This is a genomic window from Sphingomonas mali NBRC 15500, from assembly GCF_001598415.1.
GTDB lineage: Bacteria > Pseudomonadota > Alphaproteobacteria > Sphingomonadales > Sphingomonadaceae > Sphingomonas > Sphingomonas mali.
This window is the reverse complement of sequence record NZ_BCYX01000024.1, coordinates 1-57,671: the sequence shown is the minus strand read 5'-3', so window position 1 is coordinate 57,671 and position 57,671 is coordinate 1. Positions and strand designations below refer to the sequence as shown.

Here is a 57,671-nt window from a genome sequence, read left to right as displayed (position 1 = left end):
GGGCGGTGCTCGACGACGGCTGGCAAAAGGCGATCGGCGACTGGGTCGCGGACACCAGCCGGTTTCCCGGCGGCGATGCGGACATGAAGGCGATGGCGGACCGCATCAAGACCTATGGCATGCGGCCCAAATTGTGGATCTCGCCCTTGTCGGCGACCCCGGCCAGCGACCTGATGCGCGACCATCGCGACATGCTGCTGCTCGACGCCAGCGGCGCTGCGCAGAATGTGAGTTGGTGGAACAGCTACACCTTGTGCCCGGCCTATCCGCCGACGGTCGAGTATTTCAAGACCGTCATGCGGCGGATCGTCGGCGACTGGGGGTTCGAAGGCCTCAAGATCGACGGTCAGGACCTCAACGGGGTCGCCCCCTGCTACAACCCAGCGCACAATCACAAGCGGCCCGAGGAATCGGTCGAGAAGCTGCAGGATTTCTGGAAGGCGATCTACGATACCGTGATCGGCATCAACCCGAACGCCAATGTCGAAATCTGCCCGTGCGGCGATTCCTTCGCCTTCTTCAACATCCCCGCGATGAACAATACGCCGGCGTCCGATCCTGAATCGTCGTGGCAGGTGCGCCTCAAGGGCAAGACTTTCAAGGCGATCATGGGCCCGTCGGCGCCGTATAGCGGGGACCATGTCGAATTGAGTGACGGCGGCGACGATTTCGCCTCGACCTATGGGATCGGCGCCATCCCCTCGACCAAGTTCACCTGGCCCAAGGACACCGACAAGCCCAACGACAAATTGCCGCCGGGCGGCTTCGTACTGACTCCCGACAAGGAACGGCTGTGGCGCAAGTGGATCGCGCTCTACCGCCGCAACATGCTGTCCAGGGGGCAGTATCTCGGGGAACTCTATGACATCGGCTTCGACAAGCCCGAGGGGCATGTCGTCGCGGCCGACGGCAAGCTGCATTATGCCTTCTATGCCAAGACCTGGACCGGGCCGATCGAATTGCGCGGGCTCGGCAAGGAATCCTACCGGCTGACCGACAGCTTCACCGGCGCGCCGCTCGGCACCGTCAGCGCCGCCAGCAACAAGATCAACGCCAGTTTCGAGCGCTTCCTCGTCATCGAGGCGACCCCCGCAGGAGATGCCGCATGACCGCCACCCCCGCCCCGGCCGGCCGCGCCTGGCTATTCCACGCGCTGGTCACCGTCGTCCTGTGGGGCATCTGGGGTGCCTTTTCAGATCAATCGTCCAAGCACGGCTTTCCCGACACCCTGGTCTATTGCGTCTGGGCGCTGACAATGATCCCGCCCGCGTTCATCGCGCTGCGCATGAGCGGCGGCAAGCTCGAGCGGAGCTGGCGCGCGATCGCTTATGGCATGGCGGTCGGGCTGCTCGGGGCCGGTGGACAGATGGTGCTGTTCTATGCGGTGACGCGTGGACCGGCCTATTTGATCTTCCCCATCATCTCGCTGTCGCCGCTGGTGACGATCGTCATGTCATACGCCTTGCTCGGAGAGCGTACCGGCAAGCTCGGTCTGGCCGGTATCGCGCTGGCGCTGATCGCGCTGCCGATCTTCAACTACACTCCCGCCGACGGCGCCGCGACCACCGGGTCGACCTGGTTCGTCCTCGCGCTGATCGTCATGCTCTGCTGGGGCGTACAGGCCTATTTCATGAAATCGGCCAACAACCACATGTCGGCCGAGGGCATCTTCTTCTACATGATGATCGCCGGGCTGCTGCTGGTGCCGGTGGCGTGGTTCCTCACCGACCGCTCGCGCCCGGTGAACTGGGGCTGGGACGGCCCGGCGCTCGCCGCCGGGATCCAGGTGCTGAACGCGATCGGCGCGCTCACCCTCGTGTTCGCCTTTCGCTACGGCAAGGCGATCATCGTCGCGCCGCTGTCCAATGCCGGCGCGCCGCTCGCCACCGCAATCATCTCGCTGATCGCGCTCGGCGTGATGCCCGATACGCTCAAGATCGTCGGCCTCGCACTTGCGCTCGCCGCCTCGGTGCTGCTCGCGATCGAACCGGATACGGCCGGTGAAACGCCCGACGCGGCCGAACCGGCGGCGATTTAAATTTCATTATGCATCATTTTCTTGTGTTTCATTTTCTTTCAGTGTACGCAGTTTGCTCATTCGAGGAGCAATCATGAAAGCAATTCGCGCCCTCGTCGCTGAGCACAAAGCGGGCAAGCGCGTCGGCATCACCTCCGTATGCACGGCGCATTCGCTGGCGATCGAGGCGACGCTGCGTCACGCGCTGGCGCACGACGCGCCGATCGCGCTGATCGAGGCGACATCCAATCAGGTGAACCAGGATGGTGGCTATACCGGCATGACGCCGGTCGATTATCGTGCGTTCGTCTCTGCCATCGCGGACCGGGTCGGCTATCCCCGCGCGCGGCTGGCGCTCGGCGGCGACCATCTCGGCCCCAACGCCTGGACCCGGCTCCCCGCCGAAGAAGCGATGGCCAAGGCCGAGATCATGGTGCGCGACTATGTCGCCGCGGGTTTCGGCAAGATCCATCTCGACTGTTCGATGAGCTGCGCCGACGATCCGGTACCGCTGCCCGAACGCGCCATCGCCGAGCGCGCCGCGCGGCTGTGCGCAGCCGCCGAGGCTGCCTATTCGGGCGATCCCGACGATGCGCCGAGCTACATCATCGGCACCGAGGTCCCCGTGCCGGGCGGTGCGGCCGAAGACCTCGATGAACTCGCTGTCACGACGCCCGACGCGGCACTGGCGACGATCGCGATGCACCGCGACCTGTTCGCCGGGCTGGGCTTGTCGGGCGCCTGGGACCGGGTCATCGCCACCGTCGTCCAGCCCGGCGTCGAGTTCGACCACGACAAGGTGGTCGACTATCTGCCTGAAAAGGCGACCGCGCTGAGCAAGGCGATCGAGCCGGTCGACCACATCGTGTTCGAAGCGCATTCGACCGACTACCAGACGCCAGCCGCGCTCGCCGCCCTGGTCCGCGATCACTTCGCGATCCTCAAGGTCGGGCCGGGCGTGACCTTCGCCTTGCGTGAAGCCCTGTGGGCGCTCGACGCGATCGAACGCGAGACGGTGACGCCTGAGCGGCGCGCCAATCTGCGCGATGTCGCGATCGCGCGGATGCATGCCGAGCCGGGCAATTGGTCCAAATATTATCACGGCAGCGGCGCGGGGCTCGATTTCCAGCTCAACTACAGCTTCAGCGACCGTATCCGCTATTACTGGCCCGACAGTGCGATCACCGCCGCGCAGGACAAATTGTTCGCCAATCTGCGCGAGACCGTGCCGCCGCTGCCGCTGGTCAGCCAATACCTCCCCATCGCTTTTGCCGCGCACCGCGCCGGCCGCACCACGCTCGACCCCGTCGACCTGGTCGCGGCCCATATCGGCGCGACGCTCGACGCCTATCATGGAGCCTGCCATCCCAATGTCTGACCTCAACGCTGCTCCCAAGGCGGCAGTCGACGGCGCCGAACCCTGGACGCGCCGCGAAATCTTTCAGCAGGCCGCCACGCTGCGGGCGACCCAGGCCCTGCTCGTCGCCGAGCAAGGCGCGATCGAGGCGTTCGTAGCGCCGTTGCTTGCGAAGCCTGACCTGCGCATCGTGCTGGCCGGCGCCGGCACCTCGGCGTTCATCGGCGAATGCCTCGCCGCGACGCTGGCGCAGGCGACGGGACGGCGGGTCGACGCGGTGCCGACCACCGACATGGTCAGCGCGCCCGAACTCTATCTCGAAGCGAATACGCCCACCCTGCTGGTGTCGTTCGGCCGGTCGGGCAACAGCCCGGAGAGTATCGCGGCGATCGATCTGGCCGATGCCCGCGTCGCCGACGTCCACCATCTGATCATCACCTGCAACGCCGATGGCGCCTTGGCCAAGCGGCGCGGAGACGATGCCTGTGTCGTGGTGCTGCCCGAGGCGACGCACGATCGCGGCTTCGCGATGACATCCAGCTTTTCGGCGATGACCTATGCCGCACTGGCGATCTTTTCGGGGATTGCCGCGCTCGGCGACCGCAGCGAACGGATTGCGCAAGCAGTCGAGGCGGTCCTGGCCGACACCGAAACCGCCATGGCGGCGCTCGCCACGCGCGGGTTCGAGCGCGTCGTCTATCTCGGTAGCGGTCCGTTCCAGGGACTGGCGCGCGAAGCGGCGCTGAAACTGCTCGAGCTCACCGACGGCGGACTGGTGACGATCCATGACTCGACATTGGGGTTCCGCCACGGCCCGAAGACGATCGTCAATGACCGCACCTTGGTGGTGGTGTTCGTCTCCAACGACCCGCTCACGCGCGCCTACGATCTCGATTTGATCGCCGAGCTGCGCGCCGACAAGGTGGCGGGCGCCGTGCTGGCGGTGTCGGCGCAGGACATGGCGGGCGAGACGCTGACGGTGCGCGGGCTGGAGGCGGCACGCGATAGCGACCTGCTGTTTCCCTATATCGTGCCCGCGCAGCTCTTCGCGCTCCACGCCTCGCTCGACCGCGGCCTGACGCCCGACACGCCGAACAAGGCCGGGACCGTCAGCCGCGTCGTCCAGGGCGTCCGCATCCACAGCGCCGGCGCATGAGCACACCCCGCTATTTCCTCGGCGTCGACGGCGGCGGCACGAAGACCGAGTTCGTCTGCATCGACGGCGCCGGCGAAATCGTGGCGCGGCAGATCGAGGGCACAACCTATCATCTTCAGGTCGGGCTCGACGGCGCGGTCCAGGCGATCGAGTCTGGGATCGCCGGCATCTGCGCGCAGATCGGCATCGAACCAGGCGCTCTGGCTTTCGCCTTCTTCGGGCTGCCCGCGTTCGGCGAGGACAAGGCGATCGACCCGTTGCTCGACCGGCATTGCCACCGCTTGCTCGGCCATGATCGCTATCGCTGCGGCAACGACATGATCTGCGGCTGGGCGGGGTCGCTCGCCTGCGCAGACGGTATCAACCTCGTCGCCGGCACCGGGTCGATCGGCTATGGCGAGCGGCAAGGCCGGGCCGCGCGGGTCGGCGGCTGGGGCGAGATATTCAGCGACGAGGGATCGGCCTATTGGATCGCGATCCAGGGCCTCAACGCCTTTACCCGGATGAGCGATGGCCGCTTGCCGAAGGGCCCGCTCCACGGTGCATTCCGCCGCCGGCTCGATCTCGACGACGATCTCGACATTTGCGCCAAGATTATGGGCGAGCAAGGCCTGGCGCGGGACGAGATCGCTGGGCTAGCCCCGGTAGTCGCCGAAGCAGTGGCGGCGGGCGACCCCGCCGCGATCGCCATCCACGATCGCGCCGCTGACGAACTCGCGGCGATGGCCGAGGCGTTGCGCGCGGCGCTCGGCTTCGGTGCGGACGAGGAAGTGCCGCTGTCGTGGTCGGGCGGCGTGCTCGCCAACGATGCCTCGATCCGGGCGCGGCTCGAAGCTCGGCTGCAGCAATATGCGCCGTATCGATTCGTCGCGCCGCAGCATTCCCCGGCTTACGGCGCGGCGCTCTATGCCGCGCACCAGGTAGGCGAGACGCCGGCCTGAGCGGCCATCCAGCAGCAAGAGGGGCCGGCCATGCAGTTCAAGATTCTAGCGCTTTCCACGGTCGTGCTGGTCTCGTCGCTGTCCGCAGCACTCATCCGCGCCGCACCGCCCACGTCTGACCCGCAGGTCGATATCACCAGCCCAGCCGATCGCAGCCGCCTCCCCTGGCAATCGCAGGGCAGCTACGCGGTCACCATCAGCTATGACGGCAAGTCGACGAGGTTCGACGAGATCCCCTCGAGCGACGTGCTGCTCGCTACCTCTTTCGTTCCCGACACCGACGCGCCTGCCGCGCGCCGCGCCGCGCCGCTTCCCCAGGCGCTGGCCGACATCACCCGGTCGAATTGCATGGGCTGCCACGATTTCAACGCGAGTTCCGGCGGCCCTTCCTTCGCGGCGATCGGCAAGCGCTATGCCGGCCAGCCCGCTGCTGCCGCGACTCTCGCCGCGCACATCAGGGACGGATCGCGCGGCGCCTGGGGATCGGGCAGCATGCCGCCGCACCCAGACCTCGCCCCGGCGCAGGCCGGCGCGATCGCCAACTGGATTCTCACCCACGGCACCGATCCCGCGGTCCGCTATTATGTCGGCAAAAGCGGCAGCTTCCGGATGATCACGCCCGGCAAGCCTGGGCCGCGCGCCGGCCTCGTGCTCAGCGCCTATTACACCGGGCCTCTGACGAGCGGCGGCACGCGCAACGCCGTCGGACGCAATGTGGTGGTGGTGATGGGAACGGGGTCCTGACCCGGAACGGATTGAAGGGGCAAGCGATGGAACGGCGCACCTTTCTGAAGACGGTCGCGGCCGGCCTCGGCGCCTCGATGATCGGGAGCGAGGCCCTCGCCCAAACCGCGCCCGGCTCCCGACCCGCCAAGAAGGTCGTCGTTGCGGGTGCCGGCATCACCGGGCTGTGCTGCGCCTATGAACTGATGCAGCGCGGCATCGATGTGACGGTGCTCGAGGCGTCGGGCCGCTATGGCGGCCATGTCTATACCGGCCATGACGGCCTCTCGGACGGCCTGTTCGCCGATTACGGCGCCGATCACCTGACCAATCCTGGCTACGAGCAATTCTTCCGCTACGTCGACGCGTTCGGGCTGAAGGTCGTGCCCTACCCCAATGCCGAGGGATCGCCGCTACCCGCGAACAACGGTCAGATGACGATGATCGGCGGCAAGTTCTACAGCGAGACGATGCTCGCCGACCCCGCGACGCAGCGCGCGCTCGGGTTCAACGACCGCGAGATCGCCTTTCTCGCGTCGCATCCCTGGTACGAGCTACCCGCCCTCTTTCTCGCCGATCACCTCGCGCGCTTCCACGATGCGAGCGGGCCGTTCGGCAATGGCTGCGACGATCTCGATGCGATCGATCTCGATGCGCTCTATGCCAGGCAGGGTGCGTCGCAGCGGGCGCGCGACTATCTCGGCGGGCAGCACGTCAACGCGCTCTACGGCGTGTGGCGTCTCGCGGTGATGCTGGATCGCGGCATCCCGCTTTCCGAGGGCGAGACCTTCCACCTGGAAGGCGGCAACGAGGAAATGCCGAAGGCCTTCGCCGCCCGGCTCGGCGCGCGGGTGAAGCTCGCTCATCCGATCACCGCGATCCAGCGCGACGCGACGGGCGTGACCGTGTCCTACACGGCCTATGGCCGCGACGAGCCGCAGACGGTGCGCGCCGATTATGTGGTCAATTGCATCTCGCTGCCGGTCTTCCGCCGCATTCCGGTGACGCCGGCGCTGTCGCCGGCGAAGCAATATGTCGTCGACAATTTGACCTATAGCTCGCACCCGTTCTTCGTCTTCGAGGCGGAGACGAAGTTCTGGCTCGACGACGGTTTCCAGACGCTCGCCATGTCGTTCGAGCATCCCGACATCTCGCAGATCTGGGTGGTGCCCGAGACCGCCAAGTCGAGCCGCGTGATCCTCAAGGCGTTCGGCCCGGCGGGCGTGTCGCCGCAACGCGTGCTCGCCGCCTTCCGCGAGCTCTATCCGGGGAAGCGCGATACGATCGTCCAGGCGCTGACCTGGGACTGGAGCAAGGACCCGTTCGCGCCGACCTGCGAGATGGAACCGTTCGCGCCCGGCACGCTCAAGCAATTCTGGCCGGAAATCATGAAACCCGACGGCCGCCTCTATTTCGCGGGCACCTATGCCGATGCGCTGAGCCGGGGAATGGAATCATGCGTCCGATCGGCGGCGCGCGTCGCTCAGGAGATCGCCGATGCCTGACCTCAAGCGCCGCGATTTCTTCAAGGCGGGCGCCGGATTGGCCGCTGCAGGCTTCGCTCCGCGAGCCAGCGGCGCGGACTATCTCGAGCATGTGTGGGGAGGTTACGATTGGGGCAGCGGGCCGCCCGTTCCCGACCGGCTCAATCAGGGGCCGTTTACCAATTATGGCGCCGACGCCAACGCGCCCGGCGGCGAGGTCGGCATGGCGACCTCCCCCTCGCGCGAGATCGTGCCCAATTACGGCATGGGCCTGACCGCTTATGTCTCGGGCGATACCGGCCCGCCGCGCCTGCCCGGCCAATCGCTCGAACGGTCGATCGAGGACATCGTCAAGCTGCCCTTCACGCAGAAGGTCTATATCCGCCCGAACTGGCGCGAGGTGCAGACCCGTCCAGGCAAGCTCGACCTGCCCGATTGGTGGCGGATCACCTTCGACCTCGCGCGGCAATATGGCAAACGGGTCGGCTTCCGCATCATGCTCGAGAATCCGGATTTCGCCGAGCCCGGCATGCCCGACTTCCTGATGGAAAAGGTGCCCTACGTACCGCTCAAGGGCAGCTGGAAGGGCGACACCTCGCAGGTCCGCTATCGCAAGAAGCATGCGATGCCCCGCTACGACCACCCGGCCTATCAGGCCGCGTTCGGCGAGCTCAACGCGCTGCTCGCCGACCAGTATAACGGCAGCCCCGACATCGAATATATGGACACGATGATGTACGGCTTCTGGGGTGAAGGACACACCTGGCCGTTCGAGGGCAATTACTTCCCGAGCAATCTTGCCGCCGAGCAGACCTGGCTCAAGATGCTCGAAACCCAACTCGCCTGCTGGACAAAAACGCCGCTCGTCACCAACACCCAGCCCGATTTCAACAATGTCGGCAATGCCGCGATGCTCGACCGCACGGTGCGCAGCGCCAATTGGATTCGCAGCGACACTATCTTCATCGAGACGACGCAGATCGAGGCGCTGAGCAACCGCCCCGCCTGGGCCGCGGCGGTCAGCGAGGTGCCGATGACGACCGGCGATCCGGATCAGCTCGGCATGGTCGACGGCGTCACCCACAACGAACAGGTCGCCGCGCACGTGCTCGCGGTCGGCGCGAATTATTGGTCGATCTGGAACTGGCACGACGAGTCTGCCGCGCACGTCCTCAGTTATTACGACAAATTTCCGGAGATCATCGATCATGCGGCGCGGCGGATCGGTTATCGCGTCTATCCAGCCTTCATTTGGCCCTTCGAACGCGATGGCGGACGCGGCGTGGTGATCGGCCTGGCCAATGACGGCGTCGCGGGTGTACCCGGCGTGCTCAGACTGACGCTCAACGACGACAAGGGTGTCACGCTGGCCAGCGGCTGCCTCGATCCGGGCTTCCCCAAACCGACCGGTATTCGCCAGGCGATGCTGACCTGGTCCGGCGACACCGACTGGATCGGACTGCGGCTGATCGCCGAGCTGGAGGTGAAGGGCGTGCGATATCCCGTGCGTTGGGCATGCCGGCAGACACTCAACCCGGACGGGTCGCTGACCCTGCGACGAAATCTTCGGTCCTTCTGATCGTTTCCAGGCTCGACATCGCCAATCCTGACTTGCCTCTCGCGCCTTGGTCTCGAGCCATCGCCCAGAGACGAGTCCGCGCTAGACCGACAGCGCCGCCAGCCGGTCTCTGATTTCGCCAGCCCCCTCGGAAAGGACCGGAATCCCGCGCAGTTTGGCGGGTTCTGTTGCCGATCCCATGTGCGCTGGTGCGCGCTTATAAATTTGCGACCCGACGAAATTTCACGCATCCACATCGCCGCAGAGCGGGTCAGCAATAGCAACCAACGATGATGTGTTGGGGCGCGTCCTGACAAGCAAGTGAGGACGCGCCCGATTACCACTCCAACTCTACGATTCGTCAATAATCCCAGAAGGCGGGCACCCAGCGAAAGCGATCGCCGTTGAGGGCGACATGGCCGACCGACGGGAACGGCATATGGGTTGCCACGAGCAATTCGCCGCTCGCTGCGGCTTCCTGCAGCATGCGAATGCGAACGCGAACCGACTCCTCCGGATCGTGTTCGAACCCGTTGTGCCAGTCGGGATGGTCGAACGCGACGGGGAACACGATGTCACCGGCGAAGGTCAGCCGCTCTTCTCCGGCCGTTACGGTAATCACGCTGTGGCCGGGCGTGTGGCCGCCGGTGCGCCGGGCAACGACGCCGGGGGCAACCTCATGCTCTTCCTCGAAGGTATGCAGCTTATTGTGATACTGGTCGAGGAACTGCTTGGCGGTCGACCGGAGGACCTCCGGAACCGGATCCGGCATATCGGTTTGCGAGAAGTCTGGCGCCGCCCAGAAATCGACCTCGGCGGCGGCAACGTGAATCCGCAGGTCCGGACGCAACCGACTCTTCACGTCGTCGCCAAGTAGCCCGCCGACATGGTCCATGTGCATATGTGTGAGGACCACATCGGTCACCGATCCCAGATCGATGCCGGCGGCCTCGATCCGGCGAAGCGACTGACCGGCACGCGGAAAGCCGTCGAACTGCCCGCCCAGACCGGCGTCAATGAGAATGGTTTGATCGCCGCTGCGCACCACCAGCACGTTCAACGCCCAGTCGAATGCGTCCGGACCGAGGAACATGTCCTTGAACCATGCCTCGCGCTCGGCGGGATCGACGTTGGTCGACATGGTTTCAGTAGGCAGCGGCAGCACGCCGTCGCTGATCACGAGCACCTCGATGTCGCCGATCCGCAACGCATAGCGTGACGGGACCAGTTCGTCGGAATCCGGTCCAACGGGGTTTATAATATTGTCCGGCTTCATGTTTCTAACCTCCTGATCACGATCTCAAGCGCGTCTTTGCGCGGCATCGAGAAAGCTAGGTCGCACCGTGTTTGCGGTCGATTGGGGTCGAGGCAGTGACCAAACCATACGAGGGTATAGGTCGCGCCACCCATAATGCCGGGCACCGCGAACCGGACACCACCGAAGGGTAGTGTCGCGCCTCCCAACGCGCCGGCGGTCACCGCGTCCGATCCGGATCAACAGCGCCTTTTCGCGCCGTGCGAACGCTTCGGCCAGATCGACATATTTGCTCAGACAGTCCGGATTCGCCATGGCGGCGGGGTCGATTACTTCGGTCAGTGATCGCCTTTCGAACGGGCGCTTAATGGGCAGCTCCTGCCTCTTCATCGAGAGCGTCCGGGGGATTGCCTGGACGATGTAGACACGATCCGGAACAAAGCGCGGCGACAGCGTTGCCCGGATCGCTTCGGCTATGCGCGTCGTGAGCTCCGGCTGCGAGCGGGACGGCGCCGGATCGTGCCGCACAATAGTTCGGTTCGGTGGCGTCTGGCCCGATCCACGAACCTTCCATATTGGCAAGAAATGTCGCGGGCGCCTGCGTGACGCAGAATCGAGCGTGGATGCAGCGTTTCTCGTCAAACGTGATCGTGACGTGGCGTCCCTCGACCGTCTCTGCCCCGTCGCTAGGCCTGGCTGAAGGAGGAGCCGGCGGATGCGCCGGCGGCGGCACGCAGCCGACCGAGCAGATCGTGCAGCACCTTGGCGGCGCGCTGGCAGCGCGGATCCGCTTGATCGGTCGCATCCGCCGCCGCCGCCAGTTCTTCCATCCGCTCGAGATAATATCGCCGCGCGCTCGATCCCGGAGGCAGCGGAGCAGTATCGCGCAAAGCCGTGAAAGAGATCCCGGCATGGCAGTGCGGATTGGATGGCCCCGCCGGCAGACGCGCGGCACGCTCCGCGAGCGGCGTGAGCGCCTGCATCAGGCCGACCGCCGTCCCGACATAGAGCAATTTGTCACTGTCGCTCGACGGCAGCGCATAGACCTCGGCGAGCAGGCGCAGCATCAACGCATAAGCCGCGTTTGCCAGGTCGATCGTCGCCACCGCTTCGACATCTTCGATCCACACGCGCCCCTCGGGCTGTGGCGGGCGCCGTAAAACGGGATTCACTGCAGCGGGGTGCGCGGGCGAGAAGTCGGGGTTCTTGGCCTTGAGCGCCTTGAATTCCTCGCGGATCGCTCTGAACCGCTGGAAGTGCGAGTTGTCGCGATCCGCCGGCGCGCCTTCGCCTTCGATGATGATGGTCTCGATCGCCGCCAGGGCGCTTTCGATATGCATGACCGGCCGAGCGCCGACCAGGCGGATCTCGGCCGGACTCAACTGCAAGGCGGGATCGCCGCAAAACACGGCCGCCTCGCCGATCTGATCGACGAACTGGCGCAGGTTGCCGCTGATCTCCTCATAGAATTCGCCGACGGTGCGATAATCGTAACCGGTCGGCGTAAGCCGCAACCCCGGGATCGCCCGTGTCAGGTTGGCCGGGCTTTCGAAGCCCGGGCCATCGGGCTCATCCGACCCCTCCGGCCGTTCCAGATAGATGAAATGCTGGATCACCGCTTCGTTGAACGGTGCCAGCCGGACAACCAGTCCCGCAGGCAGATAACCGGGATCGAGCGGAAAGTTCGCTCGGCCAAGATGCGGAGCCCCGCCCAATGCCGCGGTAATGTTCCAGACCGCCACCAGGTGGCTCATCTCGTCGATCGCCACGCCCAGGATCGCGCGGCGCCATCGTGCCACCGCCTCGGCCTCTTCCGCCGTCAACCCCTCCCCTTCGCCATCACGCAGGCTGAATGCGGCGTAGAGATAGGTGCACATCAGGCAATGTTCGATTTCCGCCGCTTCATAGAGGGCGTGCATGATCTTTTCCCGGCTGACCGCCGGTAGCAGGGTATCCTGGGCCATTTCTTTTCCTCGTTTAGGAGGGCCGTATGGGCCGAGGCTCGGCAGCGTTATTTCGCGCCGGCGGCTTCCTCGATCATCGCTGCAACTTCGGCTGGGTGCGAGACCATCAGCGCGTGCGATGCTCCGGCAATGGCGACGGTGTCGCGTGCGTGAGCGCGCTCGGCCATGAACTTCATCACCGCAGAGGGAATGTTGCGGTCCGCGGTGCCGTAGATCACGTAGGAAGGGAGCGTTTTCCAGCTGGCAATCCGCGACGGTTCGCCCAGCGCGGAGAGCGTTATTGGGCGTTGGCTAGCCGCCATCAACGCTGCCTTCGCGGCGGGGACGTCGGCGGCGAATTGCGTGTGGAACTTGTCGGTCTGGATGTAGAGATCCTCGTCGCCGCCGGGCAACGCGATGCTGGTCAGGCTGGTGCCGAGCGTGCTCCCAGGGAATTTTGCCGAAAGCGAAAGGCTGGATTCGCCGACCTCCGGCGCGAAGGCCGCGACATAGACCAGCGCAGCGACATTGACATTGCCGGTCGCCGCTTCGGTGATCACCGGCCCGCCATAGGAATGACCGACCAGCACGACCGGACCGTGGATCGACTTGACGATCCGCGAAACCGCGGCGGCATCGCTGGCAACACCGCGCAGCGGGTTGGCGGCAGCGACGACCCGATAGCCGTCCTTATTAAGCTGGGCGACGACGGGGTCCCAGCTCGACGATTCGGCGAACGCGCCGTGCACCAGCACGATCGTAGGCTTTTCCGGCCCGGATCTGTCTCCGGCGGTGGCGATGCCGGGATGGGCGAGAGCGACGGCGAACAGAAGAGTGCCGAAAAGAGAAATGCGCATGTGCGCCTCCGAATGATGGTTGGGATGGTGGGATGGTCGGTTCGGCGTAGCTCAGATCGCCCGGATCCCGGCCCAGGCTGGCTGAAGGCTGTCGCGCAGCCAGTCGTCGAGCCCGTGCGAGGCGATCGACGCTCCGGGACCGGGAAGAAGCGAGCGTTCGCTCAATTCCGCGCCGAAATATCGCGCATGAACGTCGGCAATGATGCGGCGGCCGTCCTCGTAGGCAGTGGCGATTTCCACCGCGACCTCGTTGAGGCGCAATCGCTCGGTGCCGGCGATCTCCAGCACGGCATTTGCCGGTGCCGATGCCAAGGCGGCGGTCAGCGCGCCGGCGACGTCTTCGGCTGCAACCGGCTGAACCAGCGCTGGCGATACCGTGATCTCGCGAGCCGTTCCCTCCTGCACGACATCACGGATGAATTCGAAGAACTGCGTCGAGCGCAGGATGGTGAAAGGAAGGCCCGAGGCCCTGACGAGTTGCTCCTGCAACCGCTTCGCGCGAAAATAGCCGCTCGCCAGTCGGTCGACGCCGACAACCGACAAGGCGACATGGTGCCGCACGCCGGCGGCACGCCCAGCGGCCAGGAGGTTGCGGCCCGACGTCTCGAAAAACCGTAAGGCGTCGGCCTCCTCGAGCGACGGGGAATTGGAGACGTCGACCACGGCCCCCGCGCCCTCCAATGCCTTCGCCAGCCCGACACCGGTCACCGAGTCGATGCCGAAAGTCGGCGACGCCTCCACGACATCCCGGCCGGTCTGCCGCAACGTCCTCACCAGCTTGCGACCGATGCGGCCGCTGGCGCCCAGCACCACGATCTTCATTTCAAGGCCTCGAAGGACGAGATGTCGATCAGGTTGCGAGCATTGGGCAGCCCTTCTTCCGACAATGCTCGCTGAACCGAAGGGCGTTCGGCGACGCGCTCGAAATAGCCGCGCATTTGGGGGGAAACCGTGATGCCGAGTGCACCGGTCCAGCGCAGCATGGCGAACAGATAGGCGTCCGCTACCGTGAAGCGCGGCCCGAACAGATAGAGTTCGTTGATTTGCTCCGAGATGATGTCGAGTAGCTTCGCCACCAGATCCGCCGCGGTCGCTTTCTCCGCGTCATCGCCAGAATCCCACAGCGGCCTGAACGCGACGTGCAATTCGGTGGAAAGCCAGGACAGGATTTCGAGCAGCCGCGTGCGCCCCAACGGGCCTCCCGGCCCGAGGGCGGGGTCGCGATCGGCGATGAACTCCAGGACGGCGATGTTTTCGGTGATGGCGCTCCCGTCGTCGAGCGCCAGCAGAGGGACGTACCCTCTCGGGTTGATCGAGAGGTAATCGTATCCCTGCTCGGTGATCTTCGTCTTCAGGTCGACCCGCTCGAACTCCGCAACGAGCCCGGCTTCGTGAAGAGAGATGCGGCCAGCAAGGCTGCAGGCGCCCGGGGCGAAGTACAGTTTCATCGACGTGACTCAACTCGAGGAGATGTGGGTACCGCGGAGCCGCCCGCCGCCAACGGCGCGGCGATCGCCGGCAACCGCAGCGCAATCGTCGTGCCGATGCCGGGCTCGCTGTCGATCGCGATCGTTCCGCCGGCCTCGCGGACGAAGCGTTCGACCATCGGCAGCCCGATGCCACCCAGCCCGTCGCTCTTCGTCGTGAAGAAGGGATCGAAAACGCGCGCGATGGTAGCCCGCGACATGCCTATGCCGTCATCCAGGACGCGTAGCTCGACCTCGCCGTGCGCGAGCGCCCGCGCGTCGATCCCGACGATCCCGTTGCCGCCCATGGCGTCCCGGGCATTCAGGACGAGGTTCAGGACTGCCCGCCGCAATCCGACCGGGTCGCAGCGGACCGCCGGCAGATCGTGCGCGATATTCAGGTCGAGAATGAGTCCGGGCTCGTCCATCGCCTCGACCAGCGTCACAACATCGGCAAGGCATACGGCGACGTCGCTTTGCAGGGCCGCCATTGCCTGGTCGCGCAGGTGACCGACATTCTGCCGGACGATCGCGCCGGCATGCTCCAGACAGAGCCGGGCGCGATCCAGAATCGAGCCGGCATCCGCAGGCGTCATAAGAGGTGAGCGCCCGACGATGTTGATCGCAGCAGACGCGATCTGGATCAGATTCCCGAGATCGTGAACGATACCGGCGGCGGCGATCCACGCTGTCCCGCCTGCGCCGGCCGCGGGTTCGCCTTCGCCCGAACGGAAATAGTCCGGATTGGCGGGCGCGGACATCTGATGTGGTTTCACGACCTATGTCCCTTCAAAAAAAGATGGCTGCGGGGCACTTGGGGGGAGGGGAGCGATGCCCCGCAGCCGTGGCGGTCAGGCTGCGGCCGCCGATCCCTTGTCCGGATGACCCGCGCGTTCGCCCACCGACCAAAGCGCGAGCACCGCACTGATCAGCGCGGGAAGCGTCACTGCCGCGAAATCGCGGACCAGTGCCGAGGGTCCGCAAATGCCCACGGCGACTTCCCAGAAATGAAACAGGGCATGGCCGCACAACCACAATGATGCCGCCGACCAGAGCGCGGCGCGCCATGTCGGCTGGGCCGTTCCGACCAGAAACGCGGTGCCGATGAACAGAAAGATAAGGCCGATATCGCGCAGGAAGTGCTGGTTGAACGGACCCGTCGTGGTCACGCCCGGCACCGCGAAATACCAGTTCGCCGGCGAGATGAGCATGAATGTACCGTTGGCCAGCGCAGCAACGCCGAGCACGACGACAGCCCCGAGGCATGTTTGCCGCAGCATCGTTCGATCTCCTGATAAGGTGAGTGGTCGCCGGAAGCGGACGTTTATCGCGCCGGCGGAGGCGGAGCGTGGGCCAGCCACCAGTCGAGGCGGGTCGATCCCAGTCGAGCGCCGGCTTCGGGAACCAGCGTGCGATCGCTCACCGCGACCCCGAAATAGGGCGCCGCCGGATCGCTGATCACCGCGCGCGAGTCACCATCAAAGGCGAGTATTCGGCGGATCGGTTCGTCAAGCGTGAAGACCTCGGGACCGGCAACCTCGATCGTCCCGTTCAGCGGTGCGGCCAGTGCCGCGTCGACGATCGCTTCCGCTACATCCTGCGCTGCCATCGGCTGAAACTGGACAGGCGGCAGACGGATGGCACCGTCGACGATCGAGAATTGCGCGATGGCGCGCAGGAATTCGAAGAACTGTGTCGCGTGGACCAAAGTGTAGGGAATGGGCGATGCCTTGATCAGCTGTTCCTGCGCGAGCTTGGCGCGGAAATAGCCGCTGGCCTGCAGCCGCTCGGTGCCCACGACGGACAAGGCGACGTGGTGCCGAACGCCCGCGGCAGCTTCGGCAGCGGTCAGGTTGGCGCCGGCGGTCCGGAAGAAGTCCGTGGCAGCCTGTTCTTCGAACGAGGGCGAGTTGGACACGTCCACCACCACGTCGGCTCCGGCCATCGCCTGGGCCAGCCCTTCGCCGGTAATGGTGTTGACGCCAGTGCTCGGCGCAGCGGCGACCGCATCGTGATTCCGCTGTTTCAACAGCTCGACTGCCTTCGAGCCGATCAGGCCCGTGCCGCCGATGACGACAATCTTCATGGTCTTCCCTTCCGCTTGGCCGGTAACGAACTGGAGGATCGCCGAGATTTGTTCGACCGGCCATTGTGCGGATGGATGCTCGGGACTCGCTTATGGTCGGGCGATCCTCGTCCTTGGTGCAGGTCCGACGTACCAAACGGCTGATCCGACGGTGCCCGCGCGCGCCTCCCGGGCATGTCGCCGGTCCATAGCCACGCCGCTGGTCGAGGGCACCTCTGCCGAAGGCGGGGTCCGAATAGCCGTCTGTGCGATCGTTAGCGCCTCCCTTCGGTCATAGGCGCGCTCTGCCCGAGGGCGACCCGTAGCGGGTCGCCGGGCGCACAGTAGTGGAGCCCCCCAATGCCAACGATCACGACCAAGGACGGACACGAAATCTACTATAAGGACTGGGGCGACGGTCCCGTGGTGACCTTTTCGCACGGTTGGCCACTCAATTCGGATGCCTGGGGCATCCAGATGAACTTCCTTGCACAGAATGGTTTCCGCACGATCGCTCACGACCGCCGCGGCCACGGCAAGTCGGCTCAAACCGCGACGCGCAACGACATGGATGGTTACGCCGACGATCTCGCCGAGCTGATCGAGGCACTCGACCTGCGCGACATCACGATGGTCGGTCACTCGACCGGCGGCGGCGAAGTTGCACGCTATATCGGCCGGCACGGCACCGGCCGAGTGTCCAAGGCCCTCCTGCTCGGCGCGGTGCCGCCGGTGATGGTCAAGAGCGACGCAAACCCCGATGGCTTGGCGATCGACGTTTTCGACGGGTTGCGTCGCGACATCATCGCCAACCGGTCCCAATTCTATAAGGACTTCGCCATCCCCTTCTACAGCGCGAACCGCCCCGGCGCCCAGGTGCCGCAAAGCCTGCTCGACGAGTTCTGGCTGCTGAGCATGCAGGCCGGCCTGAAGAACGCGCATGACTGCATCAAGGCATTTTCGGAGACCGATTTCACCGACGACCTTAGGAAGTTCGACGTCCCGACGCTGATCGTCCACGGCGAAGACGACCAGATCGTGCCGATCCACGATTCTGCGCATAAAGCGGCCAAGCTGATTCAGGGCGCGCGAACGATCTATTATCCTGGGCTGCCGCACGGACTGACCGCCACACATGCCGACCGGTTCAACGCCGATCTGCTTGCCTTTCTAAAGAGCTGAAACCGCGTCGCCCGGCATCCACGCCAGGTGCCGGGCGTCACTTCTTCCCAGAGGCCGGTAGCGCGAAGCGGAAGATCGCACCCCCATTTGGATGGTTCGCCGCAACGATGGTCCCGCCATGCGCCGTGATGATCGACTGGCAGATCGCCAACCCGATGCCGATCCCGTCATCCTTGGTGCTGAAGAAGCTGCCGAAAACGCGCCCGAGATTCTCGTTTGCGATGCCGGGACCGCCATCGTGGATGGTGAGTTGGACGGTCCCGTCGAGCGCCGCCAGCGTGCTGACGTCGATCAGGCCCTCTTGGCCGCTCTGGGCCTGAACGCCATTCAGAAGGAGATTGACGATCACTTGCTGCAATTGAACGCGGTCCGCCAGCACCAACGGCAGTCGGCGGCCGGACCTGACCGAAAGCTTGATCGAACGCGATTCAATTTCGTGGCGAACGAATTGCAGCGCTTCTTCGACGACTTCGTTGAGGTCGAGCTCGATTCGCTCGGGCGGGCGCCGCGCCGCCATGCTGCGGATACGCTGAACGATTTCGCTGGCGTGCCGCGCGCTATCGACGATTCGTGTCGTGAGCTGATGCACCTTGGGCAGATTGGGCTCGGCACGCGACAACCAGCGTAGGCTGGTTTCGGCATTGGTTACGATCGCTGAGAGCGGCTGATTCACTTCATGAGCTATCGAAGTGGCAAGTTCGCCGAGCATCGAGATTCGCGTCGCACGGGTATAATCGGCCTGCAGTTGGCGCAGTTGCGCTTCGGTGCGGAGCCGGTCAGTAATGTCGATAAGGCTGATGAGCGTCACGTCCACCCGTTCCGGCGGCGTCGGATAGGTCACTGCCATTTCCACGTCACGCAAGCGCCCGTCGAACGTATATATCTTGGTGGTTTCTGCATGAGTCCGCTGCTCGGCGAAATGCGCGGTGATCACCCGCTTTGCCGTGTCGACCGAGGCCGCGAACAGGAAATTGACCGGACCGATCAGATCTTCAACGCGATCGGCCCCGAACAATTTGAGCGCATCGCGGTTGGCATCGGTGACCTGAACGATGCCTCGCGAGTGCCCGACAAGATCCGGATGCGCATCGAGATAAACACCGATGTCCCTAACGCCATCTTGCCGGAGCTTATCGAATATCGCGGTCATCGGCCGGGAATCGACCTGTAGCAGCGCACCGGGAAGATGATGGATCAGGGTGCGATAGCGCTCTTCGCTGGCGCGCACGGACCAGAAGGAGCGATCATCGGCCACAGTGCCGCCAACCGCGATGAAGACGATGTCGGGATGGGCCTCGTCGGTCGAGACCTCGGCCCAGCCGTCGCGGAATGCAATCGATGTAATGGCGCGCGACCGGGGTGCTCCTGGGGGGTGGTTCGCGACGGCCGCCAGGATGAATTCGGCGCCGATTTGCCAGCTCTCCGGCGGACAATAAGCGGTGAACGGTTGTCCAATCATCCGGGCGCGCCCGCCAGCGCGCCCGAGGAAATGGAGATTGTTGTCGTCGATGTCGGCGATGGTGACGCCCGCCAGCAATGCCTCAACCCAATGCACTGGACCATCGCCGCGCGCTATCGCGGCAATGGTGGAACGCGCGGCCGATATGTCGAGCGCCCACCAGGCCGTGGTTTCGGCGACCAGCGTCGCGCTGTTCCGGGGCGGCACCAATCGCTCCAATCCCTCCTCGGTCGCCTGGTCGGCCTTTGTCATCGGAACAGGGGCGGTGCTCATCTTCCTGTGTTCCGGCGCTCCAGCGCGGCCCGCAGTTCGAACAGTAACTCGGCGTCGGCAACGGGCTTGGTGAACCAGGCAACCGCCCCGTCCGACAGCGCTCGCTCACGGGTACCTTCATTGACCGAGGACGTGATGAAGATCACGGGCATGGCCGAACCCGAGCCGCGCAATCGCCGCTGGAGTTCAAGCCCGTCCATTTCAGGCATCCTGACGTCGGTGATGACGCAACCGAACTCCAGGCAATGTACATCGGCCAGGAAGGCGGCTCCGTTCTCGAACATCCGCGCAACCAGCCCTTCCACCTGCAGCAGGTCGTAGAGCGCCTCGCGTATCGCCTGGTCGTCGTCCACGATTGCAATCATCGGCGGTTGGAACAAGCGAACGGGCCTTACTGACACGGCCGGATTGGCCGCCCCCGCATGTCGCCGAGTCAACACCGGATTGGAACCATACCATGGTCTAGGTCGCCTGTTCGCGCAGCGTCGCCGGAAGTGCGTTCCAGACGCGGATGAGCTCACCGATCGTCGACACTTCCATCTTCTTCATCACGCTGCTGCGGTGCAGTTTCACCGTCACCTCGGTAATGCCGAGTTCGAACGCGACCTGCTTGTTGAGGCGCCCTTGCGCCACAAGGTGGAGGACTTGGCGTTCGCGCGGCGTAAGCGTGGCATGGCGGTCGGCATATTCCTTTGTCAGCCGCGCGTCGGCGCGTTGTGCGACGTCTCGTTCGATACCGATGGCAACCGCGTCGAGCAGTGACTGGTCGCGGAAAGGCTTGGTCAGGAAATCGACCGCACCCGCCTTCATCGCCTGTACCGTCATCGGAATGTCGCCGTGGCCGCTCAGGAACACGATTGGTTTTGGATTGCCAGTCGCGGCAAGATGCTGCTGCAAATCGAGCCCGCTCGATCCCGGCATTCGGACATCGAGCACCAGGCAGCCGGGGCGCTCGGGCAAATCGGCCTCGAGCAATTCGCGCGTCGAGCCGAAGCCCGTCGCCTCGATACCGACCGACAGCATCAATTCCTCGAGCGAAGCACGAACGGCCTCATCATCGTCGACGATCACGACGAGCGGGCGTTCCTGATCGACGTTAGCACCGGTCATGTCGGGACCTCCCTTTCAGATGGCGCGCCCGGCCTCCCCACACGGGCGCTGAGACGAGTGTCGAGCCAGGTCTGCGTTTCGGCCGCAAATTCCGGCGGAGCCTTGTCCCCCAGGGCGCGCCCGATATCCGCTAGCGACTGCCCGGCCAGAGCATCCCGCATCGCCTTTTCGGCGCGCAGCATAACCGCGTGCACCGCGCAGACACCATTGGTGGCCCAGGTCGGCGGCGCGCCGCCGAAGATTGCGCAGCGCCCCCGTATATCCTGGCAATCGAACAATGGTTTCCTGCCTTCGATCGCATCGACGATCTGCAGGGCGCTGACCTCTTCCGGCGCGCGAGACAGCATATACCCGCCGCGAACCCCTTCCGACGCGCGGACGATTCCAGCCTTTTCGAGCTTTGGGAAGATCTTGGCGAGATAACTGTGTGAGATGCCTTGCAAATCCGCGAGATCGCGGCTGCTCAGCGCCTTGTCACCCGCATAGGTCAGCCACAGAAGGCTGTGAACGCCATACTCTACGCTGACGGTTAGATGTGCCATAACGCGGATAATATCAGTCCGCGTTATGGCCTGCAAATCGAAACGCCGGCATCCTCTTCTCTCCGCCGAGATCAGGTGCTGCCGGACAACACCGCCGCGGTGATCGAGGTCGGCAGCGGCCGGGGTTTCTCAAACCGCGCTATCAGCGGCAGGATGATCAGGAAATGCGCGAAATAATAGGCCGCCGCGACCTGCGAGACGATCAGGTAAAGCGGCTCGGCCGGCGCTCCACCGCAATAGCCGAGCACCAGCACGCACGGAACCAGACCGAACCAGAAGAACTTGCGGAAGACCGGGCGATAGTGCCCCGATCGCACCGGCGACGTGTCGAGCCACGGCAAGAAGAAGAGCAGGACGATCGAGGCGAACATCGCCAGCACGCCCCACAATTTGGCCGGCAGGATGAAGTCGACGGTGAACGACCGCAGGATCGCGTAGAACGGCCAGAAATACCATTCGGGCACGATATGCGCTGGAGTCTGGAGCGGGTTGGCGGGCGTATAATTGTCGGGATGCCCGAGCGCGTCCGGCCAGAAGAAGATCAGGGTTGCGAACAATGTCATCGCCACCGCCAGGCTGAACCCGTCCTTCGCGGTGTAATAGGGATGAAAGGGCACCGTGTCCTGCGGCCCTTTGACGTCGACTCCGGTGGGGTTGTTCGAACCCGGAATATGGATCGTCCAGACGTGCAGGATCGCCACGCCGGCGATGACGAACGGCAACAGATAGTGGAGCGCGAAGAAGCGGTTCAAGGTCGGATTGTCGGGCGTGTAGCCACCCAGCAGCCAGGTCTGGATCGGCTTGCCGATCACCGGGATCGCACCGAACAGCCCCGTGATGACCTGCGCGCCCCAGAAACTCATCTGCCCCCACGGCAGGACATAGCCCATGAATGCGGTGGCCATCAGCAGCAGCAGGATGACCAGTCCGATCAGCCACACCATTTCGCGCGGTGCCTTGTACGAGCCAAAATAGAGGCCGCGAAACATGTGAATGTAGACCGATATGAAGAACAGCGACGCACCGTTCATATGCGCATAGCGAATGAACCAGCCGCTGTTGACGTCGCGCATGACGTGGACGACGCGATCGAAGGCGACATCGGTGTTCGCGGCATAGTGCATGGCGAGCACGATGCCGGTGACGATCTGGATGAGCAGCACCGCGCCGTTCAGAACACCGAAATTCCAGAAATAATTGAGGTTGCGCGGCACCGGATAACCGACGCCCGTCGCATTGTAGACGAACCGCGGCAGCGGCAGCTTGTCGTCCAACCAGCGCATCGCCGGATGCTTCGGCTGATATTGCCTGGCCCAGGGAAAGCTCATGAGCGCTATCAATCCTCCCGAGGTGCGGCTCAGGCCGCCATCTTGCGCGGCGGCAGAAACGATCCGGCCGCAGCGCCCGGCCATGGCGTCACGGTCTCGCCGCGGACAGCCCATCGTCCAGACTGATTGCGGAGGCGGAGCTCGTACATCACCGGCGGCGCCTCCTGGCTCATCCGCCGATAGAGCAACGCGACCGCGTCCTCGCCCTGCTGCTCGACGAACAGGATGCGGTATTCGGTCGAGAGCGGCGCCTCGCCGGCGTCGCGGCGTGCCCGGAATTCGGCGAACGCCTCGGCGCGAGTGAACCGCATCACCTCGCCCTCACCGGTCAGGATCAGAAACGTCTGGTCGGCGGTATACAGCCGCTCCATGCCGTCCAGGTCATAGGCGCTGCCGATATTGACGACGTCGGCGATGAAATGTTCGATCGCAGGATCGACGACGGGCGTGGTCATAAGGAATTCACTCCGTAACAGGCGTTTGAACAAGCGACCGGCGCGTCACAGCAGCGCCATGCCGCCATCGACGCGAAGGTTGATGCCGGTGATGAAGCTGCTGGCGTCCGAGGCGAGGAACAACGCAGCTTCCGCCAATTCTTCCGGTCGGCCGAACCGCCCGAGCGGGATTGCCGCGGCTATCCCCGCTTCGAAGGTCTCGAGCTGATCGGGCGGGACGCCGAGCTTGTTGACGATGTCGGTGTCGGTCGGCCCAGGGCTCAGCACATTGACACGAATACCGCGCGCCTTGAGTTCGATCGCCCAGGTTCGCGCGAAGGCGCCGATCGCCGCTTTCGACCCGGCATAGACGGCATGGCCATCCAGCACCTTCTCGCTGGCCAGCGACCCGGTCAGGATGATCGCCCCGCCGTCGCGCATGATCGGCAATATCTTCTGCACGCCGAAAAACGTGCCGCGCGCGTTCACCGCAAACTGCGCGTCATATTCCTCTTCAGCGACCTCCGCGGAATTGCGAATGGTAATGATCCCGGCATTGGCCATGTAGATGTCGAGCGCACCGAAGTGCATGGCGACCTCTTCCGCGACCCGGTCGTGATGCGCGAAATCCGCGACGTCACCGACCAGTCCCAGTGATCCCCATCCGATTTCAGCGGCGGCTTTTTCCACCAGGTCGCCACGACGACCGGTGATCGCGACTTGGGCACCTTCGGCGGCGAAGCGCTTTGCCGTGACAAACCCAATGCCGCTGCTTCCGCCGGTGATCAGTGCCGTCTTGCCGGTAAGTAGTGACATTGCCGCGGGGCCTTTCGGGTTGTGCCCCAGAAAAATAGCGGCCGCCGCAGCCTGCAAAACCTATGCGCTGGTCGAGCCTTTCCCTGATAAAGGGTCAGTTCCTCATCTTCCAAAGCATCACGTGCCTTCCTGCAATGCGTCGTCCGGACCGGTATGAGAGCCCACACCCGTCACCTGTCCCAAGGTTGAGCCCCGCACCTTCCAAGGTCTTGGTTGGACATCCCCCCGTCCAGATGCGCCCGCCGCGCGAACGCGCCACAAGATAGACCGAAGCTCCGGTCGAAATACTGGAGCAGCTTGTGAGCCGCGTTAGTCGGGCGTGACCGCGATGACAAACGCAGGGGTTTTCCCGATTTCACCCTGCGGCCGACGAAGTCGCAGTCGGGCCCCACCTGTCCGGCCCTTCCAATGCCCAGGAGGAATGAATGTCGTCGCCGATCCGTATCCTGCTCCAGACCACGATCCCGCCGGTCGCCGACGACTGGAACATCGGCCGCTTCTCGATGCTGCGCGACTATCTCGCGGGGCTGACCGATGAGGACGGAGCGCCGCTCTGTGATGTGACGGCCCGGGATCGCACCGCGCCCGGCAGCCCTGATCCGATACTTTCGACGATTGACCGCTCGGATTTCGACGAGTTGTGGCTGTTCGCGGTCGACACCGGAGACGGGCTCGATCCCGAAGATTGCGCGGCGATCGGCCGGTTTCGTGATGCCGGGCGCGGCCTGCTGGTGACGCGCGACCACATGGATCTGGGGTGCTCGGTCTGTACGCTGGGCGGCGTCGGTGCCGCGCATTTTTTTCACAGCAGCCATCAGGAGACGGACGCGGCGCGCCGGGTCATCGACGACCGCGAGACCGGATATATCCTCTGGCCGAACTATCATTCGGGCGCGAACGGCGATTTCCAGGAGATCGACATCGTCGGCGAACCCCATCCCGTGCTGCGCGATGCCGAAGCGCCGAGCGGGTTGATCCGCTACATGCCATCGCATCCGCATGAAGGCGCGGTCGGAGCGCCGCCCGAGGATGCCTCCGCGCGTGTGATTGCGACCGGCACCAGCAAGGTAAGCGGTCGCGCCTTCAACATCGCCGTGGCTTTCGAACCGTCGCCGGCCAGTGGCCCCGCGCTGGCGGAATCAACCTTTCACCATTTCGCTGACTACAATTGGGATCCCCTCAAGGGCTGTCCGAGCTTCGTCGACGAGACGCCCGGCAACGGATTGGCGCATTCGCCGGAAGCACAGCTTTCAGTCCGGCGCTATGTGAAGAATCTGGCCCTGTGGCTGGCGGGCCGGCTTCCTGTCGACGCAACTGCCGAGGTACAGGACCGCGCTCTCGACGAGGCGCTGGGCGAGAGTTTCCCCGCCAGCGACTCCTCGGCAGTTTACTAGGATCATCCACGTCAACGCCGTTACGGCTTGTCAGCCTGATGGTGTTGTCCGATGAAATGCATCGTCCAGAGCGCGGTCCGCATTTGACTGACGGCTACGCCAAATAAGCCTGCAAGGCTAACATTGTGATGACTCATGATGTTTCGCCGGGCCCGGAATGAGCCGAGCCCCACGAAAGCGCGTGTTGATTGCCAGTCGCGCGTCGGGAACCGGATTGGCGTTGGCCGACGCCTTTCCCGCCGCCGGCGCGCGTGTGGCGGCATGGGGCGGTCAGACGAGGCGCTAAGCGCCTTCTGGTCTGAGGCACATTCGGCGGCGTCCTTTCGGCATCAAAAACGGACTACCGCCGGGCGGCCGGTATACATGACGCGCTTGGTGGCTGCGGCGGGCGCGAGCCCGCCCTGACCGGCAGCACCAACGAGCACGACATCAAGCCTCCGCGTCTTCACCATGCCGGGAAACGCCCCCTGCCGCGCACCGACCGTCAGGGAGCGAGCCTTGTCGTTCCAGACAAGATCATAGGTCGCGCGCTGGCCCTTCTCGTAATTGTAGGTCTCGTTGTCGTCCTCATAAACCGTGAACCGGGCATCGGCGCCCGGATAGATGCGCACCTCATAAGGGGCGTCGGCCTGGGCGGTGGCATATTGCACCTCCGGCCCCATCGGCACGATCGAGCCGGCGCGGACATAAAGCGGCACTAGGTCGAGCGGCGCGTCCCGCGTCACCGTTCGCCCGCCGGAGAGACGCTGGTTGTTCCAGAAATCGAACCAGTCGGCGCCCTTGGGCAGATAGGTCGAAACCGAAGTGTCGAGCGCGCGGGTAGCGCTTCCCGCCGCGCTCAACTCGCTCGGCGGTCGCCAGCCGAAGCGCAGCGAACGATCGCCGCCGCCCTGAAAATATTCGATCGTAACGGCAACCTGCTGCCCCTTGCGGAAGGACAATTTGGCGCCCTCATAGCGCGCGGCCCCAATCTGCCAGCTCGACACTAAAATCTTGCCGTCGACGATCAGGCGGAACCCGTCGTCGCCTTCCAGCCCAAGCTCGTAGGTGCCGTCCTCGGGCACGGTCAGCGTGCCTTGCCAGCGAACCGAAAAGTCGCTGAGCTTGGTGAGACCGCCGGGAATGTCCGCAAGGGGCGGGTCGGGCCAGTTGTGATCGATCTTGGTGTCGACGAAGCGGCCTTTCGGCGTCCCGAAGTCTTCGCCCTCAAAATACTGCCCGGCAAGCCCCGGCTGGCCATCCGGCGTGCGCAGATACTCGGTCGGCACGGTCGCCGCTGGCGGCGGCTGGATGTGATACATCGCGCGCGTTACCGGGTGAACGAGCAAGGATGGCCCGAACATGAAGCTGTCGTCGATCGTGTCGGTCGCCCGATCATCGGGGAAGTCCATCATCAGCGGCCGCATCAGCGTGTAGCCCGCCGACGTGACCTTCCAGCTCAAACCGTAGATGTAGGGTAGCAGCCGATAGCGCAGGCGCGTGCTGTCGAGCAGCGAGGCATAGACTTGCGGGTCGAGCGTCTTGAAACGCCAGGGCTCGCGCTCGACGTCGGTGCCGTGAATGCGCATGATCGGGTTGAACGCCGCGAACTGCAACCATCGCGCGAACAGCTCTCGCCAGGCCGGATTCTGCTCGCCACCGGGAAAGCCCGAGACGAAAAAGCCGCCGGTGTCGTTGGTCCAATAGGGGTTGCCCGTCACGGTCACGTCGACGCCGCCGGCGATCTGTTGCTTGAGCGTTTTCCAGCTCGCGGAGATGTCACCGCTCCACGACGCCGCCGCCGTACGCTGCGCGCCGGCCCAAGCCGATCGGGTGAGCGTGAAGACGCGCTTGTTGCTCGTCGCGCGCTCGCCGTCATAGGTCCCTTGCGTCGTCAGCAACGAATAGGGGTTGAGATAGCGCGAGAAGTCGCCGAGCGCGTTGGAGCCGAGCGCCTTGGTGTCGCGGATATTGTCGGCCGCGTTCCACATGGCGCTGCTCACCTCGACCTCGGTGCCGTCCATCCACAGTGCATCGACGCCTTGGTCGAGCAGACCCGACTTGATGTACTTGAAATAGATTTGCCGACCGAGCCGGCTATAGGCGTCGTAGACTCGCGCATGCTTCGAGATCCAGTGCAGCGGCTCGAAGCGGAGCTGGTGGGCGTCCAACTCGCGCGCGAGCGCGGTGTCGTTGCCGATCGACGGCCAGATCGACACCATCAGCTTCAGGTTCATGTCGTGGAGCTGGCGAGTCATCCCGCGCGGATCGGGATAGCGGGTCGGGTCCCATATCATCCCGCTCCAGCTACCGTCCTCGTCCGAGCCCCAATATTGCCAGTCCTGTACGATATAATCGAGCGGGAACTTCTCTTCGCGGAAGGTGCGCGCGACGTCGAGCAGCTGCGCCTGCGTCTTGTATCGCTCCTTGCTCATGAACAGGCCGAACGCCTGCTTCGGATACATCGGCGCCTGTCCGGTGAGCGCTCGGTAGTCGGCGACCACGTCGTCCGCCGACTTGCCCGCCATGAAGTAATAGTCGACGCCTCCCGGCGCGCTTTCGGCCCAGAGGGATGCGCCGCCCGCATCGTCCTTGAAGCGCATCTGGGAATAGGTGTCCCACATTATCCCGTAACGCCGGGTCGACATCATGACGGGAATGATGATGCCGACATTGGTCTGGACGAGGAGCAGGTCCTTGCCGCGCCGGTTGCTGGTATCGTCGCCGGTGAAGCCGAAGCCGTAGATCGCCTCGTCCGGGCGCAGAGTGAAGCTGTTGGTCGCCTCATAGGTAGGGGCGCCCGCGATGGTGACCTTCTTCAGCTCCTGCGGCGCTTCCGCCTTTTCCTGAGTGAAAAGCCGCCCTTTCGGATCGAGGAAGCGTAAAGCCCCTGTCGCCTTGTCCACCTCGATCCGCAGCTTCTGTCCGATGATCGTCAGGGTCTTCGGCGTCTCGGCGATCGTGAAGGGAACCGGCTGGGGCTTGGTGACAACGACGATGCTCGGCGCGGTCCAGTAATTCTCGCCCAGATTGGCGTTCACTCGTACCGTGTCGGCGCCGTAGAAGATGATATTCTTGGTGACGCCATTGACGCGCAACTGCACGCCATCGGCGAGGCGTTGGTAAGCGAAGGCGCGGCTATCCCTTGGCGAGACTGCCTGGAGGTGCCCGTTCGCGTCGAGTCCTGTCGGGATCTCCTTCGCGTTGACCGCCCCGCTACCGGCGATCAGCGCTATCGCCGCCACACGGAGCGCGAAAACCGCAATACCGCCATCGCCCACCAGCTTCTCTCCAATTCAATTGTTGCCACAGCCCTGTTCGCCAGGGCGGGCCAATTATGATAGCGCTATCAATTGCGAAATTTGCGCCGTATGGCAACCGCCAAACGTACTTCGGAGCCCCCGCCGCTGAGGGCTCGACCTGGGGAGGTTGCCGGCACCCTATTCTCAGGTATGAAAATCTATGATCATAAATGGCCGCTTCGGGGCGACTCGATAGTATAGGGCCCACAGCAAGGGAGGATGTTTCCATGAGCCTTTCGCGGCGCGATTTTGTGAAATCTCACCTGGCCCTGGCGGGCGCTTCGGCGATCGGCCTGGGCGCGGCGGCCGAGGTGCAGGCCCAGCCGGGTTCGGCGAACGCGCGCGAGATCATCGAGCTGTGGCCGCATCCGCCGACAGGCGCCCTGCATCCGGACATGGCCGAGCTTGTCGAACAGTCCTCGTCGAATCCGGCTTACAGCAGTCGGCGCATGAAAGGCATCTCAAAGCCTCATATGGTCGTCTTTCCCGCGGCCCAGCCCAATGGCTCATCCATGCTGGTCATTCCGGGCGGCGGCTTCGCCTGGAACTATTTCGAACACGAAGGCTATTACATCGCGGACATCCTGAACCGCGCCGGGATCACCTGTTTCGTGTTGTTCTACCGCCTGGCCCAGGACGGGTGGAGCGATCCGGCGAGCGTCGGCCCCGCCGACGCCCAGCGCGCGATGCGCGTCATCCGCGCCAATGCCGCGCGCTTGCGTTTTGACGCGGCACGGGTCGGCGTGATGGGCTTCAGCGCCGGCGGATTCCTCACCGCCAGCCTGGCCACGCGGCATTCGGCGCCATTCTATGCGCCGGTCGACGCCACGGACCAGCTCAGCGCGCGGCCTCTGCTCACCGCGCCGATTTATCCGGTGCAAAGCGTCGATCCCGCTTATGCCTATGGCGGCGCGGCGCCCTCACTATTCGGCGGTCCGCCGACGCCCGCCCAGATCCGCCAGTGGTCGCCGGATCTCAACGTCACCCCCGCCGCCACGCCGACCTTTCTGGTGCATGCCGAGGACGATGACACGGTGCCCGTGGCCAATACCGTACGGCTGCGCGATGCCATGGTGGCGGCCAAGATCACGGTCGAAACCCATCTGTTCGCCCATGGCGGCCACGGCTTTGGCGTGCGCTCGCGGCCGGGCAGCCCCGATGGCCTATGGTTGCCGCTGTTCCTCGATTTTGCCCGTGAGCAAAAGCTGTTCGGCTAGGGTCGGTTCCAGCGAGGCCGAAAACGACCCCGGGGGAAGCGTTTTGATTCCGAAGGACCGGCCATCGTCCCTATCCCGGCCCGGATCCGTATCCCGGCCCGGAAAAGTGCGGCGTGCCGAAACGGGGACGTTTTGACCTGATTTCATAATGAGCAATGATTGGGAGGCATAATGACGCGATTTCCTAAAGCGCTTTTCGGCGTCCTCGCCTGTTCATTATGTTGCGGTAGCGGCGCCTATGCTTCGAACGATCCGCTGGCGCCGACTGGTCGCTGGACTGCGGTGGCGGCAGGCCAAGCGGCAACGCCGCCGATGGGCTGGAACTCGTGGAACGCCTTCCACACCGACGTTACCGAAGCAAAGGTTCTGGATTCCGCCAAGGCCATAGTTGACAGCGGCCTGGCCGCGAAAGGCTATCGCTACATCAACATCGATGACGGTTGGTGGCTGAAGCGCCGAACCGCGGACGGTCACATGGTCGTGCGCACCTCGATTTTTCCGTCCGCCGCGATCGGCGGTCCCGAACAGACCAGCTTCAAGCCGTTTACGGATCGTATCCATGCCATGGGCCTGAAGGCCGGAATCTATTCGGATATCGGCGCCAATAACTGTTCCCAGGCCTTCGCGCCAAATGCACCGAACCTGCCCGAGGGCACGATCGCCGAGCGCGAAGTCGGACTGTACGGCCATATCGATCAAGACATTGAGCTCTACTTCAGGGACTGGGCGTTCGATTACATCAAGGTCGATGCTTGCGGCCTCCGCGCCTTCGGTCCGGATAGCGAGCGCGTCAAATCGGGGCAGTATCGCGCGCTTGGCCCGCTGATCGACGTGCAGGAAATTCGCCGCACCGATATCCAGGCCGTCCGCGGGCTCTATCAGCATGTCGCCGACGCGCTGCGCCGGACAAACCCGGATGGCGATTATGTCTTGTCAATCTGTGCGTGGGGCTCCGCCGATGTCCGCGCCTGGGCCAAGGATGTCGGCAATCTGTCGCGGACGAGCGACGACATCACACCCAGCTGGACGCGGATGCTGGCCAATTTCGACAGCGCGGCCGACCGCCCGCTTTATGCACACCCGGGCTCCTGGAATGATCCCGACATGCTCTTTGTCGGTCATGGCGACTTCGACGAGCACCATCTGTCGGAAGCGAAGTCGCACTTTGCGCTGTGGTCGATGCTGTCGGCGCCGCTTCTGATCGGTTACGACCTGAGGAACGCGCCGCAATCGCTGACGGATATCCTTGGCAACAGCAACATCATCGCCGTCGATCAGGACCCGGCCGGCAACCAGGCGGTGCTCGCCTATGACACGGACGACGTTCAGATCCTGATCAAGACGCTGAGCAATGGCCACAAGGCGGTGGCGATCTTCAACCGCGGGCTAGCTCCGGCGGACGTGACCTTGACGGCCGGCCACATGAAATTCGCCGCCGCGGCGCCGGTTACGCTCAAGGATCTGTGGACCGGCGCGACCCTGCCCGCCTTTTCCGGTGAAACGAAGGTGCATCTCGACCCGCGCCAGACGCTCATCTTCGATGCCGCCGGCACGCGCACGCTCGCCGACGGCCTCTATCTGTCGGAGATGACCGGACGCGTGAATCCGGCCGTCGACGGCGTGGTCATTCCCCAGCCCGATCCGACGATCCATCGCATGATCAATCCCTGGGGCGGTACGACCGACACTGGCGAGCCGCCCGCTTACACCGGATGGGGCGGCGCGCAGGCCGACGCCACACCCTATCGGCAGGCATTGCGCGTCGACGGCAAGATGTATCAGACGGGGTTGGGCGTTCTCGCGAACTCGCGATTCGAAGTCAGGGCCGATGGCCAGTTCCGCCGCTTCGTCGCCGAGGCGGGCGTCGATGATTCGACGTTCGATACGGACGATGTCGTGACTTTCTTCGTCTATGGAGACGGCAAACTCCTCGCGACGTCCAAGCCGACCCGTTTCGGTCAAGCGGCGCAGGTCCTGGGCGTCAACATTGCCGGTGTAAAGATCGTCGAACTGGTGGCGCGCGGCAAATCCGCCAGGAACAACGCGCCTACCGTCATCACATGGGGAAACGCGGCGTTGCTCAGAGACTAGGCCGTAGGCTCATAAAAGCGGCCGGCGGGCTTCCGCCCCATTCTCCGTCATATGCCGCTGAGTTCGTTAGCCCCAAGGCGGGCATCGGCGCAAACCTACTTATTGAGGCCGGGAGCGGCTTTCCCCCTTCGAATCTGTGTTGAAGCTCGTCGACCTCATCTTCAAATGTTGCTGATCAAACCCCTCATGACGTATCGCCAGGGTGCTATTCTCTTCGCATGAGTGAGCTTCGAACCAAGCGACTGCGCCTACGCACTGCCACGATGAACGACCTTGAAGCGTTCCACGCGATCCTGAGCGACCCGACGGCAACGGCCTTCTGGTCGACGCCGCCGCACGATAGCCTCGACGAGTCGCGCGAGTGGCTTCAGAGCATGATCGACATTCCACCTGGCGAGGGCGAAGACTTCGTTGTCGAACATGCTGGCCGAGTCATCGGCAAGGCTGGTTTCTTTCGCTTCCCCGAGATCGGCTTCATTTTTCGGCCAGATGCTTGGGGCCACGGATTTGCGGTCGAAGCGCTGCGGCTTCTTGTTGACCGCGCCTTCGACGTGACTGGCCTTAAATCTATCGAAGCCGATGTTGATCCGCACAATGAAGCTTCGCTGAGACTGCTTACCAAACTTGGGTTTCGCGAGATCGGGCGGCGGGAACGAACTTGGCTCATCGGCGATCGTTGGTGTGACAGCGTGGATCTACGCCTTAGCCGTGAGGACTTGCGGGAGTATCCTTAAGCAAGCGCCAAGGTGTCAGCCTGACCAAAGCAACCTTCGGGGGGTGGCATGTCTATAAAGACTTTAGTGCACCGCTCAGAGACGAGTTCGCGTTAGACTGGCAGCACCCTATGAGTCCTTTCGTACAGGTGTCTGCTATCACTTAGTGTTAGGGGCAAACTCGTATTGCCGTTTCGCGGCGCCTGCCTATCCTCGCAAGTGCCGGACGATGAGATCCTGCAAGATATCTTTCCGCACATGCCGAGGTGGAGGATGTAATGGCTCTCCTGCAACCCTTATCCGCGTCACTTCCAAATTCTTTCATGACTTTGACTGCTCCCGCGCAACAGCAAGTTTCAACCGAGCCGGGAGCCAAGTTGGCGCTCGATTATTCGGGAGAGGTAAATCCCATCGAAGTGGATATCGCCGCTGACCGTAGCGGCTTCTACGGCTCGGTATCGGGTAACGTGGCCGGCACGGGCAGTTTCGCCAATATTGCGGATCTCAGCATCGTCATGACGCAAGCCTGGGATTTCGCGCGGGTAAAAGTTCCCGCGCTCGAGCACCGTGGTCAGCTATTCCTTGACGCTGGCGAGGCCGCCGATGACGAGGACCGGCTTACCATCGATCTTTCGGACGTCAGGAATGCCATATTCGAAGTGAACGGATCCGGATCGGTATTGTCGCCCTACGGTAGCTTCCTCAACTTCGAGCGATATGACGTCACTCTGGGAACCGGCATGAATCGTGTCCGGACGGGAGATGGCGACGACCATATCAGTTCGATCGGAAGCGACATCATCGATGGCGGTTCGGGCGTCGACGACTGGTCCGGAAATTACGCCACGAACAGGACCGGCCTGACGTTCCGGATGGAGGGTACGTCGGGAACATTGTCGAACGGAACCAAGCTCACCAATATCGAAGCCTATTCAGTTGTGACGGGCACGGGAAACGACACCTTCGAGATCGTCAACCCCACGACCGAAGAGCGCACGCAATTCTTCAGAGGCGGTGGAGGATTCGACACGCTTCACGCCGATCTTTCGAAGAGTGCGCCCGATACTGGTTCCTTCAATATCACTTCGGTGGGGGAGAAAGGCTTTGACGGGAGTGTCGGCGGCGATTTCGTCGATCTGGTCTTCCGCGATATCGAAGCGGTGAGTCTCGTCTTCGGCGCCGCTGACGACTTTGGCACCGTACGGACCGGTTCGAACAGTCGGGTCGGCGGCTCACTGTCGATGGACGGCGGTGATGGCTACGATACCGTCACCGTGCCCTTTCTCCGCTCCGGCTATTCCATCCAGAGCGATGGCAACGGGGGCTTCATCATCAACGATATCGACCGCAGCAATGGCGACACGGGGTGGTTCAGCACGAAGAACTTCGAGGCGGTTGCGTTTGCGGACCAGACGGTAAATCTTGGCGGTGCCGACAACCAGATTCTCCTTCCAGTCGCTTTCAATGGCGAAGGCGACCCGTACGACTACGACAATGACCCTCTGGGCGGCGTCCTGTTCAGCATGGTGCCGCCCTCCGCGCTCAATGGCAGGAACAATCTCCACGGCACGAGCGGCCCAGACATAATCGATTCGGGCGATGACTATGATTCCATCACTGGCTGGGGCGGAAACGATATCCTTTCGGGAGGCCGAGGCAGCGATTTCATTCGCGGCGGCTCAGGCGATGACATCATCGACGGAAATGAGGACTCCGACTCCCTGTGGGGCGGTTCGGGCGCTGACGTTATGCGCGGCGGACAGGGTGATGATTTGATCATTGGCGGCCATGGTGCCGACACCTTGACCGGCGGCGATGGCAGAGACGTTTTCGGATATGCGAGCCTCCGCGACACGAACGACATAATCACGGATTTCGTGCCGGGTACCGATCGTATTGATCTGTCCCTCATCTATTATCTGTCCGACGTACAGCACCATTTCGCCGCACCGGTGCAGGCGACGCAGTTCAGCGCCGGGCACGACCTGATCTGGTATGCAAGTGGCAACACGACAGTTGTCCTGGGCGACACCGACGGGGACTATGCCACTGCGGAACTCATGCTGACGCTGCTGGGGCAGCCACAGCTCACCGCGAGTGACTTCATTCTTTGAATCCATGCCGCCGCGATTTGATTCCGCGGCTGTGTTCAAAGACCGAGGCGCATCGTCCAGAGACGAGTCCGCCTTGGACTAACATCTCCGCCAGTCGGTCGGTCAGCCGATCACGTCGTCGTCGCGAAACGCGGCCTCTGGGCTGCGCCTAGACAACACCAAAAAAATGAGCCCGCCTCGGCGAAGAGGCGGGCTCAGGGGAAGACCTCCAGGGGTGGAGGGAAGGCATCAGAAGTTGAGAGTTACTCCGACGGCGACCTGGCGGCCGAGCGAATCGTACCGCGCCGACAGCGTGTTGCTGCGCGACAGGCCGTAATTGTAGGAATTCGGCAGGATCGGCGGGGTCCGGTCGAACAGGTTGTTCGCCGAGATACGGAACGAATACGCCTTGGTGACCCGGAAGCTGAGCGCCAGATCGATATAGTCGTATGCCGGGATCCGATAGAAAGTCGTGCGCACACCCGCCGGCGTCCAGCCGAGCGCCGGATCGCCCGAGTTCGTCACGTTGGTGAGCGGCCCCAAATGGCGCCAGTTCAGCGACGCGCTGAAGAACTTGTCGTTGGTCGTATAGGTCGCCCGCAGCTCATGCGACCATTTGGGGATCAACTGGCCGCAGCCGCCGCCATAATAGCCGGCGCAGTTATATTTCGGCAGGATCGGCGAATCCTGACCGCCGGCCAGCGTGGTCAACGAGCCGGTAAAGTCGAAATCCAGCCGTCCCGCGCCGCCCAGCGACAACGCATATTGGCCCTGGAAATCCCAGCCGTGCGACTTGCTCTTGTAATAGTTGGTCGTACCGCCGCGCAGGAAGCCGGTCGTCGGATTGGTCGACGGGGTGCTGTAGAGCGTGCCGTTGGCGTTGCGTACGAACATCTGGCAGAAGAACTGGCTGCCGGTAGCAAGGCAGCCGTTCGAGAAATAGTCATAGTCGTTATAGCCGATCGAGTCGTTGAGATTGATCACGAAGCGATCGACCGAGACGGTCAGGCCGGGCAGGAAGCGCGGCTTCAGCACAACGCCGAGGGTCTTGGTATAGGCCGTTTCCGGATTCACCGTGAAGCCGCCGCGTCGCACGGTGCAGCCGACATCGGTCGGGCACAGCAAGGTGGGGCTGCCGTACAGATTGGCAGGCAGGCCGGTGGCGGCGCAGACCGCTTGCGACGCCTGGGGAGCACCATAGATCGGAATCTGCTGACCGGTATTGGGATCGGTCGTGGTCCCGATCGGGGTTGGCCCGCAAATGTCGTTATAAGCGGTCGTGATGCGGTCGTAGCTGATGTTGCTGCCCTGGAACGCCTCGACCACGGTCGGCGCGCGTTGCGCGCGGTTGATCGACCCGCGGAACGTGATGTCCGGGATCGGCGCCCACAATGCTTCCGCTTTCCACGTCGAGAAGGTGTTCGGGTTGCTGCTATATTTCGAGAGGCGGAACGCGCCGTTCACCTGCAGGAGATCGGCGAACGGCTTGTGCTGCGCGATCGGAGCCTGAAGCTCGACCATGCCTTCCCAGACATGCTGGGCGAGGCTCTGGTCGGTACCGCCCATATTGGCGCGCCACAGCGCGTCGGCGGTGCTCTCCAGCTCGTCCTTGCGATATTCGGCGCTGAACGCGATGGCTACGCCTTGCTCGGCCCAAGGAGCCTTGATGCCATAGGTACCCAGGTCGCCCTGCACCGTCGCGACGACGTTGTAGAGGCGGTTCACCGTGCTCTGGGTGCCGTAGCTGCCGTTCACCAGATAGTTGAACACGCCGATATTGTTGACCGGCGAGAGCGAGCTGAACGGATCGAGCGGGAGGCACCCGTCGGCCGTTCCCGAGGCACAGGTCGGCACACCATTGACGTTGACGACGTTGAGCGCGTTGTTGACCCGGTCGATGGACGGGAAGGACCAGCTATAATCCTGCTGGTTGCGGGCATAGACGCCACCGACGTCGTAGCTCCATCCCTGGGCGATCTGGCCGCGGATACCGCCGGTGAGGCGCAGCCCCTCGTTCATGTATCGGTCGTCGAGATCCGGCACGCCGGCAAAGCGGTAGCGAAGCTCGACCGGAACCATCGCGCTGGTTCCCGCCTGCGCGCCGCAGATCACCTGCGACTGCGAGGCGGAGAGGTAGGGGTTGTTGCAATTGACCTGATAGGGCGTCGAGCCGAAGGCCGTGTAGCTGTAGATTCGCGCCGGGAAGCCGTTGACCGACTTGTCGCGGAACCACATCGCGCTGGTATAGATTTCCGCGGCGTCGGAGATCTTGAACGAGGCGAAGCCGCCCGCATTCCAGCGTTCGTTGGCGCGCTGGAAGGAATAGTCGGAATAGGGGTTGGCGGCCACCGCGGTCGAATACGGAACGAAGGTCCGCGTGCCGTTCGGATTGTTCACATAAGCGTTGCCGGCGTTGGGCCCGCTCAGCGGCGACACATAGCCGTTATAGGTGTAGGTCGAGGTTGAGCAGGTCAGCGGGCCGTCCTTGACGTTCTCGACCAGCTGGCAGCCCGACGTCTCGCGCGCGTCATAGGGGACGAGGTTGGCCTTGCGGTAATTGACATAGCCCGAAATGTGGAAGCGATCGTTGAACAGCTTGGTGCCCGCGGTCAGCGACAAATCGGCGCGACCGCCGTCGGTGGCGAGACCGCGGGCCGGTTGTGCGAAGCCGTATTGGCTGGCGACCTGCGAGATCAGGCCGGGCTTGTTCTGATGCGCGTATAAATTGTAATTCGCGTTGAGCTGGATGCCCGTGAAGTCGTCCTTCATGATGAAATTGACGACGCCGGCGACCGCGTCCGAGCCATAGACCGCCGAGGCGCCGCCGGTCAGGACGTCGACCCGCTCGATCAGCGCGGTCGGGATCATGTTGAGGTCGACGCCGTTCATCGTACCGGCGCGCTTGCCGTCGATCAGCGTGAGCGTACGCTCGAAGCCCAGGTTGCGCAGCTTGACGCGCTGGCGGCCGTCCGAATCCTGATAGTTCTGCTGGCTGTCCGGCGCGACCTGCGGAAGGCGGTTCAGCACCTCCTCGATATTGACCGCTGCCTGGGCGCGAATCGCATCGGACGTGACCGACGTGACCGGCGCAGCGGCGCTGGTATTGGGGCGCGTGATACGGCTGCCGGTGACGATGATGTCGACATTGCTGGTCGGCGCGGTTTCGGGGGCCGGCGGATTGGCCGCTTCCTGTGCCATCGCAGGCACGGCGAACAGGCCGGCGGCGCAGGTGGTGCTCAACAACAGCTTGTGCAAACGTGGCATGACTAAATCCCTCTTGTTTTTCGATCCCTGACAATCACTTCGTTCCGCCGGGCCCTTTAGGCTCTCAGCGGCTTGGACTTACGTGCCCCCTGCTTGGCTGGTCATCGCAAAGGCCAGGCCGGGCCGAAGCGCGGAGGCGCCCGCCCGGCTGTCGAGCTTCAAGGCCGCGACATTGGCAGCGACAAAATCCAAGGTCGACGCGAGGACGGCGCGCCGCGCAGGCTGCGCTGGCACCGGCTGCGCGACAGCAGCTCCGGAAAGTCCGGAGTAAAATGCGCCGCGGCGAGACATCCCCATCAATATCAATCCCAGATCCTTCGCGACCTGCCAGAGGCTCAAAGCGCCCCGATCGTCCCCGGAGACACTCCCGCGGCACAGCAAAAATTCTCATATATAAAAATTCAATGCAATACCAAAAATTACTTTGGTTTATCATTTTCGCACCACTTGCATACCAACTGGCCAGTGGCGGTCGCGCGATCGCGCAGCCGCGGCCCAGCACAGGGCCGTCAGTCGCGCGATTATTCAAAGGTTTGGAAGCCGATCCGATGGAGCCGGCTGGGGAAGCGTTCGGCGCTATGGGCGCGCGACAAACCCGCCTATGCCCGCGATTGCGAGCTTCGCTGCCGGTACAGCTGCCTCAGAAAAGGTCAGGCGCAGATAGCGTGTGCGGCGCATTTTCGCGAAAGCGATTCGCTGCGTCGACAGCGCGTAGGCAATGTTGGAGAATTCGCCTGCCGCCGCTGGTTCCCAATTGGTATTATCCAGGCTCGTCTCGGCGATATAGCCTTTGGGTGGTGCCGCGTCGGTCATCACCTGACGCGAGGGCGTGAGGCTGAATCCGGCGAGATTCGCATCCGCGCCCAGGTCGACCGTCACCTGCGCGGGCGCGCCGGGCGTCGGGCGCGCCTGCACCCAGATCGTCGCCGCATCGTTGTCGAGCAATCTCTCCGCGCCGGGCGCGCTGGCCGACACGACTTTCCACTTGGCCACATCGAGCACATTGGGGTCGCTCGAGACGATCGCCGGCACCGGCACCGGCGCGACCGCACGGAACAACGCGAACTCGCTAATCGTCGGACAGACTGCCGCATCCAGCACGCGTAGCCGCACGCGGCGCGGCGCGATCGGCGCATCGAGCCGGATCACGCGCTGCGCCGAGATGCAGTCATGCTGGGCAAGCGTGCGCCAGGCGCCATCGATCTCGGCATCGACTGCGAAGCGCGTCACCCGCACGCCGAGCGGCAGATATTCGCGAAGGCGGATCACGTCGAAGCGCGTCCCCGGCCTGAGATCGAGCGTCAGCGTCGGGCCAACCACGCCGTCGGGACTTGCCCAATAGGTCTCGCGATCACCGTCGAGCACGCGCGCCGGCTCGAAGCCGGCCCCGCGGCTGTGGCTGGCATGCGCGACCGCCCCTCGGGCCAGATCGCGGGCAAAGGTCGCGCGGATCGCGTCGCCGAACGACTTGAGGATTCGCACGTCCTGGTCGGGTATCCGCCCGCGGCGATCGGGCGGGATGTTGAGGTTCAGATTGGTCCCCCGCCCCACCGATTCGTCGTAGAGCCGGATCAGCCGCTCGGGGCTTTTCACCTTGGAATCCTCGTCGGCGTGGTAGAACCAGCCCGGACGGATCGACACGTCGGTCTCCGCGGGCCACCAGAGCGCGCCGCCGCGGACCCCGGCATTGCCGTTCTTCTGGTCATAGGGCTCGTTGGGCATGGTCGGCCAGCAAGGGTCGCCGGCTACGCCGTCTTCGTTGCCCACCCAGCGGATGTCGGCACCCAGCGGATCGAACGTGCACGCATCCGGCTGGAGCTTGTGGACCAGGGCGACGATCGACGGCCAGTCGTAATAGCGCGGCGCGTCGATCTTCCGCGTTTCGCGCGCGCCGCCATAATAGCCGTCGCCGCCATTGGCGCCATCGAACCACACTTCGAACAGCGCGCCGTAGCGCGTGCACAATTCGGTCAGCTGGGCGCGATAATAGTCGACATAAGCGGGGCGGCCATAATCGGCGTGGTTACGATCCCAGGGCGAGAGATAGAGGCCGAACGGCAATTTCGCGCGGCGGCAGGCATCCGCCATCTCGCGCACGATGTCGCCCTGGCCCGCCTTGTAGGGGCTGTTGCGGATGCAATGCTCGGTGAGCTTGGTCGGCCATAGGCAGAAGCCGTCGTGATGCTTGGCGGTGAGGATCAGCCCCGCGAGCCCGCCTGCTTTGGCCGCTGCAACGATCTGGTCGGCGTCGAAGTCGCTCGGATTGAAGAGCTTGGGATCCTCGTCCCCATAGCCCCATTCCTTGTCGGTGAAGGTGTTGATGGAGAAATGGACGAATGCGTATCGCTCGCGGCCATGCCAGCGCCACTGCCGCGGGCTGGGCACCGCGCCGAAAGGCTTGGGCGCGGCCGAGCGCGCGCCGGCCAGTGCCGGAAGCACGGGCACGGTGCCGGCCGCCAGGCCGGTGGCGATCAGGCTGCGCCGGGAAAACTCGGTCATGCGGATCCTCTCAGACGGGAGCGCGGCCGAAGCTGGCGCCACAAGGTGCGGTGGTCGATCATTTCGGCAACGCCTGCGCTTCCCCGCCGAGCGTGAAATCGACCCATTGGCCGGGCGTCGTGCCGGGCTGCCCGCCGCCCACCCAAAGGCGATAGCCGCCCGGAAGGACGCGACGCGTGCCGTCACGCGCAACCGTGCTGATACTGCGCGAATCGAGCGTAAAGCGCAGCGTCTGGGCCTTGCCGGGGGCCAGCGCCACGCGGCGGAACGCGACCAGCTGGCGTTGCAGCACGGGGCCGGTGAACGTCGTGCCCTTTTCGGCCGGCGGCACGAGATAGGCCTGCACAACCTCCTCGCCTGCCCGCGCGCCGCTGTTGCGCACCGTGACGCGCACATCGACCGGCGCGGTGGTGCCGATCGCTTTCGCCGTCACTCCCGCATAGTCGAAGTGCGTGTAGCTAAGACCATAGCCAAACCCCCAGAGCGGCGTTCCGGTGAAGAAGCGATAGGTGCGCTCCTTCATCCCGTAATCGACGAAGGCGGGCAGGTCCGAGGTCGACCTGTAGAAGGTCACGGGCAGACGTCCCGAGGGATTGTTCAATCCCGCCAGCGTCTCGGCCAGCGCGGTGCCGCCCGCTTCCCCCGGATACCATGTAGCCAGGATCGCATCGGCCATCGCCGGATCCACCGCGACCGCGCTGCCGCTGGTCAGCACCAGCACCACCGGCTTGCCGGTGTCGCGAAGCGCCTGGAGCAACCGCTGCTGCGCGAGCGGCAAGGCGATGTCGGTCCGGTCGCCGCCGACAAAGCCGGGCACGCTCACCGGCAGCGCTTCGCCCTCGAGATCGGGCGAGAGGCCAAGCACCGCAACCACCACGTCGGAATCGCGGGCGGCGGCCACGGCCTGGGCGAGCAAGGGCTCGGCCGGCGGGATCCACAGCAACCTGATCCCCTCGTCCTCGCCGTGATGGTCGAGTTCGAGCCGGAAATCGTGGCGGCGTCCGTCGCTGAAGAGCGGAAGCTCGACCCGCCCCTTGCCGAGCGGCCCCTGATGGAGCGGCTTGCCGTCGATCCACAGCCGCACCGCGTCGTGCGTCTTGCAATCCTTCCAGCAGGCCGGAATGTCGATCGCCAGCGTGTAGCGCCCCGGTCCCGGCGGCACGAGCGTACCCGTCCAGCGCACCGCGAACCCCCGGGCGTCGAGACCGGCAAGCGGCGCGGCACGCGTATAATTGAAGTCGATCCGCCGGTCCCGCCGCACCGCTACCGGTGCGCCGGTAACGGTGGGGCTCGCGAAATATTCGGCTTTCAGTCCGGGCTGGCCGTCTGCCGTGAACGCGGTCTCGGGTACCAGGACGGGGGCGCCGTCGACCAAAGTCGAGCCCTGGGCATAACGCACATTGGTCGCGCCGAACTGGCGGCGGATGCCCTCCAGCGGCGTCACCGGATCGACGGCGGTGCCGTGGTAATTGGCTTCAAGAATGTTCAGGTCGTCGGCATCGGCGCCGATCACGGCGACGCGGCTGCCGGCCGCGAGCGGCAGCCGGCCTGCGTCGTTCTTGAGCAATACGATCGCTTTGCGCGCCGCCTCCAGCGCGAGCGCCCGATGCGCGGGCGTGCCGACCGCCTCCGGCGAAATCCGGTTCCAGGGGCTGGTGGCGCCGAACACCGTGCCAAGCGCCTGCCGCGCGGAGAGCGCGCGGACGAGCGCGGTGTCGATCTCGGCCTCGCTCACCAGCCCGCGCTTCACCGCCTGGGGCAGAGCTGCATAGGCCGATCCGCAATTGAGGTCGGTGCCGCCCTTGATCGCCGCCGCCGCCGCCGCCGCGGTGTCGAGCCGGTAGTGGTGGAACAGGGAGATGTTGGCGACGGCATCGCAGTCGGAAACCGTAAAGCCCGTGAAACCCCAGTCGCCGCGCAGCCGATCGATCATCAACGACGGCTGCGCGCAGACGGGAACGCCATGGATGGCATTGTACGCGCACATCAGCGACCGCGCCTTGCCGTCCGTCACTGCCAGCCGGAAAGCGGGCAGATAGGTCGATTCCATGTCCTGCGGACTCGGGTCGACGTCGAAGCCGTCGCGCCCGGCCTCGGGGCCGCTATGCACCACGAAATGCTTGGGCGTGGCGATTACCTTGGGGTGGGCGGGATCGGGACCCTGCAATCCCTGGATGAACGCAACGCCGAGATGCCCGGTCAGATACGGGTCCTCGCCATAGGTTTCCTGGCCACGGCCCCAGCGCGGATCGCGGAAGATGTTGATATTGGGCGACCAGATCGTCAGCCCTTCGTAAATCCGCCGGTCGGCGCCGATCGGACGCGCGTTGAACTTGGCGCGCGCCTCGGTCGCGACCACATCGCCGACGCGGCGCATCAGGTCGGGATCCCATGTCGCCGCCAGCCCGATCGCCTGGGGAAAGACGGTCGCGTCGCCATTGCGCGCCAGCCCATGCAATCCCTCGTTCCACCAGTCATAGGCAGGAAGCCCCGCCTCGGCATCGGCGGGGGCCGTATTCTGGAGCTGGGCCGCCTTCTCCTCGACGGTCATCGTCTCTACCGTCTTGGCCACCGCATCGGGATCGGGCCCGAACAGGGCGAGCAGGATCAGCGGAATGCTCATTGCGGCCCCAGTGTGCGTAGGGTGAGCGCGCGGCGAAGCGCCGCCGCGGAAGCGTCGGAAACCACGTCGATGGTCACGCTCTCACCAGGGAGGAGGTCGAAGCCGTCATCGCTCGGCTGCGCGGCGACGTCGCCGAAGTCGAGCATCACCGCGCGAGCGAGCGCGCCCGCCGTGATCGTCACGCGCTTGCCGTTCCAGCGTGCGGTGAGCCCGGGCGCCGGATAGGCCATGTCCTTGGGCAGCGCACGCTCGACGATGGTGCGCGAGACGGCGCGTCCGTCGACCAGCAGTTCGGCGACGGCGAAGCTCGCTTTGGGGTCGGCGCCCGCGAACAGATCGGCATCGGCGATACTCGCCGCCTCCTGTGCGCCCAGCGGTTCGAGCGTCACGTCCGCGGCCTTCGCGCCGAGCGGCTTTCCGGCCATGTCGAACGCGCGGATGCGCCATTCGGCCGCGATCGGCGCGGTCGCGTCGGAGACGAGCGCGATGCGCGTGGCGCCGTCCTTATGCTCGGCGACGATCGCCTGCGGCGCGAAGAAGCGCCGCGCCGCATAATGGAGCAGCTTCCACTGGCCGTTATAGTCGATGCTCGACCATGAGATCGCCGGCCATGTGTCGTTGAGCTGCCAGTAGAGCGAGCCCAGGGTCACCGGCCGACACGCGCGGTGATGCCGCGCCGCCATCTCGATCGCCTGTGCCTGGTTGACCTGCGTCAGATAGACCAGGTCGGCAAAGTCCCGAGGCTTGCGCAGCCGCTGGTCGAGATAGAGCTGGAGGCGCTCGTTGCCCTCCCCCGCCAGGAACTTCTGGTGCGCCTTGAGCACCGGGCTGTCGATCGCGAGCGGGCCGTTGCCGGCAAAGCCGCGGATCGTCGACAGGTCCGGCATCGCCTGGAAGCCATATTCGGACATGAAGCGCGGGCACGAATCGAGATAGCGCTCGACCGGCTTGGAGCCCGACCACACATCCCAGAAATGGCGGTCGCCGTCCTTGTCGGTGTCGACCGGGCCGTCATAATCGGCCGAGGGCGAGCCCGGCCAATAGGGTGTGCCCGGCGCCCGGGTCAGCACGGCGTCGCGCAGCACGCGGTCGAACAGCACCGCCATGCCCGTACCGATCCGCTCCTGTTCGTCGGCGCCGACGCTTTTCTTGAACGCCTTGCGGTCGGACCAATTCTCCCAGCCCGCCAGGACCTCGTTGCCGCCGGACCAGCCGACCATCGACGGATGCGGCTGGAGCCGTTCGACCTGTTCGTCGGCTTCGATCCGCACATTGTCGCGGAACGCCGCATCGGGCGGTGTCACCGCTCCGCCGAACATGAAATCCTGCCAGATCATCAGGCCCATCTGGTCGGCGAGCGTGTAGAAAGCGTCGTCCAGATAATAACCGCCACCCCAGACGCGGATCATGTTCATGTTGGCGTCGCGCGCACTTTGGAGGATCTGGCGCATCTGCGCCTCCGGCACGCGCGCCGGGAAGCTGTCGAAGGGGATGAGGTTCGCGCCCTTGGCGAAGATCGGCACGCCGTTGATCCGGAAGCCGAAGCTGCCGTCCTTGCGGATCAACTCGGTGGTGCGCAGCCCGATCCGCTGGGTCACCCGGTCGCTGGTCTCGCCGCCGGTGTCGAGCAGCGCCTCGACCGAATAGAGCGGCTGCGCGCCATAGCCGACGGGCCACCAACGCTGCGGCTTCTCGATCGCGATCGGGGCGCTCACCCAATTGTCGCCAGCAACCAGGCTGGCGGCGCGGCTGACCTCGACCTTGTTGCCGTCCGGCCCGGTCACCCGAGCACGCACCGTGACGGTCGCCGGGCCATCGGCGGTGATCCGCCAGCGCGCGACCAGCCGCGCCTCGCTGTCGTTGAGCGCTTCCTGGTCCACGCGGAAGCCGTCGATCCGCGCCTCGTCCCACGCTTCGAGCCGCACCGGCCGCCATAGGCCTATGGTCACCAGCCGCGGCGCCCAGTCCCAGCTGTACTGATATTTGGGCTTGCGGATATAGGGTGAGGTCTGCTTGCCCTTGGGCTCGTCGCCAAACGCGGAATCATATTCGCCGGGCAGCGGATTGGGCGTGGCCAACACCATCGGCTGGAGCGTCCGGATCGGCGATGCGATGGCGACGATCAGTTCGTTGCGACCCGGCTTCAGCGCCGCTTTGGCATCGACTCGCCAGCGGCGATGCGCATTGTCGGTGGCCAGCAATTGCCTGCCGTTCACCGTCACCGTCGCGAACGTGTCGAGCCCGTCGAACACCAGCTCGACATGCTCGCGCGCCAGCATCGCCGGCGTCACGTCGATCACGCGCCGAAACTGCCAGCTTGTCAGTCCCGCCCATTGGATCGGCGCCTCGTTGATCCCCTTGAAGGGATCCGGGACGCGACCGGCGGCGATCAGGTCCTGCTGGACGCTGCCCGGCACGCGCGCGGGAAACCATTGTGCCTCTTTGGGGTGCGCCCTCGCCGCCTGGTCGGCGGGATCGATCCGCACTTGCCAAGCGCCGTCGAGCGATATTGTCTCGCGCGGCGCCGCCCAGGCCGAGACGCTGGCCAGGAGCGCCGGCAGCAGCAGCGCGAGCATACCGCGCCTCACTTCGCCGCCTCGCTGAGCACCGCGCGTTCGACCGCATAATAAGGGCCGGAAAGCGGCGCGGTGAACTGGAAGCAGATATCCTCGTCGCCCGCCATCGCCGGCAGCGCGCCCGAGAGGCTGAACCGCGCGGGCGCCGCCGCCGGATCGGGTAGCGGGAACGTGGCGACCACGACCGGCTCGATCGCCTTGTCCTTGGCCGCGGCGATGCAGCGCGCGACGATCACCAGTTCGCCATAGGTGGTGACATTATAATGTTCGCGCAGCGCCTTGGCCTCGTGTGCAAGTCCATAATGCCGTGGCAGCCGGGCAACGTCGACCGTGAAGCTCTTCGCCAGATCGAGCGGTGCCGCCGGATAGGCGCTGCAGGTATCGAACAAATTGACGTTGAATACCGGAGCGTTGTCGGTCGCCTCAGAGGTCAGCGGAACGCGCAGGCCGAAGGCGCCGTGCGGACAGGCGACCAGTTCAGAGCTGGTCCGCGTCAGCAATGCCGCCCGGCCGGTATCGAAGCTGCGCGGCCGGGCGGTGGCATTGCCCCCGGCGTCGAATGCCACGGCGCGGATCGTCGCCCCGGGCTTGAGCGCCAGCGGCGCCTTGTAGGCGGGCGACTTCGGGCCGGGCGCCGTACCGTCGAGCGTATAGCGGATCGTGCCGTAGGGCGCCTGGGTCGCGAGCGCGACGCGCACCCGGTTCGTGCGCAACGCCGCGCCACGCGCACCCTCAAGTCGAAATCCTACCGCGAAGGCGCTGTCGGCGACCTCCATGCCCGAGCGCCGCCAGCGCTGGATCTGGGGATCGAGCCGCGCCAGGAAGCTCGCGAAGTCGCGCTTGTCCTTTGCCGACCAGGTGATCTCGGCGAGCGCCGCGGCGCGCGGAAAGAGCATGTGCTGCACCTGATAGGGCGTGACGAGAAACTCGCTCCACGCATTGGCCTGTGCACCGAGCACATGCTTTGCCTTTTCGGCGTCGATCCCCGCAGGCATTGGCTCATATTTGTAGACGTCGGCGAGCGTCTGGATCGAAAGCCGCCCCGGCGGTTCGTCGCCGAGATCGCTCTGCAAGCTGTCGAAATATAGCGTCGGCGCTGGGCTCAGCACGACGTCATGATCCTGGTTGGCGGCGTCGACCGCGCCCTTCTCGCCGCGCCACGACATCACCGAGGCCGAGGCAGGCAGTCCGCCCTCGAGGATCTCGTCCCAGCCGATCAGGCGCCGACCCTTGGCGGCCAGATAATTGCCGAACTCGTCGATCAGCCAGCTTTGCAGCTGATTCTCATCCTTCAGCCCGAGCGCCTTGATCTGGGCCTGGACCTGCGGGGAGCGCTGCCACTGGTCCTTGATCGCCTCGTCGCCGCCAAGATGGATAAAGGTGCCGGGGAACACCGCCATCAGCTCGTCGAGCACCTGCTTGACGAAGGCGACGCCTTTGGGGCCGGGGTTGAGCAGATAGGGATTGACCCCCCAGTCGTGGGACACGCCCGGCCGGTCGCCGAACACGCCGAACTCCGGATAGGCCGCGACGAGCGCCTGGGCATGTCCGGGCAAGTCGATCTCGGGGACGATGGTGATGCCCCGCTCGGCGGCATAAGCGACCAGCGCTTTCAATTGCTCCTGCGTGTAGAAGCCGCCCACCTTGGCGCCCGGCGCACCGCCAGTCGAGGGCGGCGTGCGCCACGCACCCAGTTCGGTCAGCTTGGGATAGCGTTTCACTTCGAAGCGCCAACCCTGGTCGTCGGTCAGATGTAAATGCAGCGTGTTGAGCTTCACCGACGCCATCTGGTCGACGACCGCGTAGATCGCTTCGATCGGCTGATAATGGCGCGCCACGTCGAGCATCAGCCCGCGCCAGCCGAAGCGGGGCGCATCTTCGATCGTCACCGCCGGCACCTTTACCGGCTTGCCGAAGCGGCGATCGGGGCTCAGCAACTGGGCGACGGTCATCGCGCCGTACAGCAACCCGCGGTCACCCGAGGCACTGATGCGGATACCCCGTGCATCGACCACGAGCCGATAGGCTTCGTCGCCGCGGACCGATGCGTCGCGCGCAAGCGTGATTGCGCCGGGGCCGTCAAGCGCAGTCAGCTTCAGTCCGCGCTCGATCCTCACATGCGCCGCCAGCACGCGTGCCGCGGCCTCGGCGCCCTTGTCGTCCGGTGCGGTACCGATCGCCGCGCCGTCCGACACGGTGAAGCTGCCGGCCCCGCGCGCAACCGATTGGGGAAAAGGCGTCAGCGGCAGCGGATCGGATGCCTGTGCCATAGCCCCGGAACTGCAGAACAGCATCGCCCAACTCAGAGCACGTAGCCGCATCCCGGCAATCCGCATCTTTTGTCCTCCGCCGGCCGACGCGGCCTGCGAACGTGTAACCAATATAGGTCCTATCCCACAATAGGGAGCGTTACCGGCGGCGCCCTTTTTCCTTGTGTCCAGCCCAGACTCTGCGTCGGGACTCGCTTTGCTGATAGATACCAATATAAATCCACTACCATCCCATTGCTCGACCCCACGGGTTGCGATAGCGTTACCCCATGCGAGCCAACGATGGCGACAAGGCGCCTCCCGGGGGGAAGAATTGATGGCGTTCTCGGATCAGATAGGACGTTTGCGCGAGGACAATCCGTCCCCGCTTTATCTCCAGCTCGAACAGCTCATTCGCGACGCGATCGGCGCCGACATTCTCGTCGCCGGCAACGCGATTCCTCCCGAGCGCGATCTCGCCACCGAATATGACGTGTCGCGGATCACCGTGCGCAAAGCGATCGGCAGGCTCGTCGAGGAGGGTCTGCTCACCCGCCGGCGCGGTGCCGGCACCTTCGTCACCGGGCGTGTCGAGAAGGTTTTCTCCAAGCTCTCTTCCTTCACCGAGGATATGGCGGCGCGTGGCCGCCGGGCGAGCAGCAGCTGGATTTCGCGCGCGCCTGGCCAGGTGAACCCGGAAGAAGCGATGATGCTGGGGCTCTCGCCAGGCGCGCCGGTGCTGCGCTTCGCGCGTATCCGCTATGCCGATGACGAACCGATGGCGCTCGAATTCTCGACCATCGCGGGCTATTGCCTCGCCTCGGTCGATGCGGTCGAGGATTCGCTTTACGGCGCGCTAGAAAAGGTCGGCAATCGGCCAGTGCGCGCGCTGCAGCGGCTCAGAGCAGTGCCCTTTGGCGGCGAGCATGCCCGCATGCTCGGCGTCGATCCCGGCCATGCCGGCCTGCTGATCGAGCGCCGCGCCTTTCTGCGCGACGGCCGCCCGGCCGAGGTCACCCGCTCTTATTATCGCGGCGACGCCTATGATTTCGTCGCCGAGCTGAGCGACATCTAGCACCGCGCGTTCCGCGCATAATCGGCCGTCTGTCATCCAGTGGAGTATCAGCAATGGATCGCCGCCAACTTCTCCTCGGGGGTGCCGGCGCCGGCGCGCTGCTCGCGGTACCCGGGCGGACGGCGGTGGTCATGCAAGGGACAGGCGACGGCCACGGCTTCCCGATGCCGGCGCCCCAGCGGCGCCTTTTGCCGCGGCTCCCCGATCCCGATCCCTCGCGCACGCGCCTCGAACTTGGCTGGCGTTTCCATGAAGGCGACATCCCGACGCCCGAGCCGCAGGGGCACAATGACACCTATCTGAGCGTCAAGGCCGGCAACGCCTTCGGCGCGGCGGCGATGGTCTATGACGATTCGGACTGGGCGGAGGTGCGGCTGCCGCACGACTGGGCGGCGGGGCAACCCTTCGTCCGCACCGCGAACGTCTCGCAAGGGTACCGCCCGCGCGGCATCGGCTGGTACCGGCGCGCGCTGCGGCTCGACCCGGCCGATCGCGGCAAGACGATCGAACTCCATTTCGACGGCATCGCCACCAACGCGACGATCTGGGTCAATGGTAGCCTCGCAGCGCACAATTGGTCGGGCTATAACAGCGTCTATGTCGACCTGACGCCCTTCGCGCGCTTCGGCGACGAGACGAACATGATCGTCATACGCGCCGATGCCAATGCCAAAGAGGGTTGGTGGTATGAGGGCGCGGGCCTCTACCGCCACGTCTGGCTGGTTCGCCGCGCCCCTGTGGCGATCGTCAGCGACGGCGTCCATTGCGATCCGCGCCAGACACCTGACGGACATTGGCGCGTCCCCGTCACCGCGACGCTCGCGAGCATCGATCGCGCCGCTGCGAGCGTGACGGTCGAGGCAAGCCTGCTCGATCCCGACGGTCGCGAGATCGCGACGGAACGGACCGACGTAACCGTCCCCGTGCTTGGACGAGCCGATGCCGCGCTGACGCTCGATGCCGGCACTCCTGCGCGCTGGTCGGTCGAGACGCCGACGCTCTATACGCTGCGCGCCCGCGTGCTGCGCGGTGGCGAGATCGTCGACGAACGCCGCGTCGCGATCGGCTTCCGCTCAGTGCGCTTCGATGCCGACAAGGGGCTGTTCGTCAACGACCGACCGGTCAAGATCAAGGGAGTCTGCCTCCATCAGGACCATGCCGGGGTCGGCGTCGCGGTTCCCGATGCGCTGCTCGCCTGGCGGCTGGAGCGGCTCAAGGCGATGGGCTGCAACGCGATCCGCATGTCGCACAACGCGCCCACCGCCGAGTTGCTCGACTGGTGCGACCGGATGGGCTTCCTCGTCATGGACGAGAATCGCAACTTCAATCCGGCACCGGACTATCTCGCCCAGCTCGAATGGCTCGTCCGGCGTGACCGCAACCATCCCAGCGTGATCCTCTGGTCGGTGTTCAACGAAGAGCCGATGCAAGGCACCGAGGCCGGGGTGGAGATGGTGCGGCGCATGTCGGCCGCCGTCCGCCGCCTCGACGACAGCCGCCCGATCACCGCCGCGATGAACGGCTCCTTCTATAATCCCTCGAACGTGTCGACCGTCGTCGATGTGATGGGCTTCAACTATTACCAGGGCGATTACGACAAGTTTCACCGGCTGAACCCGACCAAGCCGATGACGAGTTCGGAGGACACCAGCGCCTTCGAGACGCGCGGCGCCTTCGCCACCGATTCCGCCGGACATGTCATTACGTCCTACGACACCGATGCGGCGAGCTGGGGCGGCACGCACCGCGCATCGTGGAAGAATATCGTCGAGCGCCCGTTCGTCGCGGGCGGCTTCGTCTGGACCGGGTTCGACTATCACGGCGAGCCGACACCGTACGAATGGCCGACCATCTCCAGCTTCTTCGGCATTCTCGACCTGTGCGGCTTTCCCAAGACCGCGTTCGACATCCACAGCGCACATTGGATCGTCGACCGGCCGGTTGTGGCGATCGCTCCGCACTGGACCTGGCCCGGCCGCGAGGGCGAGCCGATCAAGGTCTTCGTCACCAGCAACGCCGAGACCGTGGCACTAATGCTCAATGGCCGGGACCTTGGCGTGCAGCGGGTCGACCGCATCATGGGGAACGAATGGGCCGTGCCCTATGCTCCCGGCCGGATCGAGGCGCGCGCGATGCGCGGCGGCAAGGTGGTGGCGACCGCGGTGCACGAGACGGCGGGCGCGCCGGTGGCGCTGCGGCTAACCCCTGCGCGCACGGTCATGGCCGGCGACGACGAGGACGCCCAGCCGATCACCATCGACGCGATCGACGCCCGCGGCCGCCACGTCCCGACCGCCAATCTGGCGACACGCTTCACGGTCGAGGGCGCGACACTACTGGGTGTCGGCAACGGCGATCCCAACAGCCACGAGCCCGAGCAGTTCGCGGGGCCTGCGGGCGAACGGTCGCTGTTCAATGGCCTGGCCCAGTTGATCGTCCGCGCCGACGCGGGCCGGGGACGCATCACCGTACGCGCCACGGCGTCCGGACTGAAACCTGCCGTGCTGACGCTCGGCCGCGCCGATATCGCCCCGCGCGCGCAGATCGCGGTCGTTCCGGCCGTGTTGAAATTACGCGATTGGCGCCGTTCGCCGGTCTTCACCCAGCGTCCCGATCCCGGCTTGGCCCCCGCCGACGGCGACAATAATAGCTGGGACTTCATCCGCAGCGGCGAGCCCACGCCCGGAGAGGCGCAGCCGGGGTGGCGCATCTACCGAGCGCGCATCATCCCCTGGAAGCGCATCGCCGCCGAGGGAGGCGTGATCGCATTCGACGCGGTTGGCGGCAAGGCCGAGCTCTGGATCGACGGCACCCGAATAGCCGTCAAGGACGGTGCCGATACCGCTCCCTTACGCGCGCCGATCGGGCCCGGCGCCGGACCACGCATCGTCGCGCTGCTCGTCGATGCGCCGGCCGGCCGGCCCTCGGGCATTCTGGGCCCGGTAGCGATCACCACGCGCTAGAAGGCCAGCACACTAACATCAGCCATTCGCTGTGCCGGAGGCATCTGCATCGGAGAGTGCCTTGGGAGCCACGGGCGCCAGCTTATAAAAGGCCGCCGCATTATTGTAGAAGATGTCGCGCTTCTGCTCCTCGGTCAGGAAGGTCGCGGCCTCGACATGCTCGACCGCGAGCCCGATCCCGTCGGGCCAGTACATGTGGTCGGACCCGAACATCACCCTTTTGCCGAAGCCCGCATCGACCAGCCGGCGCAGATAATCGTGAAAGGCCGGCTGCGGCAGCAGCCACGACAGCGCGCCGGTGTCGATATTGACGTTGTCGTAGAGCATCATCATCGCCTCGGCTTCTTCGACATATGGCCAGCCGCTGTGCATCAGGTTGACGCGCAGTTTCGGGTGCTTGTTGAGCGCGCCCTCCACCGTCTCCGGATGGCCGAACGCCGCCCGCGCCGAGCGGCAACACGGATCGAACGTGGTGCCCGCGGGCATCGTGCCGAGATGGATCGCCACCGGAACATCGAATTCCTCGGCAAGGGCCAAATAGGGGTCGTATTTGGGATCGCTGATCGACAGGCCGGCATATTGCGCGGTGACCTCGCCCAATACCTTCAGCTTGCCCGAGGCAAAGGCGCTGCGCAGCGTATCGAGCGGTGGCAACGGCGTGTCCTCCGAGCCACGGATGCCGGCGCCGGCGACGATGCGCGCCGGATCGCGATCATGCCAATCATAGGCCGCCTGCAAGCGGTCGCCATCGCCACCGCTGACCACGCCCTTGACGATATTGTATTTGCGCATCTGCTCGAGACAGGCGGTGAGATGGTCCGCACCGGTGACGATCGGACTCTTCGCGCCGGTGATCGGGTTCACGATCGGGACGGGCAGCTTCATCGTGGCGGGATAAGCGTGCATGTGGACGTCGATGATCGGCTTGCGAGGAGCATTGGCAGCGGCCAGCCCTCCCGGAAGCGCGAGCGCCGCCACCGTGCCCCCGCCATATTTGAGGAAATCCCTGCGCGCGATCTGCATATCGTCACTCCGAACTGAACCGCGCTGTCGCGCCGTCCGGATCGGTTACCAAGCGCGCCGCCGCCGCGACATGACCTCGCAGGTCATGCCTCGAGACAATGCGTTGGCCCGGTCAATGCGGGTGTGCCGATCGTTCCGAATCGGTTGAGCAGCCTGCATCCTCGACGCAACGGCGGCGGTCATCTTAGGTAAAATTCCCGCCCGCCGGCGGCAAAGCCGCCGGCGTCGGACGGGTTCGGCTTCGCCGACCCGCCGGCCGTGCCGGGCGCTCGCGCAATGCGCGACCGGCGCGGAAGCTTGCTTCCGCGCCTGCGCCTGTCAGTACATATGCTGCCCGCCGTTGATCGACAGCGTCGACCCGGTCACGAACCCGCCATCCTCCGAGCACAGGAACGCCACGCCGCGCGCGATCTCCTGCGCCTGGCCCAGCCGCCCGACCGGGATCTTGGCGACGATCTTTTCGAGCACGTCGGCCGGCACCGCCGCCACCATGTCGGTGTCGATATAGCCCGGCGCGATCGCGTTGACCGTCACGCCTGCCCGCGCGCCTTCCTGCGCCAGCGCCTTGGTGAAGCCGTGGATGCCCGACTTGGCCGCGGCGTAATTGACCTGGCCGTATTGCCCCGCTTGGCCGTTGATCGAGCCGATATTGACGATCCGCCCCCATTTGCGCTCGCGCATGCCGGGAAAAGTCGCCTTGGCCATGTTGAAGCAACCGCCCAGATTGGTGTCCATGACCTCTTTCCACATCTGGTAGGTCATCTTGAGGATCGTGCCGTCGCGGGTGATGCCGGCATTGTTGACGACCACGTCGACCGGGCCGAGCTGTTCCTCGACCTGCTTCACGCCGTCCTGGCAGGCGTCGTAATCGCCGACGTCCCATTTGAACGCCTTGATCCCGGTGCGGTCGCTGAATTCGCGGGCGCGCTCGTCATTGCCGGCGTAATTCGCCGCGACGGTCATGCCCATATCCTTGAGCGCCAGGCTGATCGCCTCGCCGATCCCGCGCGTTCCGCCGGTTACGATCGCTACGCGTGCCATTCGCTTTCTCTCCTGTTGGCCCCGATTCGGGCGGTGTCGTCGGGTCGAGGCTATTGAGCGCCGATCCAACCGGCAAGTTCCCGCGACAAGATATCGCGAAGCATCTCTATGCCGATCTCGCTATCATTGAGACATGGCAAATAGGCGAATTGCGCGCCACCCGCGGCGAGGAAACTTTCCCGCCCGCGAATCGCGAGTTCCTCCAACGTCTCCAGACAATCGGCCGAGAAGCCGGGCGCGACGATCGCCACGCGCGTGACGCCCCGCCCCGGGAATTCGGTCAGCGTGGCATCGGTCGCCGGCCCCAGCCATTTCGCCCGACCGAACCGCGACTGGAACGTGACGGTCAGCTCGCGCCCCAACGCTTCGCCGAGCAGGCGCGCGGTCTTCTGGCACTGACAATGATAGGGGTCGCCGAGATCGAGCGTGCGCGACGGCATGCCATGAAAACTCGCCATCAGCGCCTGCGGCTCGAAATCGAGCGCGGTCAGCGACTGCCGCACCGAATCCGCTAGCGCCGCGATATAGGTCGGGTCGTCATGATAGGGCGGCAAGGTGCGGATCGCCGGCTGCCAGCGCATCCCGGCCAGGGTCGCGAATGCCTTGTCGTTGGCGGTCGCCGTCGTCGCCGCGCAATATTGCGGATAGAGCGGCGCGATCAGGATGCGGTCGCACCCCGCGTCTTTCAGCGCCGCTAGCCGATCACCGATCGCGGGATTGCCGTAACGCATCGCCCAATCGACCGTCACGCCGGGCCACGCGTCGGCGAGCGCGGCGGCTTGGGCGCGGGTGATCGCGGCGAGCGGCGATCCAGCGTCGGTCCAGACCTGGCTATAGGCGTGCGCCGACTTCTTCGGCCGCGTGTTGAGGATGATCCCGCGCAGGATCGGCTGCCAGGCCAGCGCGGGGATTTCGACCACGCGGCGGTCGGACAGGAATTCCGCCAGATAGCGCTTCACCGCCTGCGGATTGGCCTCATCCGGCGTGCCGAGGTTGACCAGCAACAAGCCGACGCGGGGAGCTGGGATGGAGGGGTGGTTTGGGGGTATCGTCACTCCAAGCCCTCCCCGTCATGCCGGGCTTGTCCCGTGTTCGAGCTTTGGCTTGCCCCCAGCAAGCCAAAATCGTGTCCGGGGGACACGATCTCGCTCGAACACCAAGGCGCAACAATGGCGGGATTCCGTTGCGGACGGTTGGCCCCCGGCACAAGGCCGGGGTGACGGCTGGGGTTCAAGGCGCGCATCATGCTTCCCCAATCTTCAACGGCAGGCTGCGGATCCTGAACCCCGTCGCCGATTGCAGCGCATTGGCGATGGCCGGAGCGACCGGCGGCACGGCGATCTCCGACACGCCACCGGGATCGGCTTCGCTGGCGATCAACTCCACAGTGATGTCGGGCATGTCGGCGAGCACGGGCAGATCGAGATCGCCGAATCCCCGCACGGTGGCAAGACCATCCTTGAACCGGGTCGAGGCGCCGAGCGCCTGGGCGATGCCGAATACCAATCCGCCTTCGATATTCTGGCGGACGATGTCGGGATTGATCTGCCGCCCGCAATCGATCGCGGCGACGATCCTGTCGATCCCGATCGTCTGGTCCTCCTCGATATGCGCTTCGGCGAACACCGCGATATGACTGCCGCGAAAGCTGTGGCAGGCGATCCCCTGGCCACTGCCCGCCACGCCGCCTTCCCAACCGCCGAGCGCCGCCACCGTGGTCAGGCAACGCGCCAGCCGCGCATTCCCACCCAGCATCGCCACGCGGAACGACAGCGGCTCGGTATTGGCGGCGTGCGCCAGTTCGTCGATGAAACATTCGGTGAAGAAACAGGTGTAGCTGTGCGCGCCCGAGCGCCAATAGCCGGTCGGGATGCCGACATCCGCGGGATGATGATCGAGCGCCCAATTGGGGATTTGATAGAACGGCGTGCCGCCGGCGACCGCATAGGCATCGCCATTGGCGGGAAGCGCCAGCGCGGCCTGCGCCGCCTTGTCGCTCGCCAACAGCCGCCTCGCGAGCTCGTGCCCGGTGGACGGCGCGGCGATCTTGGCGAGCAGCCCTACCAGCCGTCCGTTCTGATCGACGCGGCCGGTCATCCGCGCGGCGGCCGGCGCGCGGAAACGGTCGTGCACGCAATCCTCGGCGCGCGACCAGGTCAATTGCACCGGCCGATCGACCGCGCGGGCGATCGCCGCTGCCTGCACGCCGGCTTCCGATTCAAGCCCAATCCCGAACCCGCCACCGATCGGCATGGGATGGACGATCACCGCATCCTCGCCGACACCCATCGCCGTGGCGACCGCCGATCGCGCGAGGCCCGGGGCGAGCGTCGGCATCCACAATTCGACCGTCCCGTCGCTCCAGGCGGCAGTCGCGGCGCGCGGCTCGATCGCGGCATGGAGCGCCGGCGCGGCGCGATATTCGGCGCTCACCACCTGCACGCCGCGGAAGGCGGCGCCGACATCCCCGGCGGCGCCGATCCGGACACCATCGCCGTTCAGTGCCGCGTCGAGCGCGCTGCGGATCGAGTAATCGCTCGCCCCGCCGATCGGCGCGGCAAATCGCGGCACGAGCGCACCCAGCGCCCGGTTGGCCGCCCACCAATTGTCGGCGACGGCAGCGACCCAATATTCGCCCTCGACCACCTTCAGCGCGCCGCGCACGCGATCCGCCGCCGCCTTGTCGGCGCTGACCAGCCGGCTGTCGGGCGTCGGGCCCTGGCGGATCGCCGCGAACACCATGCCGGGCAGGCGCATATCGGCGGCGAAATTGACCGAGCCGTCGATCTTGGCGGGGCTGTCGAGCCGTTGCAGCGATTGCCCCGAAAGCCGGCCGCTTTCGCCTGCACGCAGCGGCAATGGGTCGGGCAAACTGCCGCCGACGGCCTCGGCAGCGAGCTCGCCGAACCGCAATTTGTCCTTGTCATGAACGACGAAGCCCTGCGCGGTGCCGGTCGCCTGCCAATCGGTATTCCACCGCTTCGCCGCTGCTTTCTGCAGCAGCACGCGCGCCGCGGCGCCGGCATCGCGCAAAGCGCCTTCGAACTGGCGCACCGAGGTCGACCCCGCCGTCAGCATCAGCGCCGACCGCGTCACATGGCCATCGCGCAAATCCTGCGGCAACCGGTCGAACACGCCCTCGAACAATTCGGACGCCGCGAGCGGATTGGCATAAAGCGGATTGAGCGGCGCCTGCTCGACCGCAACGGTACGCCAGTCGGCGCCGAGCTCATCGGCAACGATCTGCGGCAAGGTCGTCCAGCTCCCCTGCCCGTGCTCGGCCTGCGGCACCGCGACCGCAATATGTCCGTCCTCACCGATCTTCAGCCAGGCGTTGAAGATGTGCTCTCCCTTGGCGGCGGTGAGGTTGGGGCCGTAACGCCGCGGCCAGACCGTCCACGCGACAACCAGCCCGACGCCGACTCCGCCGCCGATCAGCAACTGGCGGCGCGTCAGGCGCTTCTTGGTCGGGATTTCATCGGGCATTAGATGGTGCCTAGCAAATCCTCCCCGGGACGGGGAGGGGGACCGCGCGACGAAGTCGCGTGGTGGAGGGGGCCCGCGACAAACTAGGAACAAGCCGGCCGGTAGTGAATGGCGGGG

42 protein-coding genes (1 of these 42 running past the window's edge) are annotated in these 57,671 nt (G+C 64.9%); 16 read left to right on the top strand and 26 right to left on the bottom strand.

Annotation, left to right across the window (positions count from 1 at the left end; all coding sequences use genetic code 11):
* From SMA01S_RS16445 to SMA01S_RS16410, 8 genes are all read left to right on the top strand, one after another.
* Nucleotides 1-1,109, top strand: the 3' portion of a protein-coding gene (locus SMA01S_RS16445; protein ID WP_066824785.1) for a glycoside hydrolase family 36 protein. 985 nt of this gene lie to the left of the window's left edge; the window shows 1,109 of its 2,094 coding nt (coding positions 986-2,094); its start codon lies beyond the left edge, outside the window; it ends in the stop codon at nucleotides 1,107-1,109.
* A complete protein-coding gene (locus SMA01S_RS16440) occupies nucleotides 1,106-2,038 on the top strand; it encodes a DMT family transporter (RefSeq protein ID WP_066824782.1) in 933 nt (310 codons plus the stop codon). Before SMA01S_RS16445 ends, SMA01S_RS16440 begins: the two co-directional genes overlap by 4 nt.
* Nucleotides 2,039-2,111: 73 nt before the next feature.
* Nucleotides 2,112-3,395, top strand: a complete 1,284-nt coding sequence (locus tag SMA01S_RS16435; RefSeq protein WP_066824779.1) for a D-tagatose-bisphosphate aldolase, class II, non-catalytic subunit — start codon at nucleotides 2,112-2,114, stop codon at nucleotides 3,393-3,395.
* Entirely contained in the window at nucleotides 3,388-4,530 is a 1,143-nt protein-coding gene (locus tag SMA01S_RS16430) for an SIS domain-containing protein (protein WP_066824776.1), read from the top strand. The genes SMA01S_RS16435 and SMA01S_RS16430 overlap by 8 nt, the downstream gene beginning before the upstream one ends.
* Nucleotides 4,527-5,471: an N-acetylglucosamine kinase gene (locus tag SMA01S_RS16425; RefSeq protein WP_066824773.1), complete on the top strand. Its 945-nt coding sequence runs from the start codon at nucleotides 4,527-4,529 to the stop codon at nucleotides 5,469-5,471. Before SMA01S_RS16430 ends, SMA01S_RS16425 begins: the two co-directional genes overlap by 4 nt.
* Nucleotides 5,472-5,501: 30 nt before the next feature.
* Nucleotides 5,502-6,215: a c-type cytochrome gene (locus tag SMA01S_RS16420; protein ID WP_066824770.1), complete on the top strand. Its 714-nt coding sequence runs from the start codon at nucleotides 5,502-5,504 to the stop codon at nucleotides 6,213-6,215.
* Between the two features lie 26 nt (nucleotides 6,216-6,241).
* The gene (locus SMA01S_RS16415) at nucleotides 6,242-7,699 is read left to right on the top strand and encodes a flavin monoamine oxidase family protein (protein WP_066824767.1); all 1,458 of its coding nucleotides are present in this window, start codon (nucleotides 6,242-6,244) and stop codon (nucleotides 7,697-7,699) included.
* On the top strand, nucleotides 7,692-9,257 hold the full coding sequence (locus tag SMA01S_RS16410; RefSeq protein WP_218016913.1) for a hypothetical protein: 1,566 nt from the start codon (nucleotides 7,692-7,694) through the stop codon (nucleotides 9,255-9,257). Before SMA01S_RS16415 ends, SMA01S_RS16410 begins: the two co-directional genes overlap by 8 nt.
* Before the next feature lie 340 nt (nucleotides 9,258-9,597).
* Here the strand turns inward: SMA01S_RS16410 and SMA01S_RS16405 are convergent, their stop codons facing one another.
* The 8 genes from SMA01S_RS16405 to SMA01S_RS16365 form a co-directional block, all read right to left on the bottom strand.
* Nucleotides 9,598-10,512: an MBL fold metallo-hydrolase gene (locus SMA01S_RS16405; protein WP_066824764.1), complete on the bottom strand. Its 915-nt coding sequence runs from the start codon at nucleotides 10,510-10,512 to the stop codon at nucleotides 9,598-9,600.
* A gap of 665 nt (nucleotides 10,513-11,177) precedes the next feature.
* On the bottom strand, nucleotides 11,178-12,455 hold the full coding sequence (locus tag SMA01S_RS16395) for a ferritin-like domain-containing protein (RefSeq protein ID WP_066824759.1): 1,278 nt from the start codon (nucleotides 12,453-12,455) through the stop codon (nucleotides 11,178-11,180).
* Nucleotides 12,456-12,502: 47 nt separating this feature from the next.
* Nucleotides 12,503-13,291, bottom strand: coding sequence for an alpha/beta fold hydrolase (locus SMA01S_RS16390; protein ID WP_066824757.1), 789 nt, complete (start codon nucleotides 13,289-13,291; stop codon nucleotides 12,503-12,505).
* Between the two features lie 51 nt (nucleotides 13,292-13,342).
* Nucleotides 13,343-14,113, bottom strand: a complete 771-nt coding sequence (locus SMA01S_RS16385; RefSeq protein WP_066824755.1) for an SDR family oxidoreductase — start codon at nucleotides 14,111-14,113, stop codon at nucleotides 13,343-13,345.
* A complete protein-coding gene (locus tag SMA01S_RS16380) occupies nucleotides 14,110-14,739 on the bottom strand; it encodes a glutathione binding-like protein (RefSeq protein WP_066824753.1) in 630 nt (209 codons plus the stop codon). The genes SMA01S_RS16385 and SMA01S_RS16380 overlap by 4 nt, the downstream gene beginning before the upstream one ends.
* A complete protein-coding gene (locus SMA01S_RS16375; RefSeq protein ID WP_157093991.1) occupies nucleotides 14,736-15,533 on the bottom strand; it encodes a sensor histidine kinase in 798 nt (265 codons plus the stop codon). Before SMA01S_RS16375 ends, SMA01S_RS16380 begins: the two co-directional genes overlap by 4 nt.
* A 75-nt stretch (nucleotides 15,534-15,608) precedes the next feature.
* Nucleotides 15,609-16,037: a hypothetical protein gene (locus SMA01S_RS16370; protein WP_066824740.1), complete on the bottom strand. Its 429-nt coding sequence runs from the start codon at nucleotides 16,035-16,037 to the stop codon at nucleotides 15,609-15,611.
* Between the two features lie 44 nt (nucleotides 16,038-16,081).
* A complete protein-coding gene (locus SMA01S_RS16365) occupies nucleotides 16,082-16,843 on the bottom strand; it encodes an SDR family oxidoreductase (RefSeq protein ID WP_066824737.1) in 762 nt (253 codons plus the stop codon).
* Between the two features lie 339 nt (nucleotides 16,844-17,182).
* Between SMA01S_RS16365 and SMA01S_RS16360 the strand changes: the two genes are divergently transcribed.
* Nucleotides 17,183-18,004 (top strand): alpha/beta fold hydrolase, encoded by an 822-nt coding sequence (locus SMA01S_RS16360; protein ID WP_066824734.1) that lies wholly within the window; start codon nucleotides 17,183-17,185, stop codon nucleotides 18,002-18,004.
* 37 nt (nucleotides 18,005-18,041) lie between these two features.
* On the opposite strand, the gene SMA01S_RS16355 is transcribed toward SMA01S_RS16360, so the two are convergent.
* The 7 genes from SMA01S_RS16355 to SMA01S_RS16325 all read right to left on the bottom strand — a co-directional run bounded on the left by SMA01S_RS16355 (nucleotide 18,042) and on the right by SMA01S_RS16325 (nucleotide 23,966).
* Entirely contained in the window at nucleotides 18,042-19,736 is a 1,695-nt protein-coding gene (locus SMA01S_RS16355; RefSeq protein ID WP_157093990.1) for a PAS domain-containing sensor histidine kinase, read from the bottom strand.
* Nucleotides 19,733-20,089, bottom strand: a complete 357-nt coding sequence (locus SMA01S_RS16350) for a response regulator transcription factor (RefSeq protein ID WP_066824793.1) — start codon at nucleotides 20,087-20,089, stop codon at nucleotides 19,733-19,735. The genes SMA01S_RS16355 and SMA01S_RS16350 overlap by 4 nt, the downstream gene beginning before the upstream one ends.
* Before the next feature lie 109 nt (nucleotides 20,090-20,198).
* Complete coding sequence (locus SMA01S_RS16345) at nucleotides 20,199-20,846, bottom strand: response regulator transcription factor (RefSeq protein WP_066824732.1); 648 nt, start codon at nucleotides 20,844-20,846, stop codon at nucleotides 20,199-20,201.
* Nucleotides 20,843-21,388 carry an RrF2 family transcriptional regulator gene (locus SMA01S_RS16340; RefSeq protein ID WP_066824730.1) on the bottom strand — a complete coding sequence of 182 codons (546 nt, stop codon included), beginning with the start codon at nucleotides 21,386-21,388 and terminating at the stop codon, nucleotides 20,843-20,845. The genes SMA01S_RS16345 and SMA01S_RS16340 overlap by 4 nt, the downstream gene beginning before the upstream one ends.
* Nucleotides 21,389-21,459: 71 nt before the next feature.
* Nucleotides 21,460-22,716, bottom strand: coding sequence for a cytochrome b (locus SMA01S_RS16335; RefSeq protein ID WP_066824727.1), 1,257 nt, complete (start codon nucleotides 22,714-22,716; stop codon nucleotides 21,460-21,462).
* 29 nt (nucleotides 22,717-22,745) lie between these two features.
* Nucleotides 22,746-23,171 carry a hypothetical protein gene (locus tag SMA01S_RS16330; protein WP_066824724.1) on the bottom strand — a complete coding sequence of 142 codons (426 nt, stop codon included), beginning with the start codon at nucleotides 23,169-23,171 and terminating at the stop codon, nucleotides 22,746-22,748.
* Between the two features lie 45 nt (nucleotides 23,172-23,216).
* On the bottom strand, nucleotides 23,217-23,966 hold the full coding sequence (locus SMA01S_RS16325) for a glucose 1-dehydrogenase (protein WP_066824721.1): 750 nt from the start codon (nucleotides 23,964-23,966) through the stop codon (nucleotides 23,217-23,219).
* A 503-nt stretch (nucleotides 23,967-24,469) separates the two neighbouring features.
* Here SMA01S_RS16325 and SMA01S_RS16320 point away from each other — a divergent pair.
* The gene (locus SMA01S_RS16320) at nucleotides 24,470-25,360 is read left to right on the top strand and encodes a hypothetical protein (protein WP_218016912.1); all 891 of its coding nucleotides are present in this window, start codon (nucleotides 24,470-24,472) and stop codon (nucleotides 25,358-25,360) included.
* 329 nt (nucleotides 25,361-25,689) lie between these two features.
* Here the strand turns inward: SMA01S_RS16320 and SMA01S_RS16315 are convergent, their stop codons facing one another.
* Complete coding sequence (locus tag SMA01S_RS16315) at nucleotides 25,690-28,620, bottom strand: glycoside hydrolase family 31 protein (protein ID WP_245649310.1); 2,931 nt, start codon at nucleotides 28,618-28,620, stop codon at nucleotides 25,690-25,692.
* 191 nt (nucleotides 28,621-28,811) lie between these two features.
* Here SMA01S_RS16315 and SMA01S_RS16310 point away from each other — a divergent pair, with 191 nt between their 5' ends.
* From SMA01S_RS16310 to SMA01S_RS16295, 4 genes are all read left to right on the top strand, one after another.
* Nucleotides 28,812-29,858 (top strand): alpha/beta hydrolase, encoded by a 1,047-nt coding sequence (locus SMA01S_RS16310; RefSeq protein ID WP_218016911.1) that lies wholly within the window; start codon nucleotides 28,812-28,814, stop codon nucleotides 29,856-29,858.
* 171 nt (nucleotides 29,859-30,029) lie between these two features.
* Nucleotides 30,030-31,949: an NPCBM/NEW2 domain-containing protein gene (locus tag SMA01S_RS16305; protein WP_066824716.1), complete on the top strand. Its 1,920-nt coding sequence runs from the start codon at nucleotides 30,030-30,032 to the stop codon at nucleotides 31,947-31,949.
* Nucleotides 31,950-32,167: 218 nt separating this feature from the next.
* Nucleotides 32,168-32,683: a GNAT family N-acetyltransferase gene (locus SMA01S_RS16300; RefSeq protein ID WP_066824713.1), complete on the top strand. Its 516-nt coding sequence runs from the start codon at nucleotides 32,168-32,170 to the stop codon at nucleotides 32,681-32,683.
* Nucleotides 32,684-32,940: 257 nt separating this feature from the next.
* A complete protein-coding gene (locus SMA01S_RS16295; protein WP_084250374.1) occupies nucleotides 32,941-34,776 on the top strand; it encodes a calcium-binding protein in 1,836 nt (611 codons plus the stop codon).
* Between the two features lie 228 nt (nucleotides 34,777-35,004).
* Here SMA01S_RS16295 and SMA01S_RS16290 read toward each other — a convergent pair whose 3' ends face one another.
* From SMA01S_RS16290 to SMA01S_RS16265, 6 genes are all read right to left on the bottom strand, one after another.
* Entirely contained in the window at nucleotides 35,005-38,019 is a 3,015-nt protein-coding gene (locus SMA01S_RS16290; RefSeq protein WP_066824707.1) for a TonB-dependent receptor domain-containing protein, read from the bottom strand.
* 78 nt (nucleotides 38,020-38,097) lie between these two features.
* Nucleotides 38,098-38,358, bottom strand: coding sequence for a hypothetical protein (locus SMA01S_RS16285; RefSeq protein WP_157093989.1), 261 nt, complete (start codon nucleotides 38,356-38,358; stop codon nucleotides 38,098-38,100).
* A 237-nt stretch (nucleotides 38,359-38,595) separates the two neighbouring features.
* Nucleotides 38,596-40,518, bottom strand: a complete 1,923-nt coding sequence (locus SMA01S_RS16280; protein ID WP_066824703.1) for an alpha-L-fucosidase — start codon at nucleotides 40,516-40,518, stop codon at nucleotides 38,596-38,598.
* 58 nt (nucleotides 40,519-40,576) lie between these two features.
* A complete protein-coding gene (locus tag SMA01S_RS16275; protein WP_066824701.1) occupies nucleotides 40,577-43,141 on the bottom strand; it encodes a glycoside hydrolase family 3 C-terminal domain-containing protein in 2,565 nt (854 codons plus the stop codon).
* A complete protein-coding gene (locus tag SMA01S_RS16270) occupies nucleotides 43,138-45,717 on the bottom strand; it encodes a beta-mannosidase (protein ID WP_066824698.1) in 2,580 nt (859 codons plus the stop codon). The genes SMA01S_RS16275 and SMA01S_RS16270 overlap by 4 nt, the downstream gene beginning before the upstream one ends.
* Before the next feature lie 8 nt (nucleotides 45,718-45,725).
* The gene (locus SMA01S_RS16265; protein ID WP_174543161.1) at nucleotides 45,726-48,038 is read right to left on the bottom strand and encodes a beta-N-acetylhexosaminidase; all 2,313 of its coding nucleotides are present in this window, start codon (nucleotides 48,036-48,038) and stop codon (nucleotides 45,726-45,728) included.
* A 265-nt stretch (nucleotides 48,039-48,303) separates the two neighbouring features.
* Between SMA01S_RS16265 and SMA01S_RS16260 the strand changes: the two genes are divergently transcribed.
* Nucleotides 48,304-49,041 carry a GntR family transcriptional regulator gene (locus tag SMA01S_RS16260; RefSeq protein WP_066824688.1) on the top strand — a complete coding sequence of 246 codons (738 nt, stop codon included), beginning with the start codon at nucleotides 48,304-48,306 and terminating at the stop codon, nucleotides 49,039-49,041.
* Between the two features lie 53 nt (nucleotides 49,042-49,094).
* The gene (gene galA, locus SMA01S_RS16255) at nucleotides 49,095-52,004 is read left to right on the top strand and encodes a beta-galactosidase GalA (protein ID WP_066824684.1); all 2,910 of its coding nucleotides are present in this window, start codon (nucleotides 49,095-49,097) and stop codon (nucleotides 52,002-52,004) included.
* Nucleotides 52,005-52,022: 18 nt separating this feature from the next.
* On the opposite strand, the gene SMA01S_RS16250 is transcribed toward galA, so the two are convergent.
* The 4 genes from SMA01S_RS16250 to SMA01S_RS16235 form a co-directional block, all read right to left on the bottom strand.
* Nucleotides 52,023-53,027: an amidohydrolase family protein gene (locus tag SMA01S_RS16250; protein ID WP_066824681.1), complete on the bottom strand. Its 1,005-nt coding sequence runs from the start codon at nucleotides 53,025-53,027 to the stop codon at nucleotides 52,023-52,025.
* A 318-nt stretch (nucleotides 53,028-53,345) separates the two neighbouring features.
* Nucleotides 53,346-54,068 (bottom strand): acetoacetyl-CoA reductase, encoded by a 723-nt coding sequence (phbB, locus tag SMA01S_RS16245; RefSeq protein WP_066824678.1) that lies wholly within the window; start codon nucleotides 54,066-54,068, stop codon nucleotides 53,346-53,348.
* Nucleotides 54,069-54,118: 50 nt separating this feature from the next.
* Nucleotides 54,119-55,123, bottom strand: coding sequence for a ferrochelatase (hemH, locus tag SMA01S_RS16240; protein WP_066824675.1), 1,005 nt, complete (start codon nucleotides 55,121-55,123; stop codon nucleotides 54,119-54,121).
* A gap of 187 nt (nucleotides 55,124-55,310) precedes the next feature.
* On the bottom strand, nucleotides 55,311-57,554 hold the full coding sequence (locus SMA01S_RS16235; protein WP_066824674.1) for a xanthine dehydrogenase family protein molybdopterin-binding subunit: 2,244 nt from the start codon (nucleotides 57,552-57,554) through the stop codon (nucleotides 55,311-55,313).
* Nucleotides 57,555-57,671 lie beyond the last annotated feature (117 nt).

Bases quoted from the DNA above. Each gene is read 5' to 3' on its own strand.
- SMA01S_RS16390 (WP_066824757.1), bottom strand. From the start codon at position 13,291: ATGCGCATTTCTCTTTTCGGCACTCTTCTGTTCGCCGTCGCTCTCGCC.
- SMA01S_RS16355 (WP_157093990.1), bottom strand. From the start codon at position 19,736: ATGAGCACCGCCCCTGTTCCGATGACAAAGGCCGACCAGGCGACCGAG.
- SMA01S_RS16320 (WP_218016912.1), top strand. From the start codon at position 24,470: ATGCTGCGCGACTATCTCGCGGGGCTGACCGATGAGGACGGAGCGCCG.
- SMA01S_RS16345 (WP_066824732.1), bottom strand. From the start codon at position 20,846: ATGACCGGTGCTAACGTCGATCAGGAACGCCCGCTCGTCGTGATCGTC.
- phbB (WP_066824678.1), bottom strand. From the start codon at position 54,068: ATGGCACGCGTAGCGATCGTAACCGGCGGAACGCGCGGGATCGGCGAG.
- SMA01S_RS16380 (WP_066824753.1), bottom strand. From the start codon at position 14,739: ATGAAACTGTACTTCGCCCCGGGCGCCTGCAGCCTTGCTGGCCGCATC.
- SMA01S_RS16300 (WP_066824713.1), top strand. From the start codon at position 32,168: ATGAGTGAGCTTCGAACCAAGCGACTGCGCCTACGCACTGCCACGATG.
- SMA01S_RS16335 (WP_066824727.1), bottom strand. From the start codon at position 22,716: ATGAGCTTTCCCTGGGCCAGGCAATATCAGCCGAAGCATCCGGCGATG.
- SMA01S_RS16280 (WP_066824703.1), bottom strand. From the start codon at position 40,518: ATGACCGAGTTTTCCCGGCGCAGCCTGATCGCCACCGGCCTGGCGGCC.
- SMA01S_RS16250 (WP_066824681.1), bottom strand. From the start codon at position 53,027: ATGCAGATCGCGCGCAGGGATTTCCTCAAATATGGCGGGGGCACGGTG.
- SMA01S_RS16410 (WP_218016913.1), top strand. From the start codon at position 7,692: ATGCCTGACCTCAAGCGCCGCGATTTCTTCAAGGCGGGCGCCGGATTG.
- SMA01S_RS16360 (WP_066824734.1), top strand. From the start codon at position 17,183: ATGCCAACGATCACGACCAAGGACGGACACGAAATCTACTATAAGGAC.
- SMA01S_RS16305 (WP_066824716.1), top strand. From the start codon at position 30,030: ATGACGCGATTTCCTAAAGCGCTTTTCGGCGTCCTCGCCTGTTCATTA.
- SMA01S_RS16260 (WP_066824688.1), top strand. From the start codon at position 48,304: ATGGCGTTCTCGGATCAGATAGGACGTTTGCGCGAGGACAATCCGTCC.
- SMA01S_RS16340 (WP_066824730.1), bottom strand. From the start codon at position 21,388: ATGGCACATCTAACCGTCAGCGTAGAGTATGGCGTTCACAGCCTTCTG.
- SMA01S_RS16325 (WP_066824721.1), bottom strand. From the start codon at position 23,966: ATGTCACTACTTACCGGCAAGACGGCACTGATCACCGGCGGAAGCAGC.
- SMA01S_RS16270 (WP_066824698.1), bottom strand. From the start codon at position 45,717: ATGCTCGCGCTGCTGCTGCCGGCGCTCCTGGCCAGCGTCTCGGCCTGG.
- SMA01S_RS16425 (WP_066824773.1), top strand. From the start codon at position 4,527: ATGAGCACACCCCGCTATTTCCTCGGCGTCGACGGCGGCGGCACGAAG.
- SMA01S_RS16295 (WP_084250374.1), top strand. From the start codon at position 32,941: ATGGCTCTCCTGCAACCCTTATCCGCGTCACTTCCAAATTCTTTCATG.
- SMA01S_RS16265 (WP_174543161.1), bottom strand. From the start codon at position 48,038: ATGCGGCTACGTGCTCTGAGTTGGGCGATGCTGTTCTGCAGTTCCGGG.
- SMA01S_RS16290 (WP_066824707.1), bottom strand. From the start codon at position 38,019: ATGCCACGTTTGCACAAGCTGTTGTTGAGCACCACCTGCGCCGCCGGC.
- galA (WP_066824684.1), top strand. From the start codon at position 49,095: ATGGATCGCCGCCAACTTCTCCTCGGGGGTGCCGGCGCCGGCGCGCTG.
- SMA01S_RS16235 (WP_066824674.1), bottom strand. From the start codon at position 57,554: ATGCCCGATGAAATCCCGACCAAGAAGCGCCTGACGCGCCGCCAGTTG.
- SMA01S_RS16430 (WP_066824776.1), top strand. From the start codon at position 3,388: ATGTCTGACCTCAACGCTGCTCCCAAGGCGGCAGTCGACGGCGCCGAA.
- SMA01S_RS16275 (WP_066824701.1), bottom strand. From the start codon at position 43,141: ATGAGCATTCCGCTGATCCTGCTCGCCCTGTTCGGGCCCGATCCCGAT.
- SMA01S_RS16385 (WP_066824755.1), bottom strand. From the start codon at position 14,113: ATGAAGATCGTGGTGCTGGGCGCCAGCGGCCGCATCGGTCGCAAGCTG.
- SMA01S_RS16365 (WP_066824737.1), bottom strand. From the start codon at position 16,843: ATGAAGATTGTCGTCATCGGCGGCACGGGCCTGATCGGCTCGAAGGCA.
- SMA01S_RS16415 (WP_066824767.1), top strand. From the start codon at position 6,242: ATGGAACGGCGCACCTTTCTGAAGACGGTCGCGGCCGGCCTCGGCGCC.
- SMA01S_RS16395 (WP_066824759.1), bottom strand. From the start codon at position 12,455: ATGGCCCAGGATACCCTGCTACCGGCGGTCAGCCGGGAAAAGATCATG.
- SMA01S_RS16310 (WP_218016911.1), top strand. From the start codon at position 28,812: ATGGCCGCTTCGGGGCGACTCGATAGTATAGGGCCCACAGCAAGGGAG.
- SMA01S_RS16330 (WP_066824724.1), bottom strand. From the start codon at position 23,171: ATGACCACGCCCGTCGTCGATCCTGCGATCGAACATTTCATCGCCGAC.
- SMA01S_RS16370 (WP_066824740.1), bottom strand. From the start codon at position 16,037: ATGCTGCGGCAAACATGCCTCGGGGCTGTCGTCGTGCTCGGCGTTGCT.
- SMA01S_RS16440 (WP_066824782.1), top strand. From the start codon at position 1,106: ATGACCGCCACCCCCGCCCCGGCCGGCCGCGCCTGGCTATTCCACGCG.
- SMA01S_RS16420 (WP_066824770.1), top strand. From the start codon at position 5,502: ATGCAGTTCAAGATTCTAGCGCTTTCCACGGTCGTGCTGGTCTCGTCG.
- SMA01S_RS16405 (WP_066824764.1), bottom strand. From the start codon at position 10,512: ATGAAGCCGGACAATATTATAAACCCCGTTGGACCGGATTCCGACGAA.
- SMA01S_RS16435 (WP_066824779.1), top strand. From the start codon at position 2,112: ATGAAAGCAATTCGCGCCCTCGTCGCTGAGCACAAAGCGGGCAAGCGC.